This is a genomic window from Kitasatospora sp. NPDC089797, assembly GCF_040684795.1.
GTDB lineage: Bacteria > Actinomycetota > Actinomycetes > Streptomycetales > Streptomycetaceae > Kitasatospora.
In genome coordinates, this window is record NZ_JBFBGS010000023.1 from 57120 (window position 1) to 114790 (window position 57671).

General features: G+C 74.6%; 42 protein-coding genes and 1 riboswitch (1 of these 43 only partly in view). Of the genes, 25 read left to right on the forward strand and 17 right to left on the reverse strand.

Annotated elements, in window-relative coordinates; translation table 11 throughout:
- Nucleotides 1-18: 18 nt before the first annotated feature.
- The 13 genes from AB0O91_RS19990 (at nucleotide 19) to AB0O91_RS20050 (ending at nucleotide 14463) form a co-directional block, all read left to right on the forward strand.
- Nucleotides 19-906 (forward strand): hypothetical protein, encoded by an 888-nt coding sequence (locus AB0O91_RS19990; protein ID WP_363434787.1) that lies wholly within the window; start codon nucleotides 19-21, stop codon nucleotides 904-906.
- 196 nt (nucleotides 907-1102) lie between these two features.
- Nucleotides 1103-1666: a hypothetical protein gene (locus AB0O91_RS19995; protein WP_363434790.1), complete on the forward strand. Its 564-nt coding sequence runs from the start codon at nucleotides 1103-1105 to the stop codon at nucleotides 1664-1666.
- Between the two features lie 218 nt (nucleotides 1667-1884).
- Entirely contained in the window at nucleotides 1885-2595 is a 711-nt protein-coding gene (locus tag AB0O91_RS20000) for a hypothetical protein (protein WP_363434793.1), read from the forward strand.
- A 119-nt stretch (nucleotides 2596-2714) separates the two neighbouring features.
- A complete protein-coding gene (locus AB0O91_RS20005) occupies nucleotides 2715-3503 on the forward strand; it encodes an SAF domain-containing protein (RefSeq protein WP_363434795.1) in 789 nt (262 codons plus the stop codon).
- Nucleotides 3503-4993 carry a hypothetical protein gene (locus AB0O91_RS20010; RefSeq protein WP_363434798.1) on the forward strand — a complete coding sequence of 497 codons (1491 nt, stop codon included), beginning with the start codon at nucleotides 3503-3505 and terminating at the stop codon, nucleotides 4991-4993. Before AB0O91_RS20005 ends, AB0O91_RS20010 begins: the two co-directional genes overlap by 1 nt.
- Nucleotides 4983-6650, forward strand: a complete 1668-nt coding sequence (locus AB0O91_RS20015; RefSeq protein WP_363434801.1) for a CpaF/VirB11 family protein — start codon at nucleotides 4983-4985, stop codon at nucleotides 6648-6650. Before AB0O91_RS20010 ends, AB0O91_RS20015 begins: the two co-directional genes overlap by 11 nt.
- The gene (locus AB0O91_RS20020; RefSeq protein ID WP_363434804.1) at nucleotides 6650-7609 is read left to right on the forward strand and encodes a type II secretion system F family protein; all 960 of its coding nucleotides are present in this window, start codon (nucleotides 6650-6652) and stop codon (nucleotides 7607-7609) included. Before AB0O91_RS20015 ends, AB0O91_RS20020 begins: the two co-directional genes overlap by 1 nt.
- On the forward strand, nucleotides 7606-8484 hold the full coding sequence (locus AB0O91_RS20025; protein WP_363434807.1) for a hypothetical protein: 879 nt from the start codon (nucleotides 7606-7608) through the stop codon (nucleotides 8482-8484). The genes AB0O91_RS20020 and AB0O91_RS20025 overlap by 4 nt, the downstream gene beginning before the upstream one ends.
- Nucleotides 8485-8533: 49 nt before the next feature.
- Nucleotides 8534-8827 (forward strand): hypothetical protein, encoded by a 294-nt coding sequence (locus tag AB0O91_RS20030; RefSeq protein WP_363434810.1) that lies wholly within the window; start codon nucleotides 8534-8536, stop codon nucleotides 8825-8827.
- Nucleotides 8828-8871: 44 nt separating this feature from the next.
- Nucleotides 8872-9246: a TadE/TadG family type IV pilus assembly protein gene (locus AB0O91_RS20035; protein WP_363434813.1), complete on the forward strand. Its 375-nt coding sequence runs from the start codon at nucleotides 8872-8874 to the stop codon at nucleotides 9244-9246.
- A 176-nt stretch (nucleotides 9247-9422) separates the two neighbouring features.
- Complete coding sequence (locus tag AB0O91_RS20040) at nucleotides 9423-9791, forward strand: pilus assembly protein (RefSeq protein ID WP_363434816.1); 369 nt, start codon at nucleotides 9423-9425, stop codon at nucleotides 9789-9791.
- A gap of 173 nt (nucleotides 9792-9964) precedes the next feature.
- Complete coding sequence (locus tag AB0O91_RS20045; protein WP_363434819.1) at nucleotides 9965-10423, forward strand: hypothetical protein; 459 nt, start codon at nucleotides 9965-9967, stop codon at nucleotides 10421-10423.
- The gene (locus tag AB0O91_RS20050; RefSeq protein ID WP_363434822.1) at nucleotides 10423-14463 is read left to right on the forward strand and encodes a LysM peptidoglycan-binding domain-containing protein; all 4041 of its coding nucleotides are present in this window, start codon (nucleotides 10423-10425) and stop codon (nucleotides 14461-14463) included. The genes AB0O91_RS20045 and AB0O91_RS20050 overlap by 1 nt, the downstream gene beginning before the upstream one ends.
- Before the next feature lie 121 nt (nucleotides 14464-14584).
- On the opposite strand, the gene AB0O91_RS20055 is transcribed toward AB0O91_RS20050, so the two are convergent.
- A complete protein-coding gene (locus AB0O91_RS20055; RefSeq protein ID WP_363434825.1) occupies nucleotides 14585-15127 on the reverse strand; it encodes an HAD domain-containing protein in 543 nt (180 codons plus the stop codon).
- A gap of 504 nt (nucleotides 15128-15631) precedes the next feature.
- Here AB0O91_RS20055 and AB0O91_RS20060 point away from each other — a divergent pair.
- Entirely contained in the window at nucleotides 15632-17554 is a 1923-nt protein-coding gene (locus AB0O91_RS20060) for a hypothetical protein (RefSeq protein ID WP_363434828.1), read from the forward strand.
- A gap of 212 nt (nucleotides 17555-17766) precedes the next feature.
- Here AB0O91_RS20060 and AB0O91_RS20065 read toward each other — a convergent pair whose 3' ends face one another.
- The 4 genes from AB0O91_RS20065 to AB0O91_RS20080 all read right to left on the reverse strand — a co-directional run bounded on the left by AB0O91_RS20065 (nucleotide 17767) and on the right by AB0O91_RS20080 (nucleotide 22802).
- The gene (locus AB0O91_RS20065) at nucleotides 17767-19176 is read right to left on the reverse strand and encodes a S53 family peptidase (RefSeq protein ID WP_363434831.1); all 1410 of its coding nucleotides are present in this window, start codon (nucleotides 19174-19176) and stop codon (nucleotides 17767-17769) included.
- Between the two features lie 385 nt (nucleotides 19177-19561).
- Entirely contained in the window at nucleotides 19562-20332 is a 771-nt protein-coding gene (gene fabG, locus AB0O91_RS20070) for a 3-oxoacyl-ACP reductase FabG (RefSeq protein WP_363434834.1), read from the reverse strand.
- Nucleotides 20333-20397: 65 nt separating this feature from the next.
- Nucleotides 20398-21597, reverse strand: a complete 1200-nt coding sequence (locus AB0O91_RS20075; protein ID WP_363434837.1) for an acetyl-CoA C-acyltransferase — start codon at nucleotides 21595-21597, stop codon at nucleotides 20398-20400.
- 41 nt (nucleotides 21598-21638) lie between these two features.
- Nucleotides 21639-22802, reverse strand: a complete 1164-nt coding sequence (locus AB0O91_RS20080; protein ID WP_363434840.1) for an acyl-CoA dehydrogenase family protein — start codon at nucleotides 22800-22802, stop codon at nucleotides 21639-21641.
- Nucleotides 22803-22928: 126 nt separating this feature from the next.
- Between AB0O91_RS20080 and AB0O91_RS20085 the strand changes: the two genes are divergently transcribed.
- Nucleotides 22929-23582 carry a TetR/AcrR family transcriptional regulator C-terminal domain-containing protein gene (locus tag AB0O91_RS20085; protein WP_363434843.1) on the forward strand — a complete coding sequence of 218 codons (654 nt, stop codon included), beginning with the start codon at nucleotides 22929-22931 and terminating at the stop codon, nucleotides 23580-23582.
- A 34-nt stretch (nucleotides 23583-23616) separates the two neighbouring features.
- On the opposite strand, the gene AB0O91_RS20090 is transcribed toward AB0O91_RS20085, so the two are convergent.
- From AB0O91_RS20090 to AB0O91_RS20125, 8 genes are all read right to left on the reverse strand, one after another.
- Nucleotides 23617-24915 carry a nitric oxide synthase oxygenase gene (locus AB0O91_RS20090; protein ID WP_363434846.1) on the reverse strand — a complete coding sequence of 433 codons (1299 nt, stop codon included), beginning with the start codon at nucleotides 24913-24915 and terminating at the stop codon, nucleotides 23617-23619.
- Nucleotides 24916-25061: 146 nt separating this feature from the next.
- A complete protein-coding gene (locus tag AB0O91_RS20095) occupies nucleotides 25062-26489 on the reverse strand; it encodes a sugar porter family MFS transporter (protein WP_363434849.1) in 1428 nt (475 codons plus the stop codon).
- A gap of 231 nt (nucleotides 26490-26720) precedes the next feature.
- Complete coding sequence (gene egtD / locus AB0O91_RS20100) at nucleotides 26721-27692, reverse strand: L-histidine N(alpha)-methyltransferase (RefSeq protein ID WP_363434852.1); 972 nt, start codon at nucleotides 27690-27692, stop codon at nucleotides 26721-26723.
- Between the two features lie 45 nt (nucleotides 27693-27737).
- Nucleotides 27738-28487 (reverse strand): ergothioneine biosynthesis protein EgtC, encoded by a 750-nt coding sequence (egtC, locus tag AB0O91_RS20105; protein ID WP_363434855.1) that lies wholly within the window; start codon nucleotides 28485-28487, stop codon nucleotides 27738-27740.
- Entirely contained in the window at nucleotides 28487-29911 is a 1425-nt protein-coding gene (gene egtB, locus AB0O91_RS20110; protein WP_363434858.1) for an ergothioneine biosynthesis protein EgtB, read from the reverse strand. Before egtB ends, egtC begins: the two co-directional genes overlap by 1 nt.
- Nucleotides 29908-31194 carry an ergothioneine biosynthesis glutamate--cysteine ligase EgtA gene (gene egtA / locus AB0O91_RS20115; RefSeq protein ID WP_363434974.1) on the reverse strand — a complete coding sequence of 429 codons (1287 nt, stop codon included), beginning with the start codon at nucleotides 31192-31194 and terminating at the stop codon, nucleotides 29908-29910. The genes egtB and egtA overlap by 4 nt, the downstream gene beginning before the upstream one ends.
- Nucleotides 31195-31517: 323 nt before the next feature.
- Nucleotides 31518-32759 carry an aminotransferase class I/II-fold pyridoxal phosphate-dependent enzyme gene (locus tag AB0O91_RS20120; protein ID WP_363434861.1) on the reverse strand — a complete coding sequence of 414 codons (1242 nt, stop codon included), beginning with the start codon at nucleotides 32757-32759 and terminating at the stop codon, nucleotides 31518-31520.
- Complete coding sequence (locus AB0O91_RS20125) at nucleotides 32756-33232, reverse strand: SRPBCC family protein (protein ID WP_363434864.1); 477 nt, start codon at nucleotides 33230-33232, stop codon at nucleotides 32756-32758. Before AB0O91_RS20125 ends, AB0O91_RS20120 begins: the two co-directional genes overlap by 4 nt.
- Nucleotides 33233-33540: 308 nt before the next feature.
- Between AB0O91_RS20125 and AB0O91_RS20130 the strand changes: the two genes are divergently transcribed.
- From AB0O91_RS20130 to AB0O91_RS20140, 3 genes are all read left to right on the forward strand, one after another.
- Nucleotides 33541-34347, forward strand: a complete 807-nt coding sequence (locus tag AB0O91_RS20130) for an SAM-dependent methyltransferase (RefSeq protein ID WP_363434867.1) — start codon at nucleotides 33541-33543, stop codon at nucleotides 34345-34347.
- 136 nt (nucleotides 34348-34483) lie between these two features.
- On the forward strand, nucleotides 34484-36694 hold the full coding sequence (locus AB0O91_RS20135) for an EAL domain-containing protein (protein ID WP_363434870.1): 2211 nt from the start codon (nucleotides 34484-34486) through the stop codon (nucleotides 36692-36694).
- Between the two features lie 815 nt (nucleotides 36695-37509).
- Nucleotides 37510-40548, forward strand: coding sequence for a hypothetical protein (locus AB0O91_RS20140; protein WP_363434873.1), 3039 nt, complete (start codon nucleotides 37510-37512; stop codon nucleotides 40546-40548).
- Nucleotides 40549-40644: 96 nt separating this feature from the next.
- On the opposite strand, the gene ribA is transcribed toward AB0O91_RS20140, so the two are convergent.
- Nucleotides 40645-41274 carry a GTP cyclohydrolase II gene (gene ribA, locus AB0O91_RS20145; protein WP_363434875.1) on the reverse strand — a complete coding sequence of 210 codons (630 nt, stop codon included), beginning with the start codon at nucleotides 41272-41274 and terminating at the stop codon, nucleotides 40645-40647.
- A gap of 336 nt (nucleotides 41275-41610) precedes the next feature.
- On the opposite strand from ribA, the gene gdhA reads away from it, so the two are divergent.
- The 3 genes from gdhA (at nucleotide 41611) to AB0O91_RS20160 (ending at nucleotide 45113) form a co-directional block, all read left to right on the forward strand.
- The gene (gene gdhA, locus AB0O91_RS20150; RefSeq protein ID WP_363434878.1) at nucleotides 41611-43017 is read left to right on the forward strand and encodes an NADP-specific glutamate dehydrogenase; all 1407 of its coding nucleotides are present in this window, start codon (nucleotides 41611-41613) and stop codon (nucleotides 43015-43017) included.
- Nucleotides 43018-43213: 196 nt separating this feature from the next.
- Nucleotides 43214-44089, forward strand: a complete 876-nt coding sequence (locus AB0O91_RS20155; RefSeq protein ID WP_363434881.1) for an AraC family transcriptional regulator — start codon at nucleotides 43214-43216, stop codon at nucleotides 44087-44089.
- Between the two features lie 259 nt (nucleotides 44090-44348).
- Entirely contained in the window at nucleotides 44349-45113 is a 765-nt protein-coding gene (locus AB0O91_RS20160; RefSeq protein ID WP_363434883.1) for a VOC family protein, read from the forward strand.
- On the opposite strand, the gene lnt is transcribed toward AB0O91_RS20160, so the two are convergent.
- The gene (gene lnt / locus AB0O91_RS20165; protein WP_363434885.1) at nucleotides 45089-46768 is read right to left on the reverse strand and encodes an apolipoprotein N-acyltransferase; all 1680 of its coding nucleotides are present in this window, start codon (nucleotides 46766-46768) and stop codon (nucleotides 45089-45091) included. The genes AB0O91_RS20160 and lnt overlap by 25 nt on opposite strands.
- A 243-nt stretch (nucleotides 46769-47011) precedes the next feature.
- Nucleotides 47012-50650, reverse strand: coding sequence for a cobaltochelatase subunit CobN (gene cobN / locus AB0O91_RS20170; RefSeq protein WP_363434887.1), 3639 nt, complete (start codon nucleotides 50648-50650; stop codon nucleotides 47012-47014).
- Between the two features lie 136 nt (nucleotides 50651-50786).
- Nucleotides 50787-50872, reverse strand: a riboswitch (cobalamin riboswitch).
- A 203-nt stretch (nucleotides 50873-51075) separates the two neighbouring features.
- Here cobN and AB0O91_RS20175 point away from each other — a divergent pair.
- The 3 genes from AB0O91_RS20175 to AB0O91_RS20185 are packed head-to-tail and all read left to right on the forward strand — an operon-like array spanning nucleotide 51076 to nucleotide 54502.
- Entirely contained in the window at nucleotides 51076-52344 is a 1269-nt protein-coding gene (locus tag AB0O91_RS20175) for a cobalamin biosynthesis protein CobG (RefSeq protein WP_363434889.1), read from the forward strand.
- Nucleotides 52341-52967, forward strand: a complete 627-nt coding sequence (locus AB0O91_RS20180; RefSeq protein WP_363434892.1) for a precorrin-8X methylmutase — start codon at nucleotides 52341-52343, stop codon at nucleotides 52965-52967. Before AB0O91_RS20175 ends, AB0O91_RS20180 begins: the two co-directional genes overlap by 4 nt.
- Nucleotides 52964-54502 (forward strand): precorrin-2 C(20)-methyltransferase, encoded by a 1539-nt coding sequence (locus AB0O91_RS20185; RefSeq protein ID WP_363434895.1) that lies wholly within the window; start codon nucleotides 52964-52966, stop codon nucleotides 54500-54502. The genes AB0O91_RS20180 and AB0O91_RS20185 overlap by 4 nt, the downstream gene beginning before the upstream one ends.
- A gap of 100 nt (nucleotides 54503-54602) precedes the next feature.
- On the opposite strand, the gene AB0O91_RS20190 is transcribed toward AB0O91_RS20185, so the two are convergent.
- Nucleotides 54603-56342, reverse strand: coding sequence for a TIGR03767 family metallophosphoesterase (locus AB0O91_RS20190; protein ID WP_363434897.1), 1740 nt, complete (start codon nucleotides 56340-56342; stop codon nucleotides 54603-54605).
- Nucleotides 56343-56715: 373 nt separating this feature from the next.
- Here AB0O91_RS20190 and AB0O91_RS20195 point away from each other — a divergent pair, with 373 nt between their 5' ends.
- Nucleotides 56716-57671, forward strand: the 5' portion of a protein-coding gene (locus AB0O91_RS20195) for a UDP-N-acetylglucosamine 1-carboxyvinyltransferase (RefSeq protein ID WP_363434900.1). Its footprint extends 574 nt past the window's final position; the window shows 956 of its 1530 coding nt (coding positions 1-956); its start codon is at nucleotides 56716-56718; its stop codon lies off the right edge, out of view.

Sequence of the window (57671 nt, forward strand, 5' to 3'; positions counted from 1 at the left end):
GCAGAAGGGGGCGGACGGATGGCCGGCGGGGTCGATCTGGTGGTGATCGGGGCGGACGGCGGGCCCGACCGGGCCTTCGGCGGTTCGGCGCACGCCCCCGAGGGGGCCCGGCTGTTGGCCGAGGTGCTGCCCGGGATGTGCTTCGACACCGGGGCCGCGGGCTGCCGGGTGACGGCCGTGCCGCCGGACGCGGACGCCAACGCGATGCTGACCGCCGTCCGGGACGCGGCCCAGCACCCCGGCCGCTGGCTGGTGGTCTGCCTGGTCGGCCAGTTGACGGCCGACCCGCGCGGGCGCCGGCTCGCCCTGGTGACCCCTGGCAGCACCCCCGACAACGCCTACCGGCGCGGCCTGGCCTGGGACTGGGTGGTCAGTGCGATGGTGCACGGCGACCACGAGGAGGCACTGCTGCTGGTCGACGCGGTGGCCGGCCGGGACGCCTGGACGGCGCTGGAGCGGACCGGCGAGGACACCGCCGGTGAACTGCTCAGCTACTCCCGGGTGCCGCTGTGGGGCCGGATCGGCCGGTACGCCCCGGGCAGCCGCTACGCCCCGGCCAGACGCGGCCGGGACGCCGTACTGCCGGGCGGCGAGGGCTCGTTCAGCCGGGCGCTCACCACCGTCCTGCGGCAGGGCGTCCCGGGAGCCCCCGCGGCGGTCGCCCCGCTGGACCTCCAGCCGGCCGTGGCCGGACTGCTCGACGGCGGCGAGCCGTCCGGTGCCCCGGGGGCCTCCGGCGCCCCGGGTGCGTCCGGCGTCCGCGTGCTCGTTCCGCCGCACGGCGGACGCCTGTTGATGCGCAATCGGGCCGCAGTTCGGGGCGCATTGGCCGGATTGTCGCTTTCCGAAGAACTGTTGGCCGTTCTGTGGCGGGAAAGTGCCCCGACGGAACCGCCTTCCGCGTAAGGTCAGGGGGCCTGAGGTGTTGCCGTGATGGGGTGGGTTGGCGAAGAATCGATCCCCAGCGGAAACATCGGCGGGACTTCGGAATTCTCTGGCGACCGTGGATCACGGATCGGCTCGGTCGCGACGAGGTGGGGCGATGCGGCAGCGCGGAAATGTGTTGCGCCCTGGGGCGGTTGGGACTGGCGGGGCGGTTCTGGTGTTACTGCTCGGGGCTTGTGCGAGCGGTGGGGCCGGCGGCTCCGTCGATCGTCTCGGTTCGCCCGCGCCCACGGTTGCGGGAGTGGGCCCGTTAACTCCTTCGGGTGGTTCGGTAAACGCCACGATCGCGCCGACCGACGGCCTGGAAGGGGCCCGGGGACGGCTCGCCCTGAAGGCGTATCAGGACTGGTGGCAGGCCCAGGCCGAGGCCTTCGGGCGTACGGATTCGGACGGTTCCGCGCTGGAGGCGTACTCCTCCGGTCGGGCGCTGTCCGATGCCCTGGTCGGCCTCCGCCAACTCCACGACGCCAAACTGGTGATGACCGGAACGCCCCGGAATTCGGCCGTGGTGAAGGCCATTGACCTGAAAGCCGATCCGCAGACCGCTGTGATCGAGGACTGCGTCGACCTCTCGGACTGGCGCCGCGTCGATGCCGTCACCCGTACCGCAAAGGATCCGGCCGACCGGCTGAACCGCTATGTCGCGACCGCCTCCCTGCGATGGTTCCAAGCGCACTGGCTGATCTACGACTTCAAGCGGGAGGTGGACCGGACATGCTGAACTCGCGGAAACCGGCCCGAAGGTTCGCGGTCGTCGCATCGTTGTCCGCCGGGTTGTTGATGTCCTCGGCGGTGACGGCGACGGCGGACGAACCACCGGGCGCGGGAGCGGAAACCTGTTCCCCTAGTGTGATCTGCACCCACGCCGGGACCGGTGGGAGCACCGGCTCGACGACGGGGCCCTCGCAGGGCGGGGGCGGCGGGGGGAGCGGGCCGCAGGTGTGCAGCTATCACGGCGTCAACTGGGCCTGTTACGACCCGGCGCTCGGGTACTTCAACAGCGATGTCGGCTGCTACTTCCGTCCGCTGGACCAGCAGCCGCCCGAGGGTTCCGACAAGTGGGAAGGGCACAAGCCGTCGGAGGGCACGGTCTACTCCAAGGTCTGTGGGCAGACCGACGGCGGACTGGGCGGGCTGGAGACCCAGTTCGTGAGCAACGCGGCGGGCGCGACCCCGGTCATCGACATGACCGTCCAGGCGAAGCTGCTCGCCGGCCGGATGGTCTTCCCGGCACCGAAGGCGGGCCTCGCGCCCAAGGACACCGCCGTGGTGAAGGCGCCGGTCTGGCTCTGGGCCGAGGGCATGGTGGCGCCCCCGCCGAGTTCGCTCGCGGTGCCCGGCGCCGCGGTCACCGTCACCGCCCGACTGAAGGGCATGACCTGGGACTTCGGCCAGGGGATGACGGTGGACTGCGCCACCGCCGGGACGCCGTACGACCCCAAGTACGGGGACGCGAAGTCCCCCGACTGCGGTTACGTGTTCACGGTCGGCTCGGGCACCCGGCAGGGCGGTGTCTTCACCGGCACGGTGACGGCGCACTGGCAGGCCCATGTGGTGATCACCGGGCCGAACGCCAAGACCTTCGATCTCGACATGCCGCGCGAATCGGACCTCGCGCTCAAGGTCGCCGAGGTGCAGGTCCTCAACTGACCGCGGCACGGGGGTCGTTCGGTCACCGATCAGCCAGACAGCGAACGAGGGAAGGGCGGAACCCGGTGGAGAACCGTACATTCGCGACGCCGGGATCCGGCACACCCGCAGGTGCCGCGGTGTCCGTGGCACTCCCGGAGCAGCAGGAGCAGGGCGGCGGGGGGCGTGGCCGGGCGGTGCCGCACGCGCCCGGCCGCACCCTGCGGGCCCGGCGCCGGCGCCCCGCCGTGCTGGCCATGGCGGTCGCGCTGATCGCGGCCGGCGGGCTGGGCGGCGCCGCCCTCTACAACAGCACCGGCCAGCGGGTCGCGGTGCTGGCGCTGGCCCGGGACGTCCCCTGGGGGCAGGTGATCACCGACGACGACCTGGTGGTGGCCCGGATCGCGGGCGACCCGGCACTGCGGCCGGTCTCCGCCCAGGACCGGGCCAGGGCCGTCGGCCTGCGGGCCGCCACCGACCTCAAGCACGGCGCGATGCTGACCGCCGCGGACCTGGCCCAGGGCCTGTCGGTGCAGCCCGGGCAGATCGTGGTCGGGGTGTCGGCCAAGCGCACCCAGCTGCCGGCCAGCCGGCTCCAGGCCGGGGTGCAGATCGTCGTGGTCGACACCCCCGACAACGGCCGGCCCGACTCGCTGGCCGCGACGGTCATCACGGTCGGCCGGGTGGACACCGACGGCAGCCAGGTGATCGACGTGGCGGTCGGCGCGGCGGACGGGCCGCGGCTGGCCCAGTGGGTGGCCGGCGGGCGGATCCAGGTGCTGCTGGCACCGCGCGCCGCGGCCGCCACCGGGACCGGCACCACCGGCGCCGCGCCGACACCCGCCCCCGGCGGCACGGCCCCCACCGGCGCGACGCCCTCCGGCGGGGCCGCCGCGTCGTCGGCCCCGACCGGAACGGGTGGCGCCTGATGGCGCTGATCGCGGTGGTCGGCGGCCCGGGCGCGCCCGGTGCCACCACGACCGCCCTGGCGCTGCTGCTGGCCTGGCCGCTCCAGCCCGGCCGGCGGATCCTGCTGGTCGAGGCCGACCCGGACGGCGGCGCGGTGCTCGCCGGCGCCCTGGAGGGGCGGGTCGAGGCGGTGTACGGGCTGCGCAACCTGGCCGTCGCCGACCGCCGCGGACTGCTCGCCCAGACCATCTGGGAGCAGCTGATCGACCTCTCGCCCGAGGGCAACGCCGAGCGGCTGCTGCTGCCCGGCCTCACCGACCCGGCGCAGGCGTCCGGCCTCGCCTACACCTGGGAGCCGCTCGCCGAACTGCTGCACGGCATCGAGCAGCAGGGCTACGACGTCATCGTCGACCTCGGCCGCTCCGGCGCCACCGGGGCCGGAGCCGTACTGGCCCGCCGCGCCGACGTGGTCGCGGTGACGGTCCGCAGCACCCTGCGCGGGCTGAGCGCCGCCCGTCCCCGGCTCGCCGCGCTCGGCGAGGACCTGGCGGCGGGCGGGACCGGGACGGACGCGCTCGGGCTGCTGCTGGTCACGGAAGGCCCTTACTCGGGGGCGGAGGTGGCGCGCGAGTTCGGCCTGCCGGTGCTCGGCGAACTGCCGCACGCCACCCGGACCGCGCGGGTGCTCTCCGACGGCGGGGACACCACCGACCGGCGGTTCATCCGCTCGGAGCTGATGCGCACGGCCCGCTCGGCGGCGGACGAGGTGCAGCTGCTGATCCGCCGTCGGCGGCAGCGGCTCGCGCCGAACGCCGCCGCCGTGGCGGCCGCGCCCCCCCGGCTCACCGGTCCGGCCGGAGCCGGCGGGACGACCGGCCAGGCCGGCCAGATCGGCCAGACCGGGCCGGTCGGGGCCGCGCCCCTCGCGCCGGTGCCGGTCGCGCCGCTGCCGATGACGCCCCGGCCGGCCGGGCCGGTCGCCCCGGCGCCGCAGGCGCCCGCGGCGACCCCGTACGGGCAGGGCGGCCACGGCCGGCCGGGGTACCACCAGGCGGCCCACGGGGAGCCCGCCTACGGTGCGTCCGGCCATGCGGAACCTGCCTACGGTGAGGCGGCGTACGGCCGGTCGGCGTACCAGGAGCAGCCGCAGGGGCCGTCGCAGGGGCAGTCCCTCCACGGCCGGCCCGAATACCCCCGGTCCGGCCATGCCCGCCCGGCCCACGGCTCCGCCGAGGGCGAGCCGCCCTCGTACGTCCCGCCGGTGATCACCACCGGCCCGGTCGCCCCGCTCGCCGGTCTGGCGCCGCAGCCCGCCGCCCCGGCGCCGTTCCCGGCGCACGTCCAGGCAACTGGACAGGCGACCGGGCAGATGACCGGACAGGCAGCCGGACAGTCGGCTGGGCCGGTCGGCGAGGACGGCCAGTACCGGCTCCAGCAGCCGGCGGTGACGCCCCACCAGGACGACGACCAGTACCCGTACAACCCCGGGGAGGTGCTCCGTGCGCGGTAGCCCCCTGCACCAGCACCCGTCGGCCGACCCGGCCGCCCTGCCCTGGGCCGCGCCGGCCCCGGCCGCCGGGCAGCCGCACCCGCAGCCGCACGCCTACCGGCCGGGCCCGGTCGCGCCGCACCCGGTTCCCCCGGGCCCGGTCGCCCCGGGCCCGGTCGCCCCGGGCCCGGTCGCCCCGGGGCCGGTGGTGCCGCCCGGCGGTGACGCCGCCGGGCCCACTGCGGTGCCCGCCCAGCTGCCCTCGCTGGACCTGCGCGGCGCCGCCACCCGCCCGGCCGTCGACCCGCAGGTCGCCCGCGAGCTCAAGCGGCAGGTCGCGGCCGAACTGCACCAGCAGATCACCCGGTTGACCACCGCCTCCGGGGCCGAGCCGGACCGCGCCACCCGCCGTCAGCGCGGCCGCGCCCTGATCGAGGAGGCGGTCGCCCGCTGGTCCGACGCCTACGCGCAGACCCACGGCATCCCGCCCACCCGGGAGCAGGACCGCGCCCTCGCCGAAGCCGTCTTCGACCTGCTGTTCCGGGCCGGCCGGCTCCAGCCGTACCTGGACGACCCGGAGATCGAGAACATCCTGGTCAACGGCTGCGACGACGTCTGGGTCTCCAAGGTGCACCAACCCCTGCGCCAGGTACCGCCGGTGGCCGACAGCGACGCCGAGCTCATCGAGCTGCTCCAGGACCTCGCCCGCCAGCACGGCGGCGGTGAGCGCAGCCTGTCCACCGCCAGCCCGACACTGGCACTGCGCCTGGAGGGCGGCATGCGCCTCCAGGCGCTCACCGAGGTGACGCCCCGCCCGTACGTGGCGATCCGGCGCCACCGGGTGGCCTCGGCGACCCTGCCCGAGATGGTCGAACTCGGCACGTTGGACGGCACGTTGGCCGCCTTCCTGGCGGCCGCGATCCGGGCCCGGAAGAACGTGATGATCACCGGCACCCAGGGTGTCGGCAAGACCAGCCTGCTGCGGGCGATGGCCGCCGAGATCCCGCCGGACGAGCGGATCGGCACCCTGGAGTCGGAGTTCGAGCTCTGGCTGCACACCCTCGGCCACCTGCGCCAGGTCGTCCCGATGGAGGCCCGCGAGGGCAACGGCGAGCGCGTCGAGGGGCGCCTGGCCGGGGAGTTGTCGCTCGGCGACCTCATCCCGGCCGCACTGCGGATGACGCTCTCGCGCATCATCGTCGGCGAGGTGCGCTCCGGCGAGGTCGTCCCGATGCTGCGGGTCATGACCAACGGCGAGGGCGGCTCGATGTGCACCCTGCACGCCCGCGGCCCGCACATGGTGGTGGACCGCATCGCCGAACTCTGCCTGGAGTACGGCTCGCACATGACCGACGCCCTCGCCTACCGGCTCACCGCCAACGCCCTGGACCTCATCGTGCACGTCGCGATGGTCGACGAGACCGCCGTCGGCGGCCGCCGGCACCGCTTCGTCTCGCACGTCCTGGAGGTCACCGGCCTCGGCGAGAGCGGCCGGCCCGCGCTGAACACCGTGTTCGGCCCCCGGCCGGACCTCGGCGAGCCGCGGGCCGTCCCGCACACCCCGCCGCAGTGCCTGGACGACCTGCGCCGGGCCGGCTTCGACGCGGCCCTGCTCGGTTCCCGGTACGGGAGTTGGGCCGCGCCGCTGCAGCTGCGGATCGGCGGTGGTGCACGGTGATGCTGCTCTACGCCCTGTGCGGACTGGCGGTCGCGGGCGGCCTGGTCGCCCTGGTGGCCTGGGCCCGCGGCAGCGAGCCGGTCGACGAGGACGCGCCCGCCCGCCCGGACAACCCGCTGGCCGGCCGCGCCCACGTCTTCTGGTACGGCGCCCCCGGCGCCGCCTCGCAGCGGATGGTGCGGCTGCGCCGGATCCAACTGCCCCTCGCGCTCGTCGGCGCCCCGCTGGCCTGGCTGTTCACCCGCATCCCGCTGACCGCGCTGCTGGTGCCGCTGGCCGTCTTCGGCCTGCCCTGGCTGTTCGACACCACCCGCCCGGACACCCACCGGATCGAGCGGCTGGAGGCGCTGTCCGAGTGGACCCAGCGGATCGCCGACGTGCTGCTGCTCGGGGTCGGCCTCAACCAGGCCATCGTCACCAGCCGTCGCACCGCCCCCGCCGCCCTGGAGGCGGAGGTCGGCGAGCTGGCCGCCCGTCTCCAGGCCCGCTGGCGCCCGGAGGAGGCGCTGCACGCCTTCGCCGACAGCCTGGCCGACGCCACCGCCGACAAGGTGCTCGCCGCCCTGGTGCTGCGCGCCGGGGACAGCGGCCCGGGCCTGGCCCGGACCCTCTCCGACATGGCCGAGTCGGTGCGCGAGGAGGTGCGCCAGCGCCGCGCCATCGAGGCCGACCGGGCCAAGCACCGCACCACCATCCGCTGGCTGGTCGGCATCATCGTGCTGGTCGTCACGGTCGGCTCCTTCAACAGCGAGTACACCCGCCCGTACGGGACCTTCCTCGGCCAGATCGTGCTGGCCGTGGTCGCCGCCCTGTTCGTCGCGATCATCGCCTGGATGCGGGCCCTGGCCGCGCACCCGCCGGTGCCCCGGCTGCTCGCCCCGGACCGGCGCAGCAAGGGCGGACGCCGCCCGCAGGGGTCCGCGCAGGAGCCCGTCGAGCCGCTCGGGGAGGTCCGGTGATCTCCCCCTGGTCCGTCCTGGCCGGCGCGGTCGCGGCCGGCGGCGTCGCGCTGCTGGTCGCCGAACTGCGGCCCGCACCACCGGACCTGCGCCAGGCGCTGGACCGGTTGCACCGCACCCCGGCGGACCGCGAACCGGATCCGGACGAGCGGCCGCGCTGGTACGACCGGATCGGCGAACGCTCGCTCACCCTGCGCGGGGTGTCCATCCCGCGCCGTGAACTCGCCCTGATCGGCCGCACCCCGGCCCGGTTCATGGTGCACAAGCTGCTGTTCGCCGCGCTCGGCCTGCTGCTGCCCGCCTACCTGGGCGCGATGGCCGTGCTGATGGACATCGGCCTGCCCTTCGCGCTGCCGCTGGTCGCCGGACCGCTGCTGGCCGGGCTGCTCTGGTTCGTCCCGGACGGGGTGGTGCACGGCGAGGCCAAGGAGGCCCGCACCGAGTACCTGCACGGCATCGCCGCCTACCTGGAACTCGTCGCCATGGAGCGGGCCGCCGACTGCGGCCCCGCCGAGGCGCTGCGCCGCGCCGCGTCGGTCGGCCAGGGCGCGGTGTTCCGGCGGATCCGCGACGCGCTGGAGCGCGCCGCCACCGACCGGCTCCCGCCCTGGGCCGGACTCGACGCGCTGGCCGAGGAGTTGGGCCTCACTCCGCTCCAGGACGTGGCCGACATCATGCGGCTGTCCGGCACCGACGGCGCCGCCGTGTACGACACCCTGCGGGCCCGCGCCAAGGGCCTGCGCGGCGAACTGCTGGCCGAGGACCTCGCCCGGGCGAACGCGGACAGCGAGCGGATGGTCGCGCCGGGGGCCGCCCTGACGCTGCTGATGACCGTCCTGATCGTCTTCCCCGCGCTCCATCAGATGCTCAATTGAGCGCCGAGACCGAGCAGTCGACACCACACCACACCCCTGGAGACCCCCGATGACCGTACGACTCGCCCAGCTGGCCGGCCGGGTGCTGCGGCCCGTCCTGCTGCCCGTGCAGTTCGCCCTGCTGCTGTTCACCCTGCGGCTGGGGCGGCTGCGCGCCGCCCGCGCGCGCGGCGACCGCGGCGCCATCAGCATCGAACTCGCCCTCGCCATCATCGCGTTGGTGTTCGTCGCGGGCGCCGTGGCGACCGCGCTCTACCTCCTCAAGGACAAGGTGGTCACGAAGGTCCAGCAGGATCCGAACCTGCCCGGTGGCGCCGGCGGTGCGGGCGGCTCCACCAAGTGACCGCCCTGCTTCGCCTGCTCCGCCGCCGCGGCGACCGGGGGTCGATGAGCATCAGCCTGGCCATCGTCTTCCCGGTCGTCCTGCTGCTCCTGCTCCTCGTCGTCCAGGCCGCGCTGATCTGGTACGACCGGCAGGTCGCGCTCACCGCCGCCCGCGAGGGCGTGGACGCCGGCCGGGTGCAGGGCAACGCGACGGAGCAGGCGAAGAACGAGGCCGCCCAGCGGCAGGCCCGGGACTTCCTGGACCGCCAGGGCGTGAGCTCCTACCAGGTGGGCACCGACGGCAGCACGCCGGAGACGATCAGGGTCACCGTGGAACTGACGCCCCCGCTGCTGATCCCCGGGCTCACCGGGCCCAGCGTCCGCCAGTACGCCGAGGCGCCGCGCGAGCGCTTCGTCCCGCCGGTGGTGACACCGTGAGACGGACGGGGGGTGCGCGGCGGGCCGGACCCGAGGGACAGGCCGGGGCGGTGGGGCGGGCGGACGTCGGGGGACGGGCGGACGCCGACACCGGGCGGTCGGGGCGGTCGCGACGGCGGCCGCGCCGGACGGACCGGGGCGGGATCGCGATCGAAGCGGCGATCGTGGTCCCGGGCGTGGTCGGGCTGGTCCTGCTGGCCATCGCCGCCGGACGGGTGCAGACCACGGCGGGCACGGTGGAGGCCGCGGCCCGCGCCGGGGCCCGGACCGGCTCGCTCCAGCGCAGCGTCGCCGGGGTGGACCAGCCCGCCAGGGACTCCGCCCTCGCGACGCTGCGCCAGCAGGGCGTGTCCTGCGGCAACGAGGACGTCAGGGTCACCGAGGGCGAACTGGACCTGCCGGGCGGCCCGGTGGCGACCGTCCGGGTCACCGTGGACTGCGACGTCGAGCTCGTCGACCTGCTCGGCGGGCCGTCCGGACTGCCCGTGACGAAGCACCTCCACGGGGAGTTCACCTCCGTGATGGACCGCTACCGCGGCACATGACGGCGGCATCCGGCGGCGAGCGGGCCGCAACGGGCGCGGCAGGGGGATTGGGGACGGCCCGCGCGGGGGAAACGCAAGCGGAGAGCGCTCGGGGGATGACGCAACGGCACCGAGCGGCGCCCGGTGGGGAGCCGGTGGGGAGACATCGTGCGGATCGGGGGGAGGGAGTGCGAGTGCTGAATCGGCTGCGGGGCCGTGGTCGGCGCCCGGCCGGACGCCGGTCGGACCGGGGTGCGGTCGCCCTCTTCGTCGCGATCTGCGCGGCCTACCTGGTGCTCGTGGTGGCGCTGGTGATCGACGCGGGTGGGCGACTGCGGGTCGCCGAACGCACCGACGCCTGCGCCCAGGAGGCCGCACGGGTGGGCGGGCAGCAGCTCGACCAGGCGGCGGTGCTCCAGGGGAAGGGTTTCAAGGTCCAGCGGGACTACGTCCGGCAGGCCGCCGACGCCTACCTGAAGTTCTGTGAACTTCATTCCGGCGACGTCGAGTTCTCCGATGACGGCAAGGTCGTCACGGTCACCGTGCAGGCCGACTACCGGCCGGTCCTGCTGGGTGCCCTCGGGGAACGGAAGGTAACGGGCAGGGGCAGTGCGACCCTCGTCCACGGAGTCGAGAAAGCGGAGACCGACTGATGGCCGCGCCACGTGCCAAGGACCAGGCCCGTACCGCCCAGGCCCGTACCGGCGGGGCCGGCAGCGGCCCGGGCGGAACCGTTCCTCCGGGCCGAACCGCCCCCGGTGGGAAAGCCCGGGGCGGGAGCACCCCGGGTGGGAACGGGAAGGGCGGGAGGCGCACCACGGGGGGCCATGCCCGGACCGGGCGCCGGTCCGGCCGCGGCCGCGGCGGCGCGCTGATCGCCGGGCTCGCCGCGCTGGTCACCCTGCTCGCCCTGCTGTTCGGCGTCCCCGCCCTGCTGCTGTACGGCACCCAGGCGGTCGCCTCGATGGGTGAGGTCGCCTCCGGCGGGGTGGGCGAGGCGCTCACCAGCCCGGACGACGGGCGGCTGTTCCTCTGGGTGCTGGTGGTGGTCGGCTGGCTGGCCTGGGGGTGCTTCGCGCTCTCCGTCCTGCTGGAGGTCCCCGCGCAGCTGCGCGGCCGGATCGCCCGCCGGATCCCGGCCTTCGGCTGGAGCCAGCGGCTCGCGTCCGGCCTGGTCGGCTCGGTGCTCGTACTGCTCCCGGTGGCCGGCTCGGCCTTCGCGGCGGTGCCCGAGACGGCCCACGCCCCGGCCGTCCAGGCGCAGTTGACCCCCGGCGTGCAGCGGGCCGCGCTGCCCGCCGCCGCCTCGGCGCCCGCCCTGGCCCCGGCGGCGGACCAGCACCCCACCTACACCGTGCGGGACAGCCGCCCGGCGGACAGCCTGTGGTCGATCGCGGAGCGCCAACTGGGCTCCGGGGAACGTTGGGTGGAGATCGCCAAGCTCAACGAGGGCCGGGTGGTGGGCGATTCGGGCCTCCGCTTCGACGCGGAGCGGCCGATCCAGCCCGGGTGGGAGCTGCTGATGCCGGCGGACGCCAAGCCGGACGCGGCGCAGCCCGCGGCCCAGACGCCCGCTCCGGCCGCCGAGCCGGCACCCGCGCAGACCCCGGCCCAGGCCCCGGCGCAGGTACCGCAGGCCGGGACGGAGCCCGCCGCGGGCGGGCCGAAGACGGTGACCGTGCGCGCCGGGGACAGCCTGTCGGCGATCGCCCAGCGGGAGTTGGGGGACCCGGAGGCCTGGCCGAAGCTGTTCGAGGCGAACAAGGGCGTGCAGGCCCCGGACGGCGAGCGGCTGACCGATCCGGACGTGCTGGAACCGGGCATGGTGCTCACCGTGCCGGGGACGGCCGCCCCGGCCCCCGACCCGGCACCCGCAGGTTCGGGGACGCCCGCGCCCGCCACCCCGGCGCCCGCGCCCGCCACGCAGGCTCCGGCGACCCCGGCCCCGGCCGCCTCGGCGCCCGCCACCCCGGCGCCCGCCACCCCGGCCCCGACGCCGAGCCACGCGCCCGCCGACACCCCCGCCCCCGCTCCCGCCGCCCACGCCGAGCCGGCGCCCAGCGACGACTACAGCGTCGCCCTCGCCGCCTCCACCGTGGGCGTCCTGCTCGCCGCCATGATGGTCGGCACCGTCGCCTACAAGCGCGGCACCCAGCTGCGCGGTCGCCGCCCCCGGCACCGCATCGCGATGCCGGACGCCGAGGCCGCCGCCTTCGAGAACGAGCTGCTGGCCCGCCAGGACCAGGCCGGTCTGGAACTGCTGGACCGCGCCCTGCGCACCCTGGCCCGCACCACCGTGCGCGGCGGCAAGCGACTGCCCGCGATCGTCGCGGCCCGGATCACCCCGGACCGCACCATCGAACTGCACCTGTCCGGCCCGGCCACCCCGATCGCGCCGTTCCGCGCCGCCCACGCCGCCAACGTCTGGTGGTGCAGCGAGGAGTCCGGCGACCTGCTGAGCCCGGCCCAGGCCCGCAAGACCGCCGCGCCCTACCCCGCGCTGGTCACCCTGGGCACCTCGCCGGACGGCTCGGTGGTCCTCGCCGACCTGGAGGCCGTCCGGCTGCTGCACCTGTCCGGGCACCCCGACGACGCCCGCGACGTGTTGCGCACCCTCGCCATCGAGCTCGCCCACAGCCCGCTGGCCGACAAGCTCCACCTGCACCTGGTGGACCTCGTCGAGGAGGTGCCGATCACCGGGCCGGCCGCCGAGCGGATCCACCGGCACCCCACCCTGGAGGCCGCGCTGGCCGCCCTCGGCCCGCGTACCGCCAAGGCCCGCGCCACGCTCGTCGCGGCCGAGGCCGCCAGTCCGCGCGAGGCCCGCAGCCGGGGCCAGGCGGACGAGTCGTGGGTGCCGGAGATCGTGCTCTGCGCCCAGCAGCCCGGCGGCGAGACCCCGGCCGAGCTCGGCCGACTGCTCGACGGCCGCCCGCGCACCTGCGTCGCCGTGATCACCCGCGCCCCCGAGCGCGGCACCGGACCGGTCGCCCGCTGGACCCTGCCGACCACCGGCCAGGCCGCCATCCCCGGACTGCACCTGACCGTCGAGCTCCAACGGCTGGACGACCACCAGTACGACCAGGTCGCCGAGCTGCTCCGGGCCGCCGACGACGCCACCCAGCACCCGGCGCCCGCCTGGACCCTGGACGGTCCCGGCCTCGACCCGGACCCGGACGAGGACACCGACACCACCGAACTGCCGGTCGCGGTACCGGTGCTGGCCGCCGTCGGCGCGTCGGGGGCGCCGGCCGAGGAGGAGGCCCGGACGGCGGCCGGGCCCCGACTGCTGGCCCGGGTGATCGGGACCGGCGCGAGCCCCTTCGCGGGGACCGACCCGGTGTCGCCCGCCCCCGTGCCGACCCCGCTGCCCGCCCCGGCGCCGGCTCCCGTTCCCGTCGCCTCCTCCTCCGCGCCCGCCCCGGTGCCGGCGCGGTTCGCCGTCAACGGGCAGGGCCGGCAGGCGGCGACCGGGACGGAGCAGCCCACCGACGAGGCCACCCGCGACCTGCGACTGCCGGCCGGGCCCGCCGAGGCGACCGAGCCGGGCGGGACCTCCTCGCCGGACGGAACCGCCGGTACCGCGACCGCCGCCGCCGACACCGCAGCCGCTGCGGCCGTTGCGGCTCCGGCCGGGGCGGCACCGGCCGTGGTGACCCCCGTCCAGCCCGTGCGACCGGTGGCCCCGCAACCGCCCGCCCTGCCCGTCGGTCCCGCCGCGCCCGCCGAGCCGGTGCCGACGCACCAGAGCGCGCCCGCACCCACCGGCACCGACCCGCGGGTCCCGGCCCGACCGGAGCCCGCGCCCGGCCCGGAGGCGACGGTCGTGCCGGGCCCGGCCGCCGAAGCCCCGGTCGCCCGGACCACCCCCGGCCGCAGCGACAGCGACGACCTGCTCGCCATCCTCCGCTCCCCGGAGGCGCACTCGCCGCGCAACGCCCCCCGGATCCGGCTGCTCGGCCCGGTCGACGTGGCCGGCACCCCCGGCGCCGTCGAACCCGGCGCGCTGCCCCGGTTGACCGAGCTCGCCGTCTACCTCGCGCTGCGCCCGGGCGCCGACCACCACGCGCTCGACCACGACCTGCACCCTGGTGCCGCCCACCTCGACCCGCACCCCACCACCTCCGACGCCAAGAGCCCGCTCCCGGCCAAACTCGCCGACCTGGCGGCCTGGTTCGGCGCCTCGCCGGAGGGGCGCGCCTACCTGCCCACCGAGGGCACCGAGGGCTACGCCTTCGCCCCGGCCGTCACCTGCGACTGGGACGAGTTCCGCAGCCTCTACCGGCGCGGCATGCGCAGCACCAGCGCGACCGCCGACGCCGCGCTCGCCCACGCCCTGGCCCTGGTCCGCGGCGCCCCGTTCGCCGAGGCCCCGCCCGCCTCGTACGGCTGGGCCGAGGCCGAACGCCAGGACATGATCGCGGCGATCGTCGACACCGCCCACGAACTGGCCGCCCGCCGCCTCCAGTACGGCGACCACCGCAGCGCCGAGGCCGCCGTCTTCCGCGGCCTCGCCGTCGCCCCGGACGTCGAACTCCTGCACCGGGACCTCTTCTACGCCTACGCCTCGGCTGGTGCGCGCGACCAACTCCTGCGCGCCGTCAACCGCCTGGACGCGCTGAGCCGTCGAACCGGCCGGGACCTCGACGCCGACACGGTCGCCCTGCTGCGCGACCTGCTCGCCGGCTCCTGACCCGGCGCGCGGTCCGCCCGGTCGTTGCTGGCCACTCCCGGTTGCTCCCGGTCGCTCCCGGTCCGCCGGGGGTGGCCGGGCAGGTCGGGCGGTCCGGCGACGGGGGCGGTGGCGCGGAAGCTCAGGGGTGTCCGGTCCGGATCGCGCGCAGGTGGCTGTCGAGGAGGGCGAAGTCGGCTTCGGTGAGGCCGATGCGGGGGTCGACGCGGTACAGCACCGCGGGGGCGGGGGAGTGGGCCGCCACCCAGCGCTGGTCGGCCCGGGTGATCTCGTCGTCGACCCAGACGAACGGGCGGCCGGCCGCCCGGGTGACCAAGGTGCGCGTCTTCCAGTGCAGTTGGGGAGCGGCGTCGACTCCTTCGGCGCCCTCGCCGGTGTCCTCGCCCGGTTCGTCCACGGCCGGCCACGCCACGTACGGCAGTCGCGGCAGCCCGAGCCGGGGTGCGAGGACGTCGTTGGCGTCCGTCAACCAGCTGGTGGCCCAGACCAGTTCACCGGGCAGGCGGGACAGCCGCGGTCCGAGACCCGGGTCGACCCGGTCCGCCAGTGGATTGCCTGCGGACGGCCCGGGGTACGTCCGGTAGCCGCCGGGCGGCGGGGCGCCGAAGGGGATGAGCGGTCCGTCGACGTCCAGGAACAGCAGGGGAAGGGCGGCGCCGGTCATGGCGGCAGGCTAGGGCGTGTCTGACAATTCCCGCCGGGCGCGCGACGCCGGTCATCCCGCCTGGACGCACCGGCAGATCGCCCAAGTACGCCCAGTACGAGGACGACCTGCCGGCACGCCCAGCCGGGCGCCCGACGCCGCGCGCTGATCCGACGCGAATTGTCAGACACGCCCTAGCGGTCGGCACCGACGGTGTGGCGCGCCGATCGGCCACCCGGCCTGGCTCGGGTGTGCCGGGATCTCGTAGGGTGGCGCGCACGGGACGTGGTGGCAGGCACCACGAAGGCAAGGGCATCAGACGCCGCGGCAGCGGCGGGGCGGGGCGGTGACCAGAAGATGGCGGAGACGACAGCTGTTTCCGGAGGTCCCGAGCCGGCAGCGGACTCGGGCCCCTGGGACGCCGTACCGCCGCAGCCCGCGCACCGGCCGGCCGAGGAGCACCCGCCCGGGCCCGCCGCACTGTACGAACCGCCGCCCGCGCCGCCGGCCCCGCCGGTGCCGCCCGTGTCCGCACCGCTGACGTCCGCGCCGCCGGTCGCGCCGACCGGATGGACCCTCACCGGCCTGCCCGCCGCCGGCGCCGGGCCCCAGGCCCCGGCCTCGGCACCGCAGCCGGCCGCGTTCCCGGGTGCCCCGGCTCCGGCCGGACCGGGCGGACTGGGCACCGCCCCGCGCGGCCGGATCCTGGTGATCGAGGGCGGTTACGGCAACTCCGGCCGGCGCACCTGGGGTCGGGGTGGTCCCGCCCAGGCACCGGTGCTGTCGGCGATGCTCGCCGCCGTCTCGCCACAGGTGCTGCTGGCCGCGGACGCGGTGGATGCCGTCCACCTCCCCGGCGCCGGTGACCCGCACACCGTCCTCGCCCATCTGCGCGCCGCCTCCCGGCACCCCGGACCGCTGCTGGTCCACCTCGGTGGGCACGTCGTCGCGGACAAGCGCGGCGGGCAGTTGCAGCTCACCCTGCGCGACGCCAAGCAGGACGGGCTGCCCTGGCAGGCCGTCGCCGCCGAACTGAGCCACCGTCCGGCCGAGTGGCAGACCCTGGTCATCGCCGACCTGAGTGCCGACCAGAACGCCTGGCCGTACCTCCAGGGCACCGTCTCGCCGCTCAGCGAGGGCATCCCGCTGTGGGCGGTGGTCAGCCCGGACCCGGAGCAGATCGGCACCTTCACCCGCGCCCTGATCGAGGCGCTGCACGGGGGCCGACCGGGCGCGGGCGAGGTGCTCGCTCCCGAGCAACTGCGCCAGCAGGTCTACTCGGTGCTGCGGCCGGACGTCATCATCCTGGCCACCCACGTCCCGGACCGCCCGGTCTTCCGCAACACCGCCCGCCGGGGCGAGGCCCCGATGGCCGAGGTGCCGCTGCCGGTCGCGGACCGGCTGCCGGTGACGGACGCACTGCCCGTGCGGGACACGCCGCCGGTGACGGACGCACAGCCGGTGTGGGAGGAACGGCCGGTCGCGGAAGCGGACGTGAACGTGCTGCCGCCGCTGCCGAGCCGGACGGAGCCGCAGGACGCCGTGGTCGAGCGGGCGAGGGCGGCTGCCGCCCCGCTGCCGGTGACGCCGGTGGGCGGACCGGTGAACCTGGTCAAGCCCGGCGTGCCGCCCACCCCGCCCCGGCCGTCCCGCCCGGTCAGCCTGCTGAAGGCGGGCGAGCAGCCCGCCGAGGCGGCGGCGAACGTGAGCCTGGACAAGCCCGGTTCCGCGGACGCCGTGCCGTCGACGGCGGAGACCGTGCCCCCGGCGGGCGTGACGCTGCGCAAGGCGCAGCCGGAACCGGAGTTGGAGCCGGAGTCGGAGTTGGAGCCGGCCGGTGACGCCTCCGAGGACGCGGCCGGGACGGCTGTGGTGGTCGAGGCCGAGGGGGCGGCGACCGAGACGGCGACCGAGACGGTGGCCGAGGAGGTCGCCGAGGTGCCGCGGGACGCGGTTCCGGCGGACGCCGCCCCGCTGGAGGCCGCCGTCGCGCCGCGCGAGGACTACCGCGAGGTCATCGGACGGATCGTCCGCAGCGCCGACGCGGGGGACCACGCCGCCGCCACCGACCTGGCCTTCGCCCTCGAGCTGGAGGCGATCGCCGAGCACGGTGCCGTCTCCGAGCCGGTCCTCCAGGTGCGCCAGGTGCGGGCCCACGTGTGCCGGCTCGCCGGCCGGCCCGCCGAGGCGGCCGACATCTACCGTGAGGTGGCCCTGACGCTGCTCCGCTCGCAGGGCGCGGACCACCCGGAGACCCAGCAGGCCGCGACCAACGCCGAGGCCTGCTGGCGTTCGATCGCCGACCGGGCGGAGGCCGTCCGGATCGCCCCGGAGATCATCGAACTGCGGGCCTTCCTGCCGGGGCGCGACAACCGCAAGCTCCGCGCCGCCGAGCGCTACCTGGCCCAACTCGTCGCTGCCGCACCGGCGGTGGCCGACCAGGCCTGACGGTCGGACGCGCCGCCCGCTGCTCGCCGGTCGGCAGGAGAGGCCGGTGGGCGGCGGACCGAGGGCGGCGAACAGATAACAGAAGACAGAAAACAGCGAACGGATAACAGATTTCAACATCTGTTATCCGTTCGCTGTTACTTGTCAGCTGTTACTCGTCAGCCGTCAGCCGTCAGGCATCGACCGTCAGGCACCGACCGGCCGCGACCGCTCTACTGCTCGTCGCCCTGGCTGTCGTCGCCGCCGCCCAGGATGTCACCGGCCAGCGCGTGGACGAACTTGGTGCCGTCGATGGTGCCGAGGCCGCTCGCGAGGTCGTAGCCCTCGGTCGCCTTGTAGCCGGTGACGCCGCCCCAGCCGTTGTCGCCGTCCTTGACGTCCACGATGCCGCTCCACTTGCTCGGGAGCAGGCTCAGGCCGTACAGGCTCGGGTTGATCTGGCCCAGGCGGTGGCCGGCCAGCTGGTCGGCGAGCGCGACGATGCCCGAGAACAGCGGGGTGGCCTCGCTGGTGCCGCCGGTGAGGTGCCAGCCGACGGCGGTCGGGTCGTAGGACTCGTAGGTCCAGGCGGCGCCGTCGACGGCGGCGCTCATGCTGATGTCGGGGGTGCCGCGGTGGTTGCCGGTCACGTCCGACACGCCCGCCTGGTACCACGGGCGCTGGAAGACGCCCGAGACGCCGCCGCCGCCGGCGCCGGAGTTGTCGTGCCACACCTTGTCGGCCGCGGTGCGGTTGCCGTTGTCGTCCAGGGTCAGCTGGGTGCCGCCGATGGAGGTGACCAGCGGGTCCGAGGACGGCCAGGAGTTGACCTTGAACGGGTACAGGTCGGTGCCGTTGGGCTGCGAGTCGGTCGCGCCGTTGTCGCCGGAGGCGCCGAGGACGGTGACGTTGCGCTCGGCGGCGGCCTTGAAGGCGTAGCGCAGGTCGGTCAGCGACTTGAAGTCGCCCTTGTCGTAGCCCGGGAAGGTGTTCTCGGTGGCGCCGAAGCTCTGCGAGATGACGTCGCCGACGCCCTTCTTGATCAGGTCCTTCTCGGCGTCCATCATCTCGGGCAGGCCGGTGGTGCCCTCGGTCTCGGCGACGCCGGTCTCGACCAGGACGATGTGGGCGTCGGGGGCCATCGCGTGGGCGTACTCGACGTCCAGGGTGGTCTCGCCGGCCCAGCCGGTGTGGTCGGCGTTCTTCGGGTCGAAGACGGGGACATTGCCCCACTTCTTGACCTCGACCTGGGTGTCCTTCAGGCCCCACTGCTTGTCGAAGACCTCCAGGTCGTGCTGGATGGTCGGCGATCCGAAGGAGTCGACGATGACGATCGTGCGGCCCTTGCCGGTGATGCCCTCGTTGTACAGCGGCGCCAGATTGTAGGCCTTCTGGTACTGGACCGGCGAGTAGCAGTGGATGCCGATCTGGCTGACGCACTGGGTGGTGCTCAGCGGCGCCGGGCGGGTGGTGGCGAGGTGGTGGCCGAAGGAGGCCGGGCGGACGTGCACGCCGGAGAGGTTGTACGTGGGGGCGGCGGTCGCGGCGCCGACGGCCGGTACCGCGATGGTGCCGGCGGTGAGGGCGGTGGCCCCCACGGCGAGCAGAGCCAGGGCGCGGCGGAGGGTGGCGGGGCTGCCCATGGGACTCCTTGGGACGCAGAGAGCCCGACCAGGTCCGGTCGGGTCGGTTCGGACATCCCATCGAGTGCCGCATGATCATGCCATAGTCATTTGGTGGGGTCGCCTGACCAGGTGCATGGTCATGATCGGCTACGCGAAAAGGTAAAGGCCGTCCCAGGGATAAGTAACCACGCACCTGGGACGGCCATGTGAGGACACGTCAGCAATATTCAATGAATATTAACCGTATCCCCCCAGCGCCTCCGCATCCCGACTCCGATCATCCGGATCATCGGGCGGACCGTGCTGCAACCCGTGCAGACCGTGCAACCCGTGCAGACCGGAGCAGACGGAGGCAGGGCGGAGCAGAACCGGTCGAAACCGGTCCGACCGGACCGAGCCGGAGCTACCGGGCCCCGCCGTTGACGTACAGCGTCTGCCCGCTGACGTACGAGGCCTCCTCGCTCGCCAGGAAGGCCACCACCGAGGCGATCTCCTCCGGCTGACCGACCCGCCGCAGCGGCGTCCGGGCGGCCACCTCGGTCTGGTGGTCCTCGGCGGTGGCGCCGACCCGCTCGGCGGTGGCCGCCGTCATCGCGGTCGCGATGTAGCCGGGGGCGACGGCGTTGACGTTGATGTTGAACGGCCCGAGCTCGATCGCCAGGGTCGCGGTGAGCCCCTGGATGCCGGCCTTGGCGGCCGCGTAGTTCGCCTGGCCCCGGTTGCCGAGCGCGGAGCGCGAGCTGAGCGAGACGATCTTCCCGTACTTCTGCGCCACCATGTACCGCTGTGCCACGTGGCTGCAGTTGTACGCGCTGGTGAGGTTGACCGTCAGGACGGCGTCCCAGTCGGTCTTGGGCATCTTGAAGAACAGGTTGTCCCGGGTGATCCCGGCGTTGTTCACCAGGATGTGCAGTCCGCCGAGCTCCTCCGCGACCCGGGCGAACACCGCGTCGACGGCGTCGTAGTCGGCCACGTCGCAGCCGTAGGCCCGGGCGGTGCCGCCCTTGGCGGTGATCTCGGCGACCGTCCCGGCCGCCCGGTCGGCGGTCAGGTCGACCACCGCGACCGTCGCGCCCTCCTCCGCGAGCCGGCGGGCGGTCGCCGCGCCGATGCCCTGCGCCGCGCCGGTCACCACGGCGACCTTCCCCGTGAAACGAGCCGTGCCGCCAGTCATGCCGTTCTCTCCTTCGATCATCGGAAAATCCCTCCGGCCCTTCGCCGTTCGGACGTTCTCGCCACTCAGACGTTCTCGACCAGCACGGCCGTACCCTGCCCCACGCCCACGCACATCGTGGCCAGGCCGCGCCGGGCGCCGGTGCGGCGCATGCGGTGCAGCAGGGTGGTGAGGATGCGGGCGCCCGAGCCGCCCAGCGGGTGGCCGAGGGCGATCGCCCCGCCGCTCGGGTTGACCACCTCGTCGGCCCGCTCCGGGCTGAACCCGATGCCGTCGGCGGAGGCCAGCGCCTGGGCGGCGAAGGCCTCGTTCAGCTCGGCGGTGTCCAGGTCGGCGAGGCTCCACCCGGCGCGTCCGAGCACCTTGGCGGTGGCCGGCACCGGCCCGATGCCCATCACGTCCGGGTGCACCCCGGCCGAGGCGCCGGCCACGTACCGGCCGAGCGGCCGCAGCCCGAGGTCGCGCAGCGCCTCCTCGCCGACCAGCAGCAGTCCGGCCGCGCCGTCGTTCATCGGCGAGGCGTTCCCGGCCGTGACGGTGCCGCCCGGGCGGAAGGCGGGCTTGAGCCGGGCCAGCTTCTCCAGGCTGGTGTCCTCGCGGATGCCCTCGTCCTGGCCCACCGTCACGCCGTCCGGCCGCTCCACCGGGACCAGCTCGGCATCGAAGTGCCCGTCCTTGCGGGCGGCGGCGGCCCGCTGGTGGCTGCGCAGGGCGAAGGCGTCCTGGCGTTCGCGCCCGATGCCGTACCGGCCCGCGACCTCCTCGGCGGTCTCGCCCATGCTGAGCACGCCGTGCAGTTCGGCCATCCGCGGATTGGTGAGCCGCCAGCCGAGCCGGGTGTCGAAGGTCTCGATCCGGTGCGGCAGCGCCTCGTCGGGGCGGGGCAGGACGAAGGGCGCGCGGGTCATCGACTCGCAGCCGCCGGCCAGTACCACGTCCGCCTCGCCGGAGCCGATGGCCCGGGCGGCGAGGGTGACGGCCTCCAGGCCGGAGGCGCAGAGCCGGTTGACGGTGGCACCGGGGACGGTCTCCGGCAGGCCGGCCAGCAGGACGGCCATCCGGGCGGCGTTGCGGTTGTCCTCGCCGGCCTGGTTGGCGGCGCCCCAGTAGACGTCGTCGATCCGGGCCGGGTCGAGGGCGGGTGCGTCGGCGAGCAGGGCGCGCAGCACGGTGGCCGAGAGGTCGTCCGGCCGGACCGTGGCGAGCGCTCCGCGCAGCCGGCCGATGGGTGTGCGGCGGGCGGCGGCGAAGTAGACAGGACGCACGTCGTGCTCCTTATCGGATTTCCGGGGTGGGGTGGGTCGGGTCAGAAGGCGTTGACGCCGGTCAGGGCACGCCCGATGAGCAGCTGGTGGATCTGGCTGGTGCCCTCGTAGAGGGTCATCACCCGCGCGTCGCGCAGGTACTTGCCGACCGGGTACTCGTCGATGAAGCCGTAGCCGCCGAACACCTGGAGCGCGTTGTTGGCGGCCCGCACGGCGGCCTCGCTCGCGTAGAGCTTGGCGACGGAGGACTCGGTGGCGAACGGGAGGCCGCGTTCGATGTGGTCGGCGACCTTCCAGGTGAGCAGCCGGGCCGCCTCGACGTCCACCGCGATGCCGGCCAGCAGTTCCTGGACGAGCTGGTGCGAGGCGATCGGCTTGCCGAACTGCTCGCGCTCGCCCGCGTAGCGGACGGCGGCCTCCAGGCAGGCGCGGGCGATCCCGACGCAGCCGGCCGCGACCGACATCCGCCCCTTGGCCAGGGCCGCCATCGCGACCGTGAAGCCCTTGCCGAGCTCGCCCAGCCGGGCGCTGTCCGGCACCCGGACGCCGTCCAGGGCGAGTTCGGCGGTGGCCTGGCCGCGCAGGCCGAGCTTGCCGTGGATCTCGGTGCGGCCGAAGCCGGGCAGGTCGGTGGGGACCAGGAAGGCGGTGATGCCCCGGTGGCCCTGCCGCTCGGGGTGGTCGCCGCCGGTGCGGGCGAAGACCAGGGCGACGTCGGCCCAGGTCCCGTTGGTGATGAAGGTCTTGGCGCCGCTGATCAGCCAGTCCTCGCCGTCGCGCACCGCCCGGGTGGTGAGGTGGGCGGCGTCCGAGCCGGTGCCGGGCTCGGTGAGGGCGAAGCAGGCGAGGGCCTCGCCGGAGGTGAGCCGGGGCAGCCAGTGCCGCTTCTGCTCCTCGGTGCCGAAGCCGTTGATCGACTTGCCGACCAGGCCGAGCGAGACGGAGACGATCCCGCGCACGGCCGAGTCGCCGCGCCCGAGCTCCTCCAGCACCAGGCAGTACGCGAGGTGGTCGCCGCCGCTGCCGCCGTACTCCTCGGGGATGGTCAGGCCGAGGAAGCCGACCTTCCCCAGCTTGCCGATGACCGCGCGGTCCACCTGTTCGGCGCGGTCCCACTCGGCGGCGTACGGCACGATCTCGCGGTCGGTGAAGGCGGCGGCGAGGTCCCGGACGGCGCTCTGCTCCTCGGACAACTCCAGATTCATGACGGTGCCATCCCGCTAAACTAGCGCTGCAAGTTTTACTGGGACTGTAGCCCCGACCCGCCCGCACTGGGAAGGGGCACCTGCCAGAATCGGTCCCCGTCCCACCCGACCGGAGGTAGCGACCCGATGGCCCGCCCGCGCACCCCGCTGCTCAGCCGCGAGCGCATCGTCGCCGCCGCGCTGCGGCTCATCGACGACGAGGGCTCGGAGGCCCTCTCGACCCGTCGCCTGGCCGCCGAGCTCTCGGTCAGCGGCCCTTCGCTCTACAACCACTTCGCGACCAAGGACGAGCTGCTGGACGCGGTGGTGGACAGCGTCATCGGCGAAGTCGACCTGTCGATGTTCGACGGCGACGGCACCCCGTGGCCGCAGGCACTGCGCGACTGGGCGCGCTCCTACCGCGCCGCGCTGGCGGCCCACCCGAACATCGTCCCGGTGCTGGCCCAGGGCCCGGGCCGTCGGCCCAACGCGCTGCGCCTGGCCGACGCCGTCTTCGGCCACCTGGTCGAGGCCGGCTGGCCGCGCGGCCAGGCCACCCGGATCGGCGCGTCGATGCGCTACTTCGTCACGGGCTCCGCGCTGGCCTCCTTCGCGGCCGGGTTCCCGGCCGACGCCGAGGTCTACGACGCGGCCGACTACCCGCACCTCGGCGAGGCGCACCGGCTCGCCGGGCACCGGGGGGCGGTCGACGAGGGCGCCTTCGAGACCGGCCTGGAGGCCCTGCTCGACGGCCTCGGCCTGCGCTTCGAGCGCCTCGCCGCGCGCTCCCAGGGGGCCTGACGTCCGGCGGTTCCCCAGGGTGCGCGGGTGGGCACTACCAAGGCTCGCGGGCGAGGAAGGCCGGCCGCTGCTCCTCGTCCACCGGGTCGTAGTACCGGTGGTAGACCGGCGTCAGCCCGCCGGAGACCGGGGGCACGATCCAGCTCCAGTCCGCCGGGGTCGGGCGGCCGAGCCGCCGCTCCTGGGCGACGTGCTTGAGGAAGCGCTCCGACTCGGTGTGGTGGTCGGCGATCGTCACCCCGGCCTCCTGGAAGGAGTGCAGCACCGCGATGTTGAGCTCGACCAGGGCGCGGTCGCGCCAGAGCGTGCGCTCGCTGGAGGTGTCCAGCCCCAGCCGCTCGGCGACGGTGCCCAGCATGTCGTAGCGGTCCGCGTCGGCGAGGTTGCGGGCGCCGATCTCGGTGCCCATGTACCAGCCGTTGAACGGCGCGGTGGGGTAGCGGACGCCGCCGATCTCCAGGGTCATGTCGCTGATCGCGGGCACCGCGTACCAGCGCAGGCCGAGCTCGGCGAACCAGCCGTGCTCGGGGTGGCTCAACGGCACCTCCAGGGTGGTGTCGTCCGGCAGCTCGTACCAGTGCGGCCGCTCGCCCGGGCGCTCCTGGAGCAGCAGGGGCAGGGGCTCGAAGCGGTCCTCGGCGCACTTCCAACCGAGCGCGCGGGCCCGGGCGGTGAGCGCGGCGCCGGCCGGGTCGCCGACCACGGCGCCGGCCGCCGGGCCGTCCCCGTCCCGGTGCCCGGCGTAGCGGACCAACTGCTGGTTGAGGATGCGCGCGGCCGGGCGGCCCGGGCGGTCGGGGGCGAACACCGAGACCACCGGGCGGATCCGGCCGCCGTTGCCCGCCACCCGCAGGTGCTCGAAGCACTCGGCGGCGATGTCGTCGGGGGCGGAGAGGTGGCGCAGGTCGCGGACCACCAGGCTGCGCCAGTACAGCCGGCCGATGCAGCGGGCCGCGTTGCGCCAGGCGAGCTTGGCGCCGTAGGCGAGTTCGGCGGGGGTGTGCCGGTAGCTGCCGGTGCGGTCGATCTCCTCCCGCACGGCGCGCAGCCTCGACTCCGGTGCGCCGGCGGCGGGTTGCTCGCGGTGGAACTGGCGGATGAACTCGGCGGCCTGCGCCGGGTCGGTGAACGGCGGCGGGACGGGCGGGAGTTGGCCTGCCGCTGGTACGGCCGGGAGTCGGCCCGCCGCCGGTGCGGGCGGCAGGCGGGGGCCCGGTGGTACGGGGTCCGCCGCGGCCGGGGCGGGGTGCGGCGCGGTGTGGGCATGGGCGTACGGACAGCCGCCGCTCGGGGCGGTGGTGGGTCTGCGGGTGCGGAGCCGGTTGAAGATCAAAGGACACATCCCTCCTGCCGAACAGGAGTACCGGAGGTGTCCGGTCCGTCGAAGGGAGTGAACGATTCGGCCCCCGCACCCGCGCTCTGCGCGCTAGGGTGCGGGGGCCGGAGGCCGGACCACAGGACCGGCGGACGGACGGCTGGTCAGCCCATGTCCTCCAGCCGGACGCCCTTGGTCTCCTTCATGAACTTCGCGACGAAGACGATCGACAGCGCCGCGAAGGCCGCGTACACCAGGTAGGTCGCCGACAGGTTCCAGCGCGACAGCGACGGGAACGAGACGGTGATCACCCAGTTGGCGATCCACTGCGCGGAGGCGGCGACGGAGAGCGCGGCGGCCCGGATCCGGTTCGGGAACATCTCACCGAGCATCACCCAGACCACCACGCCCCAGGACATCGCGAAGAACAGCACGAAGGCGTTGGCGGAGATCAGTGCGACGGTGCCCTGGAGGTCGGGCAGCGTGACGTTGTCGCCGGAGCCGGTGGCGGAGGAGAACGCCCAGCCGGCCGCGGCGAGGGTGACGGCCATGCCGGCCGAGCCGATCAGGGCGAGCGGCTTGCGGCCGATCCGGTCGACCAGCAGGATCGCGATCACGGTGCCGAGGATGTTGATGACCGAGCCGATGAAGCTGATCAGCAGCGAGTTGCTCTGGTCGATGCCGACCGACTGCCACAGGATCGACGAGTAGTAGAAGATCACGTTGATGCCGACCAGCTGCTGGAAGACCGACAGCCCGATGCCGACCCAGACGATCGGGAGCAGGCCGAAGCGGCCGCCCAGCAGGTCGCGGAAGCGCGGCCGGTGGTCGGAGGCGATCAGCCCGCGGATCTCGGCGATCCGGGCGTCGGGGTCCACGCCCTCGCCCTCGACCCGGGCCAGCACCGTGCGGGCCTCGTCCAGGCGCTCGGCCTGGATCAGGTAGCGCGGGGACTCGGGGATCATCGAGGACAGCACGAAGTAGACCGCGGCCGGGACGACGCAGATGCCGAGCATCCACTGCCAGGCCTCCAGGCCGAGCAGGTGGCCGCGGGTGTCACCGCCGGCGGCGTCCGCCAGCACCCAGTTGACCAGCTGGGATATCGCGATGCCGAGCACGATCGCGGCCTGCTGGAAGGAGGCCAGCCGACCCCGGTACTTGGTCGGCGCGACCTCGGCGATGTAGGTCGGGGCGATCACCGAGGCGATGCCGATGGCCGCGCCGCCGAGGACGCGCCACAGGGCGAGGTCCCAGGGCGAGAACGGCAGCATCGAGCCGACGGCGCTGACCGCGAACAGCAGCGCGCCCGCCTTCATGACCTTGATCCGGCCGTAGCGGTCGGCGAACCGGCCGGCCAGCGCGGCACCGACCGCCGAGCCGAGCAGTGCCGAGGAGACGATCAGGCCGGTCTCGCCGCTGCCGACCCCGAACTTCCCCTGGATGCCGGAGACCGCGCCGTTGATCACGGAGCTGTCGTAGCCGAACAGGAAGCCGCCGAGGGCGGCAGCGGCGGTGATGAAGACGACGAAGCCGAGGCGGCCGGGCTCGGTGGCCTCGGCCGCCCCGGAGGGCTGCTTCTGGGTGACGCTCACGATCTGGACTCCTGGTACTCAACGCTGAGCTCGGTAGCCGAGATCGTAACCCCTATTCGTTCAACCCTTGTACACGGAGAAGCTCAAATTTTGCTCTGAGAATTCGTAAGGTGAACAAGCAAATTGAGCCTCCGGTGACTGGTGCGGTGCTTCGCCGTGTGGTGCCTCCCCGTGCGCTGCCTCGCCGTGTCGTGCTGTGCTGCGCTGTGCCCGGCCGGGTCGGTCGTCGGCTCAGGCCGGGGCGGAGAGCGAGAGTCCGAACCGGCCCTCGGGGTCGGTCCACCAGTGGGTCAGGCGCAGTCCGGCCGCCGCCAGCTCCGCGGCCACCCCCTCCCGGCGGAACTTGGCCGAGACCTCGGTGCGCAGCTCCTCGCCCCGCTCGAAGTGCACCGGCAGGTCCAGGGCCGGGATCTTCACGGTCTGCGAGCGCAGCGAGCGCAACCGCATCTCGATCCACTCCTGCTCCGCGTCCCAGAGCGCGACGTGCTCGAACGCGGCCGGCTCGAAGTCGGCGCCCAGCTCGCGGTTGAGCACGTTGAGCACGTTGCGGTTGAACTCGGCCGTCACCCCGGCGCCGTCGTCGTACGCGGCGACCAGCACCGCCGGGTCCTTCACCAGGTCGGTGCCGAGCAGCAGGAAGTCGCCCGGGGCGAGGGCGGCGCGCAGGTGGCGCAGGAAGGCGGCGCGCTCCTGCGGCAGCAGGTTGCCGAGGGTGCCGCCGAGGAAGGCGACCAGGCGGGGGCCGCCGTCCGGGGGCAGGCCGAGCCGGGCGGTGAAGTCGGCGAGCACGCCGTGCACGGCCAGCCCGGGGTACTCGGCGGCGAGCGCGGCGCCGGCCGCGGTCAGGGCGCTCTCGCTGACGTCCACCGGGACGTAGGTCTCCAGGTCGCTGCGCGAGCGCAGCGCGTCCAGCAGCAGCCGGGTCTTCTCGGAGGAGCCGGAGCCGAGCTCGACCAGGGTGCGGGCCCGGGTGGCGGCGGCGATCTCGTCGGCCCGGGCGGTGAGGATGGCCCGTTCGGCGCGGGTCGGGTAGTACTCGGGCAGCCGGGTGATCTCCTCGAACAGCTCACTGCCCCGGGCGTCGTAGAACCACTTCGGCGGCAGCCACTTGGGGTCGGCGGTCAGCCCGTGCCGGACGTCGTGGTGCAGGGCGGTGCTGAAGTGGTCGGCGGGCAGCAGTCGGGTGAGATCGAATGTGTCCATGACAGGGTGGTTCCTCTGTTCAGAAGATGAAGGGAGAGTGGAGGGTCAGTAGTGACTGGGGAGCTGTCGGACCCGGACACCGCCGCCGTCGACCAGCAGCAGGGAGCCGTCCGGGACGGGCGTCCAGCCCGGCTCCTCGTCGTACGGCTCGGAGGCCACCACGGTGCCGAGGCCGGGCAGCTCGCGGTGGTGCAGGGTGTCGCCCCAGGTGGTCGCGGCGATCGCGGTGCCGTCGGTGAGCAGCAGGTTGAGCCGGCCGGTGGTGTGCGCGGCGACGTCCGCCACCGTGCCCGCCAGCGCCTCGCCGAGCTCCGCGCCCCGGCGCAGCCGGTGCAGGGTGAGCGCCCACAGCAGGGCCGAGTCGGTCCGGGCCTCCAGCTCCAGCAACTCGGCGGGCGGCAGCAGGGCGGCCAGTGCGTCCAGCTTGCCGGGCCAGCCGGCCACCGCGCCGTTGTGGCTGAACAGCCAGCGTCCGGCGGAGAACGGCGCGGCCGCGGCCTCGCCCGCCGCGCAGCCGTCGGTGGCGGAGCGGACGGCCGCCAGCAGGGCCCGGGTGCGGATCACCCGGGCGAGGTCGGCGAAGGTCGGGTCGGCCCAGATCGGCCCGGCCCGGCGGTAGCGGGCCGGCAGCTCGTCGCCGTCCGCGTACCAGCCCAGGCCGAAGCCGTCCACGTTGACCGTTCCGTAGCGCTGGGCCCGGGGTGCCCAGGACTGCCGGTACAGCGCGTGCAGCGGGTGCACCAGTAGGTCCTGTGGTGCCAGTGGCTCGCCCAGGTAGGCGATGTGACGGCACATCAGTTCGGCCCCGGGTGCCGGTTCGGGCTGTGCCCCGGGCTGCGCTCCGGGTCGTGGCGCCGGTCGTGGTCCAGGCTGCGGGCGGTGCGGAAGCCGGAGAAGATCTGCCGCCGCACGGGGTAGTCCCAGTTGCGGAAGGTGCCCCGGCAGGCGACCGGTGCCACCGCGAAGCAGCCGCCGCGCAACACCTTGTACTCGGGCCCGAAGAAGACCTCCGAGTACTCGCGGTAGGGCCAGGCGCGGAAGCCCGGGTAGGGGTGGAAGTCGCTGGCCGTCCACTCCCACACGTCGCCCATCAACTGGCCCACCCCGTAGGGGGACCGGCCCTGCGGATAGCTGCCGGCGGCGGCCGGGCGCAGGTGCCGCTGGCCGAGGTTGGCGTGCTCGGGGCCGGGCGGGCCGTCGCCCCACGGGTAGCGGCGCGAGCGGCCGGTGGCCGGGTCGTGCCGGGCGGCCTTCTCCCACTCGGCCTCGGTCGGCAGCCGCCGCCCGGCCCAGCGGGCGTAGGCGTCCGCCTCGTACCAACTGACGTGCAGCACCGGCTCGTCCGGCGGGACGGGCTCGACCGCGCCGAAGCGCCGGCGGAGCCACTGGCCGTCCTCCCGGTGCCAGAACAGCGGGGCGGTCAGGTCGGCCCGTCGGCGGTGCTCCCAGCCCTCCGCCGTCCACCAGCGCGGTTCGTCGTAGCCGCCGTCCGCGATGAAGCGCTGGTAGGCGGCGTTGGTGACCGGGGCGGTGTCCAGGAAGTAGGCCGGCAGGTCGACGGCGTGGGCCGGGCGCTCGTTGTCCAGCGCCCACGGCTCGGTGTCCGTGCCCATGGTGAACGGCCCCGCCGGGACGAGGACTTCGGCGGGCAGGGTGGCCGCGTCGGCGGGGGCGGGCGGCGGCGGGGGAGCGGTCAGGGCGGGCTCGCCATGCCGGAGTTGATGGGTGATCAGCATCGTCTCGTCGTGCTGCTGTTCGTGCTGGGCGATCATCCCGAAGGCGAACCCGGCGTCCAGCAGCGGCGCGCCCTCCAGCGGGCTGGCGGCCAGCAGGTCCAGCACCCGGCCGCGTACGTCGTGGGCGTAGGCGCGGGCCTCGGCGGGCGGCAGTAGCGGCAGGGCGGGGCGCTCGGCCCGGGGGTGCTGGAACGCGTCGTACAGCGGGTCGATCTCGGGGTGGAGCGGGTCGCGGCCGCCGACGTTGCGCAGCAGCCAGAGCTCTTCCTGGTTGCCGATGTGCGCGAGGTCCCAGACCAGCGGGGACATCAACGGCGAGTGCTGGGCGGTGAGGTCGGCGTCCTCGACGCAGTCGGTCAGCGCGGCCGTCCGGGCGCGGGCGGCGAGCAGCTCGGCGGCGATGGTGTCGCGCAGGGCCTCGGTGCCCGGCTCCCGGCCGGGTGCTCCCGTTCCGGGGGCGGCGGGCGGTCGGACGTCGGTCATGGTGCCTCCTCCGGGGGAGTGCGTCGGGTGCCGGCGCGCAGGGCGTCCAGCTGGTCGTCGGCCGGGCAGCGGCCGCGCGCGGGGTAGCGCTCGGCGAACTCGGCGACGGCGGCGCGCAGCCGGTCGGCACCGGGCAGGCGGCCCAGCGCGGCGTCGGCGACGGCGAAGCAGGTGAGGGCGGCGCGGCGCAGTTCGGGGTCGGCGACGCCCAGGGTGGCGGCGCGGAGCCAGACGTCGCTGCGCGGTGGGCGCGGACCGGTCGGGCACTCCAGTGGTGCCAGCGCGGCGAGCGCGGTGTCGGCGGCCACCGGGTCGTCCAGCAGCGCGGTGACCAGGGCGGTGGGCACCACCCAGCCGTCCCCGGGCTGGGCGTCGATCATCCGCAGCTCCAGGTGGCCGCGCGGGCGCACCGGCGGGAACAGGGTGGTGCAGTGGTAGGCCAAGTCGTCCAGCGTGGGCGGGCGTTCGCCGCGGCCGCGGGTCCAGTCCCGGAAGGTCAGACCGGGCGGGGCGGTCCACGGAAGCCCCTCCGGCCTTTGCACGCAGAGGACTTGGGCGTCCAGCACGTACTGTGCCCAGGCCTCCCGCGGGTCGCCGTGATCCGGCTCCGGGGCGAGGGTGCGGGTCGGGTCCATCCGGGACCAGACGGTCTGCCGGGTGGACCGGTGGCCGGTCGGCTTTCCGTCCAGGAGGGGGGAGTTGGCGAAGGCGGCGACCAGGACGGGGCCCAGCAGATGGACCAACCGCCACCGTCGCCCGACCGCGTGCGGACCGGCCGCGTCGCCGGCGTCCAGGCACACCTGGACGGAGGCGGTTCCGGTCATCATGACCCGGCCCCAAGGGCCGGCCGAGTCGAAGAAACGCTCCATCGCGAGGTAGCGGGGATGGTCCAGCACCATGCGGCGGGGGCGGGCCTGCGGGTCCGTCCCGGTGCCGGTGAGGCGGAGGCCCTGGGCCGCGAAGGCGGCCCGCAGGGCGGTGAGGTCGCGTCGGGTGTCCTCGACGCAGGCGAGGAGGCCGGTGGCGGGCGGGGAGCTGAGCTCTACCTGTCCGCCGGGTTCGAGCGTGAGGCGCGAACCGGAGGGGAGCGAGGTGCCGTCCGGGCCGCCGAGGGGCAGCGATTCCAGTGCGGCGTGGAGCAGTTCCGGCGGTACGGGCCGGCCGGGACATCGGTCGTCATGGACGAACCACTCGACCTCGACGCCCACCAGACGGGGCGGTCCGATCTTGAAACAGACGCCCGACACGTGGCTGCGCGCCCCCGATTCGGTCAACGGGGTCACCCCGGTCGGGGGTGGTGGTGCGCTCTGCCGGTCGGGCGGAGTGGTGCGGGATATCGGTATCACCGGACTCACCATCCTCGGGATCACGATTGCGGCCCGGTCTACCCTGCCCAGTCTGCTACGGAGCATGCGGGGGCGCTCCGCAAATATCGCGTGAATGTTCGTCTTCGCAGGTCAGGGGCGTGGCGAACGGGTGAATGAGGGGGTTTTGAGGATGGTCGGGCGGGGGTCCCGGCGGGGGTCCGCGGGCGTATGCGACACCGGCACATGCCCGGGTCACGGCCCGGTCCGCCCCGGCGGCCGCGGCGGGTCCGCGGCCGTGGTCACAACCGGTCCAGCCGGGCCAGGACGGTGTCCAGCACCCGGCCGGGCAGGGCGTAGTTGAGCCGCAGCGCGCCGGCACCGCCCGGGCCGAACTCGGCGCCGTCGGAGGCCTCCAGGCCGCAGCGCGCCAGCAGCGCGGCGCGGGCGTCGCCCGCGGGCAGGCCGAGGGCGGCGGCGTCCAGCCAGAGCAGGTAGGAGGCCTGCGGGGCGGAGCGGACGGCGGGGCCGAGCCGGTCGGTCAGCCGGGTGCGGGCGGCGACGAGGTGGGCGAGCAGGGCGTCCAGCCAGGGGCCGCCCGCACCCAGCGCGGCCCGCTGCACGGTCTGTTCCAGCAGGCCGCCCTCCCAGAGGCCGTAGTCGGCCAGCGCCACGGTGAACCGCGCGCGCAGCGCCGGGTCGGGGACGAGGACGAAACTGCTGGGGATGCCGGAGCAGTTGAAGGTCTTGCCGACGGAGTTCAGGGTCACGACGGAGGACCGGTGCGCCGGCTCGGCCGTGGTCACGGCGACGGGGTGGTGGTGGCCGGGGTGGGTGAGGTCGCCGTGCACCTCGTCCGAGACCAGCAGTGCGCCGCTCTCCGCGGCCCAGGCGGCCAGGCCGCGCACCGCGCCGCTCGGCCACACCCGGCCGGAGGGGTTGTGCGGACTGCTCAGCAGCACGGCGGCGGCCGGGCGGGGGAACGGGCCGGGCGGCAGCCGGTAGCCGCCCGGGGCCGGGCGCAGCGGCAGCTCGTGGTGGGGGAGGCGCATGGCGCGGCAGAGCTGGGCGAAGCCGCTCCACTCGGGGGTGGGGAGGAGGACGGGGGCCTGCGGCCGGATGGTCTCCAGCAGGATGCGGAGCGCGGTGCGGGGGCCGCAGGGCAGCAGCAGGACCCAGTCGGGGTCGACCTCGACCCCGTGCCGGGCGCGGTACCAGTCGGCGACCAGGGTCCGTCCGGTGGGGTCGCAGACGGTGTAGCCGTACGCGCGGTGGCGGGCCCGCGCCGCCAGCGCCTCGGCGACGGCGGGCGGTCCGGGCAGGTCCATGTCCGCGAGGCCCATCGGGATCACCCCGGGGGCGTCGGCCCGGGCCCACTTGCTGCTGCCGGTGCCGGTGCGGTCGAAGGGGGTGTCGAAGTCGAACGAGGGGGCGGGTGCCGGGGCGGTGGAGGCGGTGGGGGCGGGTGCGGGGGTCGGCGGGCGGCGAACAGATGACAGCTGATGAAATCTGTCATCCGTTCGCCGAAAGTCGTCGTCTGTCATCTGTTCGCCGTCCCTCGTCCGCCGCCGCCCGCCAGGTAGCCCGCGAGTCCGCGGCGGCCCCGGTGCATCATCACCGCGTGGTTGGCCCGGAACAGCGGGTGCAGCGGCAGGGCGAGGCGCCGCAGCAGGGTCTTGCCGGGCCGGGTGTCCTCCTCGAACAGCACCCGGCATCCGGTGCCCGGCCCGTCCGCCGTGACGGTGAACCGCGACCACCCGTCGAGGTCGCCCCGCATCGCCGCCTCCAGCACTCCGGCGGCCGGGTCGCGCCGCCGGGCCTCCAGGCCGACCACCAGCCGGTACGGCAGCAGCGCGCGGATCACCACGTCGCCGGACTCCGCGCCGGTCTGCCGGACCTCCCGGATCTCCGGCCACCACAGCGGGTAGCTCCGGACGTCCTCCAGGGCCGCGTACACCGCCGCCGCCGGTGCGGTGAGCCGCCACACGCCCCGGAACCGGTAGTGGTTGGGATCCACGGGCCCACCCTAACCGTCCGTACCCGCCGCCCGGGTGGCGAACGGCGGTGAACGGCGGTGAACCGTGGCGAACGGCGGTGAACGGCCGCCGAGTTGGCCCGGTCTCCGCCGGGTCCCGCCGCCCGGCCCTGGTCGGAATGTCGTGAATACCCGGTAAATCCCGGGCGAAGAACGCCACTCCGGGGAAGGGGGCACTCCGCTTGCACCCGTTCGGGGTGCGGGGGAGGATCTTGTGTGCTTGTAGTCTCATGAGTCACGGCAGCACTTCCCGGCGCTGCCCCCGGAAGCGGAGTGAAGGAGTCACGGGCATGCGGCGACCGAGCTGGGTACCGGAAGGTACGGACCTGGACAAACCGAACGCCGCACGGGTCTACGACTACTACCTCGGGGGCTCCCACAACTTCGAGGTCGACCGGGAGATGGCCCGCAGGGCGATGGAACTGTGGCCCGAGCTGCCCCAGATCATGCGCTCCAACCGGGCCTTCCTGCGCCGGGCCGTGGCCTTCCTCGCCGAGCGCGGGGTCAGCCGCTTCCTGGACATCGGCTCCGGCATCCCCACCTTCGGCGCCGTGCACGAGATCGCCCGCGCGATCCGCCCGGAGGCCGAGGTGGTCTACGTGGACCGCGACCCGGTCGCCGTGGCCCACAGCCGCCTGCTGCTCGAGGACGACCCCCACAGCGCCGTCGTCCAGGCCGACCTGCGCGACGTCGAGGACCTGCTGGACCGTCCCGAGGTGGCCGGTCTGCTGGCCGCGGGCGAGCCGGTGGCCGTTCTGCTGGTGGCCGTCGCCCACTTCGTCAGCGACGACGAGGACCCCTGGAAGCTGATCGCCACGGTCCGCGACCGCCTCCCCGCCGGCAGCGCCCTGGTGCTGTCGCACGCCGCGCTGGAGGCCCGCCCGGACCAGGCCGAGGACCACCAGGAGCTCTACCGGAGGACCCCGACCCCGCTGACCATGCGCACCCGTGAGCAGGTCACCGCGATGTTCACCGGCTTCGACCTGGTCGAACCGGGTGTGGTCCACCTGCCGCAGTGGCGCCCCGACCAGCCGGGCACCGTCGGCGAGCACCCCGAGCGGATCGCCGGGGTGGCGGGCGTGGGGTTCCGCCCTTGAGCGGTCGCGCCGGGAGGGCAACCGACGGCCGCGCGCCCCGCGCGGCGGCCGCCGGGCGCCCGGTCCTGCGCGCTACCGGCGCGACCGTGCCCCGGCCCGGTGCCGGTGCCGCTGTCGGTGCCACCGGGGCGGTCCGATGAACGGCACGGGCCCGACGAGCGGCGCGGGTCCGACGAGCGGCACGGGCCCGCTGGCAGGACCGGGCCGGGGGAGCGGACCGGAGCGTGAGCCCGGCGCGGTCCCGGCGGGCGGCAGTGCCGAGCGGTTCCACGAGGCCTGGTCCCGGCTGCTCTCCGCCGACCACGGCATCGCCGTCGCCCCCGGTCTGCTCGGCCGGTTGGTCGCCCGCACCGCCGCGCTGCTGCACCGCGCCCAGCAGGGCGACCCCTTCGAGCCGGCGCTGGCCGCCCGGGTCGGTGCCGAACTGGTCGACGCGCACTTCACCGACCCGGTCCTGCTCGCCCGCGCCGTCGAACTGCTCCAGGCCCAGCCGGTCCACGACGGCCGCGGCCCCGCCCTCACCGGCGCCTTCGCGGCCGGCTGGGCGAACGCCCTGCGCGAGCGCACGCTCAGCGAGCAGGAGGCGATCCGCACCGCCGCCGACGCCGCCCGCAAGGAGGCCGAACGCGCGCTGCGCGAGTCCGAGGCCCGGTTCCGCGCCCTGTTCGAGAGCGCCGCGATCGGCATCGCCATCGGCGACACCGACGGCAACATCCTGGCCGTCAACAAGGCCGTGCAGGAACTGTTCGGAGCGGGGCCGGAGGACATGGTCGGCCGCCGGGTCGACGACCTCGTCCACCCCGAGGACACCCCCGGCGTCTGGGAGGCGTACGAGGAACTGATCGGCGGCAAGCGGGAGTACTTCCAGTTCGACAAGCCGTACTACCGCCAGGACGGCGAGGTGGTCTGGACCCACCTGACCGTCTCGCTGATCCGCGACGACGACGGCGCCCCGCAGTACCAGGTCGCGATGCTGGAGGACGTCACCGACCGCTACCGGCTCCAGGAGCGGCTGCGCCACCAGGCCACCCACGACCCGCTGACCGGCCTGCCCAACCGCGCCGCCTTCTTCGAGCGGCTGGAGAAGCTGTTCGAGGAGCCCGAGCCGGGCGCCCGCTTCGGTCTCTGCTACGTCGACCTCGACGGTTTCAAGATCGTCAACGACAGCCTCGGCCACGACATGGGCGACCAGCTGCTGGCCGCCGTCGCCGCCCGGCTGAAGGCCGCCCTCACACCCCTCGGCCACCTGGTCGCCCGGCTCGGCGGCGACGAGTTCGTGGTCCTGCTGGAGAACTGCCGCGGTGAGCAGGAGGCGGTGGCCGCCGCCCGGACCGTGCTCAAGGCACTGGCCGGACCGGTGCTGATCGGCGACCACAAGCTCGCCGTCGGCGCCAGCGTCGGCGTGCTGGAACGGCGGGTCTCCACCACCACCCCCGGCGCCGCCGTCCGGGCCGCCGACCTGACGCTGTACCGCGCCAAGGAGGCCGGCCGCGGCCGCTGGACGCTGTTCGACCCCAAGGAGAACGCCCGCGCGGTCAGCCGCTACGCGGTGTCGGTCCGGATGCCGGCCGCCCTGGACCGCGGCGAGTTCTTCATCGACTACCAGCCGCTCTACCGGCTCGCCGACGGCCGGATGGCCGCCGTGGAGGCGCTGGTGCGCTGGCGCCACCCGCAGCTCGGCGTGCTCGGCCCGGACGAGTTCGTCACCACCGCCGAGGAGACCGGGCTGATCATGCCGCTCGGCCGCTGGGTGCTGGAGCAGGCCTGCGGCCAGGCCGCGGAGTGGATCAAGCGGTACGGTGACGCCGCGCCGCAGCTCAACGTCAACCTGGCGGTACGGCAGGCGCGCAGCGCCGCGCTGGTGACCGACCTCGGCCGGATCCTGGACAGCACCGGTCTGGACCCGGCCCGGCTGCAGCTGGAGATCACCGAGTCGACCGTGGTCGGCCCCGAGGACGAGGCGCTGCGCACCCTGCACGGGCTGGTCGACCTCGGCGTCTCGTTGGCGGTCGACGACTTCGGCACCGGCTGGTCCAACCTCGCCTACCTGCGCGACCTGCCGGTCTCCGGGCTGAAGATCGCCGGCTCCTTCGTCGGCGACCTGCACGACCCGGCCAAGGACGGGGCCACCGGCTGGCGGATCGTCAGCGGGCTGGTGTCCATGGCGCACACGCTCGGGCTCAACGTCACCGCCGAGGGCGTGGAGACCCGCAAGGACGCGGAGCGGCTGCGCGACATGGGCTGCGACTGGGCGCAGGGCTGGCACTTCGGCCGGCCGGTGCGGCCCGTCGAGATCGCCCGTCGGATCGTCGAGGAGCCGGCGGGGCGCCCGGTCGGGACGGAGTGACCTCCGGTCCGCCGGCTCGGCCGTGAACTCCCGCCGTGGCAGCGGTGTTGCGGGCCCGGGAGCGTGAACGTCCGGTCGTGCCGGTGAGGTTGTCCCCAGCGGCCCCGAACGGCCCTTCGTGGCAGGACTGTTCCGTTCCGGCAAGCGTTCCGGAACCGTTCCGGAAAGCGCCCGGCACCCCTGCCCGACATGCGGGATGATGACGCGTCGACATCACCACCCGGCACCGGTGCGACCGTGGCGCGGCCTTCGCACCGGCCCGGGGGAGCGGGGAGGGGAACGCCGCGATGGGCGCAACGGAGGACGCCGGCCCGGCCGAGGAGAGCCGGTCCCAGGGGCGGCCCGGAGAGCCGCCGCGGACCAGGGTGGACTGGGGTTCGCGGGAGCGGGGTTCGCGGTTCCGGGGGTCGTGGGACCGGCGGCGCGGGGCGCGGGGCGGTGCGGGCGGCGGTGCGGAGCCCGTCGGGGAGCCCGGTGCGGACCGGCCGTCGCGGCTCGGGGCCGAGCGGCCCGGCGGGGTGGACCCGGAGGCCGCGACCCGACGCCTGCCGGGCCCCCGGCATGATCCGGAGGCCGCGACCAGGCGGGTGCCCGGCCCCCGGCGCGGCCCGGAGGCCGCGACCAGGATCCGGCCGGGTGCCCCCGGGCGGTTCGACCCGGAGGCCGCCACCGAGGCGGTACGGCCCCGGCCCCGACCGGCGGGCGGCCCGCCGTCCTGGCAGGACCGCATCGGTCCGGGACCGGGTACGAACGGCGGCCCGGGGCCGGGCGCGCACGGTGTGAACGGCGCGAACGGCGCGCACCGTGCGAACGGCGTGCACCGTGCGAACGGCGTGAACGGCGCCCACGGGGAGGACGGCGCGCACGGCGTGGACGGCTTCCCGGACGCCCTCCGCGAGCGCTTCACCCCGCTGGGCCGGGCGGGCGCGGGCTCCGAGGGCACCGTCTGGTACGTCCGCCGCACCGACGGCGGCGCCGACGCGGCGGTCAAGGTGGCCGTCGCCGGCCAGCCGATGGACCACGACCTGCTCGACCACCTGCGCAACGACGGCTTCCGCCGGCACGTCCCGCACCTGATCGACTTCGGGCGGGTCCGCCACGACGGCGCTCCGGTCGACTGGGTGGCGATGGAGTACCTGCCGGTCACCCTCTCCGCGCACGTCGCGCAGCTGCACCGGAACGGCGCCCACACCGACCCGCGGACCACCGAGCAGATCGTCTACGAGCTGGTCTCGCTGCTGGAGTTCTGGCAGCGGAGGATCCAGCGCAACCCGCTGGACTTCAAACCGGCCAACATCCTGGTCCGCCCCGGCCGCGGCCCGGGGGAGTTCGTGATCGCGGACTTCGGCGGCGTCGACCGGCTCACCGACAGCCGTCGCTTCACCTCGGCGATGATGGTCACCGTCGCCTACATGGCCCCCGAACAGCTGGCCGGCAAGAACCACGAGGCCGGGCCCTGGTGGGGGCTCGGCAACGTGCTGTACGAACTGTTCGTCGGCCGCCCCCGGTTCGTCGGCCCGGACGGTGAGCCGGCCGCCGACCACGACCTGGAGCTGGAGCTGGTCATGGGTGAGGAGGTGGACCTCGCCGCCGTCACCGACCAACGCCAACTGCTGCTGCTCCAAGGCCTGTTCACCAAGAAGCCGGAGGACCGCTGGACCGCCCCGGAGGTCCGCAGCTGGCTGGCCGGCGGCAGCCCGGAGGTGATCCGGCGCCGTCCGCAGGCCCGGCGGCCGATCACCTTCCTCGGCGACCCGTTCACCGATCCGGCCCGGCTCGCCGAGGTGCTGCTGCGCAACTCCGGTGCCGCGGCCCGCTGGTTGGCGGCGGTCGGGGCGGAGCGGTTGCGCGACTGGCTGCGCGACGAGGTCACGGACTCCGTGTTCGACCTGCACCACCTCACCGACGTGGTCCGGGCGCCGGGCTCCCGGCGCGAGGCCGTGGCCGGTGTCGCGGTGCTCGCGCTCGGCGCCGCGTACGCCCCGTCGGCGGTCCCGCACTACCGGGACCGCCCGGTCGACCCGGCCGGACTGGAACGCATCGTCACCGAGCCGGACGGCGCCGCGTTCATCGACGAACTGGTCCGCGGCGGCGCCCCGGCCCTCGCCGCGCGCTACGACTGCTTCCACCCCGAGTGCTACGGCGAGCACTGCGCGCGGCTGCTCGCGCTGGCCGCCCTCCCGGACGTGCTGGCCGAGGTGGAGCGCACCGCCCGCACCGTCGGAGGCGGTCGGCGCGGCGACGGCGGGCTCAGCCCGGAGGAGCGGGAGGAGGCGCACCGGCTGGCGGTCTGGCTGAGCATCCGCCCCGAGGAGCGGTACCGGGTGCTCGGCCGGCTCTCCCCGCTGCCCACCGCGCTGCACCGACTGCCGCTGCCCGCACGGGTGTCGGAGCTCGCCGCGGTGGTCGCGGCCACCGTGCTGGACGGGGCGCTGACGGCGGGTGCGGGGGTCCGTACGGCGGCGCGCGCGGCGGCCCGGCGGCCGGTGCCCGACCCGGCGGCGGCCACCCCGCGGGAGGTGGTGCGCCGTCGCTGGTCGGCGCTGCGGCGGCGGGCGGTGGGGGCCGACCCCGAGCAGGTCGCGGGGCGGGCGGCGATGGTGGCCGCGGAGGCACTGCGGCGGCGCGGCCGGGGCCGGGTGGAGCGCCCCGAGCCCGAGCCCGGCCCGGGCGTGCTGCAGCAGGGCGGGACCCGGGCCGGGCGGGCGGCGGCCCGGCTGTGGCGGGAGCGGCGTCGGCGGCCCCCGGTGGACTGGGCGGCCCGGCTGCGGCTGTGGTGGCCGTACGCCCGCACCATGCTGCCGCGCCGGGCGGCGGCGGTCGCGCTGCTGGTGCTGGGCTTCGGGCTGCTGCTCTGGGCGGGGGCGGTGCTGCGCTACCCGATCGAGGCGGGGCACCAACTCGACCTCTCACCCGGCCTGTTCGGCGGGCGGCTGCATCTCGCGGGGCAGCACGCGGCCGAGCAGGTGGTCGGCCGGCTCGGCGCGGCCTTCACGGCGGCCGCCGTGCTCGCGTTCTTCCCGGCGCCGGTCGGTCTCGGCGCGGCCCTGGCGACGGGTGCGGGCGCCTTCGCGATCGGCTACCTGCGGCTCGGGCCACCGATGACGGCCCTGGAGGCGCCGCGGCCGGTGGCCGAGCGGGTGGTCATGTTCGAGGGCGGGATGGGGAGTTGGTCCGGAATCGCGGCGGTGGTGGCGATCGTGGCGGCGCTCGTGCTGACCGAGCGGGCGGCGAACCGGCTGCTCAGGCCCGCCCAGGCGGCCCGGGCGCGGGTCCGGGAGGCCTGGCGGGACCTCGACCGGCGCGCGGCGCGGGCGGCCCGGGTCGCGGGGCAGCCGGTGCCGGACGGCGCCGGGGGAGGTGCGGGTGCGGCCGGCGGCCCCGGGAAGTGGCGTACCGGCGGTGCGGGGACCCGGGACCGGCTGCGGTTCGCGCTCGCCGGCACCGGAGTGCTGCTGCTGTTGCTGTGGGCGGTGGTGGAGGTGCGGCTCGCGGCCACCGGGGTGCACCGGACCCCGGAGTCCTGGGGGACGGGGCAGACCGGCGCGGCGTACCAGGCGGGGTTCGTCCTCCTGCTGGCGGCGGTGTCGCTGCTGAGCACCCTCGGGACGCCGGTCACCGCGCGCGTCCTGTTCATCGGTTGGATCCTCGGCACGCTGCTCCTGGGTGCCTGGCCCGGAGCGCTGGGACCGGTCGAGGCGCTGCGGATCCCGGTGTTCGAGGGGGTGTTCGGCGCGGTCGCGGGCTGGTGGGGGCACGGGGCCTTCTGGGCCGCGCTGTTCGTGGCGCTGCCGCTGGCGGCATACGGGGTGCTGCGGATGATGCGGGGGAGGGGGATGACAGCCGACAGCTGACAGATGACAGCCAACAGATTTCGTTATCTGTCATCTGTCGGCTGTCGCACATCTGTCAGTCGTTGTCCGACATCTGAACGCGGCCGGCCGTCGTCCTCAGCCCACCAGTCGGGAGAGCGCGATCGAGTGCCCGGTCCGCTCCACCTTCGCCGTCAGGTACCGGACGTTGCTCGCGGACAGATGGACGCCGGTGGGCACCCGGTGTCGGACGGTCATCCCGAGCTCGGCCAACTGGGCGGCCTTGTCCGGGTTGTTGCTCAGCAGGTCGATGCCGTCGACGCCGAGCGCGGCGAGCATCTGCGCGGCCGCGGTGTAGTCCCGGCCGTCCTCGGGCAGGCCCAGCGCGGTGTTGGCGTCGTACGTGTCCAGCCCGGAGTCCTGGAGGGCGTACGCGTCGAGCTTGTTGTACAGCCCGATGCCCCGGCCCTCCTGCCGCAGGTACAGCAGGTAACCGCCGGCCTCGGCGATCCGCTCCACCGACTCGCGCAGCTGCGGGCCGCAGTCGCAGCGGTCCGAGCCGAAGACGTCGCCGGTCAGGCACTCGGAGTGCAGGCGCACCAGCGGGGTCCCGCCGTCCGGGACCGTGCCGAGGGCGAGCGCCAGGTGTTCGGCGCCGTCGGCGAGGTCGTGGAAGGTGAAGACCTCCGCCTCGGCCCGGTAGCCGTCGGGGAAGGTCAGCGGGATGCGCACGTGTGAGCGCACGGTGGCGGAGCCGGGCTGAGGCATGGACGGGCCTCCGTCGATCGGGGGTGGACCTGGCCGGATCGCGGGGATCCCGGTCCATCCGGATGGATCCGGGTGGTTCAGGTAGGTCAGGTGCTTCGGGTGGTTCGGGAGTCGACCGTACTCGGTTGTTCCAATTTGAACAACTGCTTACTGCCGGTGACCGGCTCGACCACGGAGGCGGACAACGCCCCGCCGGCCCCGCCTGTTCCCGCCCCGCGTTCCAGCATGTGGAAGGAATGGGAGCCGAGGTGTGGACACTGCGAGACTGCGTCCCGTTTCCTGGGCACGGGAACGCCTCGCGCACGACCACCGACGACCACGGAAGGTCCTGATCAGATGCCCTCGAACCGCGCCACCACCCCCTCCCCCGCCACCCCCTCCGCCCGGCCCCGCTTCGACGCCGAACAGCGCGCGATCGAGACGCTCTACGCGGAGGTGGTCCGCCGCAACCGTGGCGAGACGGAGTTCCACCAGGCCGTCCACGAGGTGCTGGAGACCCTGGCCCCGGTGCTCGCGCACCGCCCCGAACTCCTCGACGCCCGGATCATCGAGCGGATCTGCGAGCCCGAGCGGCAGCTGATGTTCCGGGTGCCGTGGACGGACGACGCCGGTGACATCCACGTCAACCGCGGCTTCCGGGTGGAGTTCAGCAGCGCCCTCGGCCCGTACAAGGGCGGTCTGCGCTTCCATCCGTCGGTGAACCTCGGCATCGTCAAGTTCCTCGGCTTCGAGCAGATCTTCAAGAACGCGCTCACCGGGCTGGCGATCGGCGGCGGCAAGGGCGGCTCGGACTTCGACCCCAAGGGCCGTTCGGACGCCGAGATCATGCGGTTCTGCCAGTCCTTCATGACCGAGCTGCACCGGCACCTCGGCGAGCACACCGACGTGCCGGCCGGTGACATCGGCGTCGGCGGCCGCGAGATCGGCTACCTGTTCGGCCAGTACAAGCGGATCACCAACCGTTACGAGGCCGGCGTGCTCACCGGAAAGGGCCTCGGCTGGGGCGGCGCCCAGGTCCGGACCGAGGCCACCGGCTACGGCTGCGTGCTGTTCACCGCCGAGATGCTGCGCAGCCGGGGCGAGGACCTGGACGGGCGCCGGGTGATCGTCTCCGGCTCCGGCAACGTCGCCGTGTACGCGATCGAGAAGGCCCAGCAGCTCGGCGCGACCGTGGTCACCTGTTCCGACTCCTCCGGCTACGTGGTGGACGAGAAGGGCATCGACCTGGAACTGCTCAAGGAGGTCAAGGAGGTCCGGCGGGGCCGGATCGCCGAGTACGCCGAACTGCGCGGCAGCCACGCGCGGTTCGTCGAGGGGCCGGGCGTGTGGAGCGTGCCCGGGGACGTCGCGCTGCCCTGCGCCACCCAGAACGAGCTGACCGAGGCCGACGCGCTCGCCCTGGTCCGCAACGGCGTGCTGGCCGTCGCCGAGGGGGCCAACATGCCGACCACCCCCGAGGCGGTGCGGGTCCTCCAGGAGGCCGGGGTCGCCTTCGGGCCGGGCAAGGCGGCCAACGCGGGCGGCGTCGCGACCAGTGCGCTGGAGATGCAGCAGAACGCCTCGCGCGACTCCTGGACCTTCGAGCGCACCGAGGAGCGGCTGGCCGGGATCATGACGCACATCCACGACTCCTGCTTCACCACCGCCGAGCGCTACGGGCACCCGGGCGACTACGTGGTGGGCGCGAACATCGCCGGCTTCGAACTGGTCGCCGACGCGATGCTGGCTCAGGGCCTGGTCTGATCCCGGGGCCTGCGGCCGGCCGCGGAGCGAACGCCGCCTGCCCGATGCCCGCTTGCCCGTTGCCCGCCTGTCCGTTGCCCGCCTGTCCGACGGACGCCTGCCCACGGGTACCCGACCGCGGCGGGCACCGATTGTCGGGTGCGGCAGGGTGGGTCCTTCCTACGGTGGTGATCAGCAAGGGAAGGACGGGGTGGACGTGCTGGAGCACCTGAACCGGGCGATGGAGCACATCGAACGGGACCTGGAGCAGGAGATCGACGTGGCCGAACTGGCGCGGATCGCGATGACGTCGGAGTACCACTTCCGGCGGCTGTTCTCGATGCTCGCCGGAATGCCGCTGTCGGAGTACGTCCGGCGCCGGCGACTGACCGTCGCCGGGGCCGAAGTACTGGACGGCGGGCGGACGTTGCTCGACATCGCGGTCCGGTACGGCTACACCTCGGGGGAGGCGTTCGCCCGGGCGTTCCGGGCGATGCACGGGGTCGGCCCCGGGGAGGCCCGGCGCGACGGTGCGGCGCTCATCTCCCAACCCCGGATGTCCTTCCGACTCATCGTGGAGGGAAGCAGCAGCATGGAGTACCGGATCATCGAGAAGCCGGACTTCCGGATCGTCGGCCGGAAGGCCCGGGTGCCCCTGATCTACCAGGGCGTCAACCCGCACATCGCCGACTTCATCAAGGGACTCGGCGCGGAGACCGTCGAGCGGATCACGGCGCTGACCGCCGAGGACCCGCTCGGCATCGTGTCGGTGACGGACGACTTCTCGCCCAACCGGGAAGAGGGGTCCGAACTGGACTACTGGCACGCGGTGGTGGCGCGTGAGGGCGCCGTCGTCCCGGCGGACCTGGAGGTGCTGCACGTCCCGGCCGGGACGTGGGCGGTGTTCACCAACAGCGGCCCGTTCCCGCAGGCGTTGCAGGAGATGTGGGGGGACACCTACAGCCAGTGGTTCCCGTCCAACCCGTACGAGACCCGGCCGGGGCCGGAGCTCCTGCAGACCCGTTTCGTGCCGGGGACGGGTGACGCGGAGGCGGAGCTCTGGCTGCCGGTGACCCGGATCCCGCGCGGCTGAGCTGCGGGTCCGGTCGGTCGGCCATGGCTGACAGATGACAAAGGACAGATAACAGATTTCATCATCTGTTATCTGTCCTTTGTCATCTGTCGCCCGTCACCCGTCGGCTCTCGGCCGTCGGTCGCCCCGGTCACCCCCGTTCGGCCCACCGGGCCCGCCCCGGTCGGCCCCGCCCCGCATGCTGGGACGGGGGTGGCCGGGGCGGGGGCAGTAGCCCGAGAGCCCCGGGAGTCCCGACAGCCCCTGAGAGCCAGGAGCCATGAAGCAGACCTCCGTCACCACCAACGCCCCCTGCTGGGTCGAGCTGGGCACCGACGACCCGCCCGCCGCCCGGACCTTCTACGCCGAACTCTTCGGCTGGCGCCCGGAGAGCGACGCACGCCCCGAGTCCGAGGGCTCCACCCGGATGCTCCTGGGCGAGGCGCCGGTCGCCGCCGTCGGCCCGCGCTACGCGCCGCAGCAACCGACCGCCTGGACGGTCGCCTTCGCGGTCACCGACGCCGACGCCACGGCGGCGAGGGTCGAGGCGGCCGGTGGCACGCTCCGGAAGGAGCCGACGGACGCCCCCGAGCACGGCCGCTTCTCGGTGGCCGCCGACCCGTCCGGTGCCGTGTTCATCCTTTGGCAGGCCCGCGCCTTCAAGGGCGCCGGGGTGTTCAACGAGCCCGGCTCGCTCGGCTGGGTGGAACTGGCCACCCGGGACGCGGCCGCCGCGACCGCTTTCTACCCGAAGGTCTTCGGCTGGTCCGTCGCCCCCGGCGAGCACTACACCCAGTGGGGCCTGGAGGGCCAGGACTTCGGCGGCATGCTGGTGATGGACGACGGCTTCCCGCCCGAGGTGCGGCCGCACTGGCTGCCGTACTTCGCGGTCGGCGACGCCGACAACACGGTCGGCCGGGCGGTCGCGATGGGCGCGGACGTGCTGATGCCCGCCGTCTCGATGGCGGGCGGCCGGCGGATCGCCGTGCTGCGCGACGCCCAGGGCGCGGTGTTCGGCATCTACCGTGACGGCGCCGAGCACTGATCCGAGGCCGGCCCGCCGCCGTCCGACCCGTCCGACCTGTCCGGCCCGCCCGGCCCGCCCGGTCCGTCCGGCCCGTCCGTGCTCCGGAGGCCGCGCGAGGGGCCGCGCGAGCGCCACGCCGCCACCGCCGCGCCGGCCGTGACCAGCAGTGCGCCCAGCGGCACCACGTCGCCGATCCGGTCGTACCAGGTCAGCGTCCCCGGCGCGGTGAGCGGCAGCCGTACGGTCAGGGCGCCGGTGCGGTCGGTACCGAGCCGGGCCAGCTGCCGGCCCTGGGCGTCGAAGGCGGCGGAGACCCCGGTCAGCGAGGCCTGGACGGCCGGACGGCCGGTCTCGGCGGCCCGGATCGCCGCCAGTGAGACGTGCTGCTCGGGCGCCCAGGTGTGCTGGAAGGTCGAGGTCGAGGACTGGTAGACCAGCACCCGGGCGCCGTCCCGGGCCGCGGTGCGCGCCATGTCCGGGAAGGCCGACTCGAAGCAGATCAGCGCCCCGACCGGCAGCGGCCGACCCTCGCGGTCGGTGGCGGGCAGGACGTGGAAGGCGGTGCCGGGGGCCCGGTTCTCGCCCGCGGCCCGGCTGACCCCGGCGATCCAGCCGAGCACCGGCCGCAGCGGGATGTACTCACCGAACGGCACCAGCCGGATCTTGCGGTAGCGGTCCACCACCCCGGCCGGGGAGACCAGCACCGCGTCCTTGGAGATCCGCCCGTCGGCCTTTCGGGCGTCCTCCCCGGCGATCACCTCGGCGCCGGTGGTGGCGGCGAGCCGGCGGAGCGTGTCCAGGGCGGTCCGGTCGCGGTCCAGGTCGGCGGTGGTGCTGCTCTCGCCCCACACCACCAGGTCCACCGGCTGCCCGACCAGGTCGGTGGTGGCCCGCGCGCTCGCGTCGAAGCGGGCCTGCGGGTCCTCGATGACGCCGGGCTGGACCAGGGCCGCCGTCACCGCCCCGGCACCCACCGGCGCCGGTCGCAGCGCGAACAGCACCGGACCGGCGGCCAGCACCAGGACGGCCACCAGCGCCGCGACGGCCCGGGGCCGCCGGTGCACCGACGTCAGCACCACCAGCACTCCGGTGTTGACGGCCGCCACCGCCGCGCTGACCAGCCAGATCCCGCCCGCCGAGGCGAGCCCCAGGATCGCCGGGTGCTGCCACTGGGTGGCGCCGAGCAGGGCCCACGGCCCGCCGAGCGCGTGCCAGGACCGCGCGTACTCGGCGCTCACCCAGACCGCCGGGACGACCAGCAGGGCGAGCAGGGCCCGACGGGTGGTCAGCGGCGGGCGCAGCAGGCGGTGCACGGTGTAGCCGACCGGCGCCTGGAGCGCCCCGAACAGCACCGCGAGCAGTGGCAGGGCGGGCCCGACGGACGGCACCAGCCAGTACATCGCGGTCAGGATGAACCCCGCCCCGAACCACCAGCCGCGCACCGCCGCCTCCCGCCCCGACGGCGCCCGCTGCATCAGCAGCAGCCCGGGGACGAGCGCGACCCAGGCCAGCCAGGCCTGCCCCGGTGCCGGGAACGCCACCACCGGTACGGCGCCGGCCGCCAGCGCCCCGATCCGTGCCCGGTAGCGCAGGCGCCGCGGCGCGCGCGGCTCCGGTTCCTCCGGGCGAGCCGTGCTCGGGGCTGGGGCGACGGGACCGCTGCGGCGCGACATGCCCCGTATTGTCCGCTCGGGCGCGGCGCGGTGCCAGATGGCGGCACGCCAGGTTGACGCGGGTCATCGGCACCGGCCCGGCCATCGGCACCGGCCCGGTCGTCGACACCAGCCCGGGCACCGGCACCTGCCCGGTCGTCCGCAAGGGCCCGGTCATCGGAACGACCAGACCGAACCCGAACCCGAACCCGAACCCGCCCGCGGGTGGCGCCGCCGCTCCGGACGGCGCCACCCACCGGGGCCTCAGCCCTCGTCGCCCTCCAGGTCGCCCTCGGTCTCGAGGAAGGCGGCCTGGAGCTGCTCGATCAGCTGCGGGTCCGGCTGCTCCCACAGCCCGCGGCTCGCCGCCTCCAGCAGCCGCTCGCTGATCCCGTGCAGGGCCCACGGGTTGGCCCCCGCCAGGAACTCCCGGTTGACCGGGTCGAGGACGTACTCCTGGGTCAGCTTCTCGTACATCCAGTCCGCGACCACGCCCGTGGTGGCGTCGTAGCCGAACAGGTAGTCGACCGTGGCGGCCATCTCGAAGGCGCCCTTGTAGCCGTGGCGGCGCATCGCCTCGATCCAGCGCGGGTTGACCACCCGGGCGCGGAAGACCCGGGCGGCCTCCTCGGTCAGGGTGCGGGTGCGGACCGTCTCCGGGCGGGTCGAGTCGCCGATGTAGGCGGTCGGGGCCTTGCCGGTGAGGGCGCGCACGGTGGCCACCATGCCGCCGTGGTACTGGAAGTAGTCGTCCGAGTCGGCGATGTCGTGCTCGCGGGTGTCGGTGTTCTTCGCGGCGACGGTGATCCGCTTGTACGCGGTCTCCATCTCCTCGCGCGCCGGGCGCCCGTCCAGGCCGCGGCCGTACGCGTAGCCGCCCCACACGGTGTAGACCTCGGCGAGGTCGGCGTCGGTGCGCCAGTCCCGGCTGTCGATCAGCTGGAGCAGGCCCGCGCCGTAGGTGCCCGGGCGGGAGCCGAAGACCCGGACGGTGGCCTTGCGCTCGTCGCCGTGCACTGCGAGGTCGGCCTGGACGTGGGCGCGCACGAAGTTGTCCTCGTCCGCCTCCTCCTGGGCGGCGGCCAGGCGCACCGCGTCGTCCAGCAGGGCGACCACGTGCGGGAAGGCGTCCCGGAAGAAGCCGGAGATGCGCAGCGTGACGTCGATCCGCGGGCGGCCGAGCTCGGCCTGCGGGATCGGCTCCAGGCCGGTGACCCGGCGCGAGGCGTCGTCCCAGACCGGGCGGACACCGAGCAGGGCGAAGGCCTCGGCGATGTCGTCGCCGGCGGTGCGCATCGCGCTGGTGCCCCAGAGCGAGAGCCCGACCGAGGGCGGGTAGGCGCCGTCGTTGTCGGCCCGGTAGCGGTCGACCAGGGAGCTCGCCAGCGCCTGGCCGGTCTCCCAGGCGAGCTTGCTGGGGACGGCCTTCGGGTCGACGGAGTAGAAGTTGCGGCCGGTCGGCAGCACGTTGACCAGGCCGCGCAGCGGCGAGCCGGAGGGGCCGGCCGGGACGAAGCCGCCCTGGAGCGCGTGCAGCACGGCGTCCAGCTCGTCGGTGGTCGCGGACAGCCGCGGCACCACCTGGGTGGCGGCGAAGGCCAGCACCTCCTGGACGGCCGTCCGGACGGCCTCCGGCAGGTCGGCGGCGACCTTCTCCACCGCCTCGGGCGCCCAGTCGGCCGCCTCCATCGCCTCGACCAGGGCGCGGGCCTGCGCCTCGGCCGCGTCGGTGGCGCCGAGGGTGAGGGCCGCCTCGTCCAGGCCGAGCGCCTCGCGCAGGCCGGGCAGCGCGCTGACGCCGCCCCAGATCTGCCGGGCGCGCAGGATGGCGAGCACGATGTTGACCCGGTCGGTGCCGACCGGTGCCTGGCCGAGGACGTGCAGGCCGTCGCGGATCTGGGCGTCCTTGACCTCGCACAGCCAGCCGTCGACGTGCAGCAGGAAGTCGTCGAAGCCGTCGTCCTCGGGGCGTTCGTCCAGGCCGAGGTCGTGGTCCAGCTTGGCGGCCTGGATCAGGGTCCAGATCTGGGCGCGGATGGCGGGCAGCTTGGCCGGGTCCATCGCGGCGATGTTGGAGTGCTCGTCGAGCAGCTGCTCCAGGCGTGCGATGTCGCCGTAGGAGTCGGCGCGGGCCATCGGCGGGACGAGGTGGTCGACGAGGGTGGCGTGGGCGCGGCGCTTGGCCTGGGTGCCCTCGCCCGGGTCGTTGACCAGGAAGGGGTAGACCAGCGGGAGGTCGCCGAGGACGGCGTCCGGCCCGCACTCGGCGGACAGCGCGGCGGTCTTGCCGGGCAGCCACTCCAGGTTGCCGTGCTTGCCGAGGTGGATGACGGCGTGGGCGCCGAAGCCGCCGTCCTCCTGGGCGGCCTGGATCCAGCGGTAGGCGGCCAGGTAGTGGTGGCTCGGCGGCAGGTCGGGGTCGTGGTAGATGGCGACCGGGTTCTCGCCGAAGCCGCGCGGCGGCTGGATGAGCACCAGCAGGTTCCCGGAGCGGATCGCGGCGAGCACGATGTCGCCGTCCGGGTTCTGCGAGCGGTCGACGTACAGCTCGCCGGGGGCCGGGCCCCAGTGCTCCTCGACCTGCTCGCGCAGGCCCTGCGGGAGGCCGGCGTACCAGCGGCGGTAGTCGGCGGCGGGGATGCGGACCGGGTTGCGGGCGAGCTGGTCCTCGGTGAGCCAGTCCTGGTCGTAGCCGCCGGCCGCGATCAGGGCGTGGATCAGGGCGTCGCCCTCGTGGCCGTCGTCCTCCCCGCCGTCGGTGGCGGAGTTGAAGCCGGGCAGGGCGGAGCCGAGGTCCATGCCCTCCGCGCGCAGGCGCTCCAGCAGGCGCATCGCGCTGGCCGGGGTGTCCAGGCCGACGGCGTTGCCGACCCGGGAGTGCTTGGTCGGGTAGGCGGACAGCACCAGGGCGAGGCGGCGCTCGGCGGCCGGGACGTGCCGCAGCCGGGCGTGGCTCACGGCGGTGCCGGCCACCCGGGCGGCGCGCTCGGGGTCGGCGGCGTAGACGGTCAGGCCGTCCTCGTCCAGCTCCTTGAAGGAGAACGGGACGCTGATCAGGCGGCCGTCGAACTCCGGCACCGCGATCTGGGTGGCGGTGTCCAGCGGGGACAGGCCGTCGTCGCTGGCCTCCCACTGGGCGCGCGACCAGGTGAGGCAGAGCGCCTGGAGGATCGGGCGGTCCAGGGCGGCGAGCGCGCCGGCGTCCCAGGCCTCCTCGTCGCCGCCGGCCTGGGCGTCGGCCGGGCGGGTGCCGCCGGCGGCGAGCACGGTGGTGACGAGCGCGTCGGCCTCGCCGAGGGCGGCCAGCAGTTCGGGCTCGGCACCGCGCAGCGAGGCGCAGTAGTAGGCGCGGGCCTGCGCGCCCCGGTCCTCTATCGCCCGGCAGAGCGTCTCCACGAAGGCGGTGTTGCCGCTCATGTGGTGGGCCCGGTAGTACAGCACCGCGACGATCGGCCCCTCGGCCGTCCGGGCCTCGCGCTCCAGCGGGCCCCAGGCCGGCGCGGAGGCGGGCGGGGCGAAGCCGTGGCCGGTCAGCAGCACGGTGTCGGAGAGGAACGCGCCCAGCTCGGCCAGGTTGGCCGCGCCGCCGTGGGCGAGGTAGGCGTGCGCCTCGGCCGCGATGCCGGCCGGCACCGTGGACAGCTCCATCAGCTGGGCGTCGGGGGCCTGTTCCCCCGTCAGCACGACCACCGGGCGCGGGCCGGCCAGCAGCGCGTCCAGGCCCTCCTGCCAGGCGCGGCGACCGCCGAGCAGGCGGACCACGACCAGATCGGTGCCGTCCAGCAGCGCGGGCAGGTCCTCGGGGCTCAGCCGGGCGGGGTTGCCGAGCCGGTACGGGACCGGGCCGGTCGAAGCGCGGGCACTGAGCAGGTCGGTGTCGGACGTCGACAGCAGCAGGATCATGCGAAGGCCCTCCCGGCCTCTTCGGCGGCCAGGACGGCCGCAGTGGTGGCCGGGGGAACGGGCGCGGGCATGCGACAGCGGTGGTGCATTTCTGCCTTCCTCGGGGTCCGCGCCCCGGGCCGGTGGAGGACGGCGGGAGTTCCTGGCTCCCGCGGCCGACCGGCTTCCCGGTGAGCCGCGGTCACAGTGGCGGGACCGCACCGGGCTCGCACCGGTTTCCTCCCCTGCGCCGTCGCTGGCGGTCGGACGGCCCGCTGGGGCCGTCCGCCCTGCATCGTACGGGGTACGGCTGACCTGGGGGAGAGCCGGCTTTGCCGGGCTCGGTGCACGGGTGGGCGGCGACCCGGCGCACGGGAGCGCCCGGTGCTCCGGGTGTGATGCAGCGGACGGGGGCAAGCGATCGGATCATCTGTATGCTCGCCGCCATGCCACCGACACCCGACGCCGAAGCGCCGGGCGCCGCGGTGCCCGACCGGGGGCGCGCGGACGCCTGCCCCGGGGCGCTCCGCCTGCACACCGCCGACGACGGCGGGCTCGCGAGGGTCCGACTGCCCGGCGGGCTGCTGACGGACCATCAGGCACTGGCCCTGGCCGAGGCCGCCGAGGCCCTGGGCGACGGCGGGCTGGAGACCACCTCGCGCGGCAACGTCCAACTGCGCGGCCTGAGTCCGGACTGCGGGGCCGAACTCGCCGACCGGCTGCGCGCCGTCGGACTGCTGCCCTCGGACACCCACGAGCGGGTGCGCAACATCGTCGCCTCACCGCTGGCGGGGCTGGGTGCGACCGGGGGCGCCGACGTGCAGGCCTGGGCGCGGGACCTGGACGAGCGGCTGTGTGCGAGCGGGTGGGCGACCGGGCTGTCCGGCAAGTTCCTGTTCGCGCTGGATGACGGGCGGGGCGACGTCGCCGCGCTCGACGCCGATGTGACATTGATCGCAGGCCGGGGCGGGCCCGCGGTGCTGCGTCTCGGACGCGCCGCCGACGGGCATCCGGTCGAGCCCGGCCGGGAGGTCGCGGCGGTGCTGGACGCGGCCCGCGCCTTCCTGGACGCGCTGCGGAGCAGCGGCCGCCGGGCCTGGCACCTGCGCGAGGTGCCCGAACTGCTGGCGCCCGGCACGGTGCCGCTGCCCGCGGTCGCCGGTGCGGCGCCCGCCGTCGGCGCACTGCCCGGCGGGCTCTCGGTGGGCATGCGCTTCGGCCGGGCGAGCGCCGCGCAGTGGCGCGCGCTGGTCGCCGCCTCGGCCGGTGAACTGCGGCTGACCCCCTGGCGGGGCGCGGTGCTGCCCGGCGCCGCGGCCGACCGGCTGCCCGCGCTGGCCGCGGCCGGGTTCCGCACCGAGCCGGGCTCGGCCTGGGAGCGGGCCACCGCCTGCACCGGGCTGCCGGGCTGCGCCAGGTCGCTGGCCGACGTGCGGAGCGACGCCGCCCTGGCGCTGGAGGCGGATGCCGCCCTGGCGCCGGAGGCCGACGCCGCAGTGATGCCGGAGGCCGGGGCCGGCGGACTGCCCGTGCACTGGTCGGGCTGTGAACGGCGCTGCGGCCATCCGGCCGGGCGGTGGGTGGACGTGCTCGCCACGGGGCGCGGCTACCGGGTGACGGTGAACGGACCGGCCGCGACCGCGGGCGTTCCCGTGGACGTGAGGAACGAGGAGATGGCCGCGGCGGTCGCCGGGGCCAGGAGGACCACGAAGTGATCGAGTACGAGAAGGACGGCGCGTCCATCTACCGCCAGTCCTTTGCCACCATCCGTGCGGAGGCCGATCTGGCCGCCCTCCCGGCGGACGTCTCCCAGGTCGCGGTGCGGATGATCCACGCCTGCGGGATGACCGACCTGGTCGAGGACCTGGTGTACTCGCCCGGTGTGGTCGCCTCGGCGCGCGCGGCGCTGCGCGCGGGTGCGCCGATCCTGTGCGACGTGAACATGGTGGCCAGCGGGGTCACCCGCAAGCGGCTGCCCGCCGACAACGAGGTGATCTGCACCCTGACCGACCCGTCGGTCCCCGGGCTCGCCCGGGCGATGGGCAACACCCGCAGTGCGGCGGCCATGGAGCTGTGGCTGCCCCGACTGGAGGGCGCGGTGGTCGCCGTCGGCAACGCGCCGACCTCGCTGTTCCGGCTGCTGGAGATGATCGAGGCGGGCGCGCCGCGCCCGGCCGCGGTGATCGGGGTGCCGGTCGGCTTCATCGGCGCGGCCGAGTCCAAGCAGGCCCTGGCCGAACACCCCTCCGGCCTGGAGCACTTGGTGGTGCGCGGCCGCCGCGGCGGCAGTGCGATCGCCGCCGCCGCGATCAATGCGATTGCGAGCGAAGAAGAATGACGGACCATCAGGGCAGCGGCCTGGAGCCCCGGGGCGCGACCGGTCGGCTGTACGGTGTCGGGCTCGGCCCCGGCGACCCCTCGCTGGTGACCGTCCGCGCGGCCGAACTCATCGGCAAGGCCGACGTGGTGGCCTACCACAGCGCCCGGCACGGCCGCTCCATCGCGCGCTCGATCGCCGAACGGTACCTGACGGGTGGTCAGACCGAGGAGAAGCTGGTCTACCCGCTCACCGTCGAGACCACCGAGCACCCCGGTGGCTACCGGGGTGCGCTGGACGAGTTCTACGAGGAGGCCGCCGAGCGGCTGGCCGCCCACCTGGACGCCGGGCGCGACGTCGTCGTCCTCGCCGAGGGCGACCCGCTGTTCTACGGCTCCTACCAGCACATGCACAAGCGGCTCGCGCACCGCTACCCGACCGAGGTGGTGCCCGGCGTGACCTCGGTCAGTGCGGCGGCGGCCCGGCTCGGGCAGCCGCTGACCGAGGCCGAGGAGACCCTCACCGTCATCCCGGGCACGCTGCCCGAGGAGGAGCTGACGGCGCGGATCGCGGCCGCCGACTCTGCGGTGATCATGAAGCTGGGCCGTACCTTCCCGACCGTCCGGCGGGCGCTGGAGCGGGCCGGGCGACTGGACGACGCCCAGTACGTCGAGCGCGCCTTCATGGCGGGTGAGCGCATCGCGCCGCTCGCCGAGGTCGAGGGGGAGAGCGTCCCCTACTTCTCGGTGGCGGTGCTGCCGAGCAAGGTCGCGCCGCTGGAGCCGGTGGTGCGGCTCGCCGACGGCGTCGGCAGCGTGACCGTGGTCGGCACCGGGCCGGCCGGGCCGCTCTGGCTCACCCCGGAGGCGCGCGGTGCGCTGGCCGAGGCCACCGACCTGGTCGGCTACACCACCTACCTGGACCGGGTGCCGGCCCGGCCGGGGCAGCGGCGGCACGGCTCGGACAACAAGGTGGAGTCCGAGCGCGCCGAGTTCGCCCTGGACCTCGCCCGGCGCGGACACCGGGTCTGCGTCGTGTCCTCGGGTGACCCGGGTGTCTTCGCGATGGCCACGGCCGTGCTGGAGGTCGCCTGCGAGCCGGACTACCGGGACGTCCCGGTGCGGATCGTCCCCGGGATGACCGCCGCCCACGCGGCGGCCTCCCGGGCCGGGGCCCCGCTCGGGCACGACTACGCGGTGGTGTCGCTGTCGGACCGGCTGAAGCCCTGGGAGGTGGTGGCGGCGCGACTGCGCGCCGCGGCCGCGGCGGACCTGGTGCTCGCGCTGTACAACCCGGGCTCGAAGTCCCGCACCACCCAGGTCGGCCTGGCCCGGGACCTGCTGCTGGAGTACCGCGCGCCGGAGACCCCGGTGGTGATGGCCCGCGACGTCGGCGGGCCGACCGAGCGGATCCGGATCGTCCGGCTGGGCGAACTGGATCCGGCGCTGGTGGACATGCGGACGATCCTGCTGATCGGCTCCTCGCAGACCCAGGCGGTCGAGCGGGCCGAGGGCGTGGAGGTCGTCTGGACGCCGCGGCGGTACCCGGAGGCGTGACGGCGAACAGATGACAGCTGACAGATGATGAAATCTGTTGGCTGTCATCTGTTCTCTGTTCTCCGTCAGCCGTCAGCCGTCAGCCGTCAGCCGTCGGCTGTCACCGCGTCGGCTTGGTGATCAGCAGCTCGGTGTTGTGGTCCTGACCGGTCCCGAGCAGGGCGGTGACCCTCCCGTTCGGGTCGTTGTACGACAACTCGCGGTACAGCGCCGCCAGGTTGGCGTCCGAGGTGTTGCCGAAGTCCGTCGCGTACGGCGCGGAGGACTCGATCAGCGTGGTGAACAGCGACAGCGTGCCGTCCCCGTTGTCCGCGATCTCGATGATCCGCCCGTGCTGCGGGTAGTCGATGTGCGAGGCGGTGTTGATCTCCCAGAACGCCCGCTCCGGCACCGCGTGGCCGTGCGCCGTGATCTTGTTCATGTGGGTGTGCCCGTTCACCCAGCCGACCACGTTCGGGTAGCGCTGGAGCAGCGCGACCAGCTCGTTGCCGTCGTGCCGCTTCTCGAAGATGTTGCGCGGGTCCGGCAGCAGGTTGCCCATCGAGCCGCTGGTGTGGTGGCTGAAGACCAGGATCACGTCGTCCGTGCTGCCGCCGGTGACCCGCTTCCCGTCGGCGTCGTACCAGTGCCCGCTGTGGTTCTTCAACTGCTGCTCCAGCCAGCGCAGTTGGGCGGTGCCAAGGGAGCCGTCCGCGAACCCGGCCTGGTTGGTGGTGTCCAGGCTGATGCCGACGACCCGCTCCGAGATCCGGAAGGTGTAGTAGAGCTTGCCGCTGCCCACCATGTCCGAGGTGAAGCCGTGCCCGTACGGACCGGCGCCGGTGACGGCCGGGTCGAGGTGGGCCTTGGCGAACTGCTTGAGCGTGAACGGGTGCCGGCGCTCGTCCGGGGTCACCCGGCGCACCGCCTCGCCGTTCGCGAGCAGCTTGGCGAGCAGCAGGACGGCGCCCGCCGGGTCGCGGCGCAGCGAGTCCATCAGCTGCCCGGCGGTCGCGTCGTCGCAGCCCTCCAGTTTGAGCCCGCCGGTGTAGAGGTCGTTCAGCAGCCCGAAGTCGGGCAGCGAGCCCTCGATGCTGTCGTCGTGGTTGCCGACCGTGGTGTACCAGGGGGTCCTCAGGCCCGGCGCGTCGAAGGGGCGGCCGGCCGCCGACAGGAAGCCGGGCACCTGCGGGAAGCCCTTCGCCTTGTAGACGTCCTGGTAGGCGAGTTCGGGGTTCCAGAAGGCCGCGTTCCCGGAGTTCTGGACGCCCTCGTAGCGGTTCGGGTCGCCGGTGTTCTGGGCCATCCGTCCGCCGCCCATGACGGTCAGGTACCAGTCCAGCTCGGCCAGTTCGTGGTTGTCGGTGTTGTCACCGGTGGCCATCACCAGGCTGAACGGCATCCCGGTGTAGGGGCCGCCGTCGAGCGAGTTGACCCGCTCGACGAGGGACGAGACGCCCCGGGCGTTCAGGGCCTCCTGCGGCCGGTACGCGCTGTCGGTGAGCTTGGCGAGGAACTCGAAGCGCACCGGGGACTCGGTGTCCACCAGGTGCAGGTCGCTGAACTGGACGAAGCTGGCCAGCCCGGTGCGGCGGTCGTCCCGCCCGGAGCCCGGCGCCGCGAGATCCCCGCGCACCACCAGCGGCCACCCCGGCCCGGCCGTCAGCCGCTTGTAGGAGCCGGTGCCGACCGGCGTGGCCACCTGCTCCAGGGTCGTCCCGGCGACCTTGACCGCCCGTGCGGCTGTGGTCGTCAGCGCCTGTTCCCGGGCGGCGGCCGAGGCGAGCTGCGCGCCGCCCAGCGACAGGGCCGACCAGGCGGCGGCCACCGACGTACCGGTCAGGAACGTGCGTCGTCTCATGCCTGCCACGAAGAACCCCCACATGCCGATGCCCGGTCGGGAAGGACGTCCCGTCCACCGGGGCTGAGTGTCATGAACCCGCTGCTGGCGGGCCGCCAGATTACCCACGGGTAGCCGTCGGGTGTTAGACCCGTGCGGAGAACTCTTCGGGAACGGGGGGCGGCCCCCCTTCGCAGGCCGCACACGGGTCGCCGGGCGTGGCCGGGCCTGGCGGGGCGCCGAGTTGAGCGGTGTGCTCGCACAGCAGAAGCTCAGCAATACCGTCCGGTGATGTGAAGATCCAACGCTCATACGGGGTGAGAAACGGACAAAAGTGGCGCCATGGCCGTCCATGATTCTGTCGCCATCTCAACCATGAGATATGGTCTGCCGAGTGACAGGCGACTACCTCACCCGTATCGGCACCCTCATCCGTACCGCTCGCCAGCACCGCGGCTGGTCCCAGGCCCAGCTCGGCGAGGCACTCGGCACCAGCCAGAGCGCGGTCAACCGCATTGAGCAGGGAAAGCAGAACGTCAGCCTTGAGATGATCGCGCGCATCGGCGACGCCCTCAACAGCGAGATCGTCTCCCTCGGCTACTCCGGCCCGATGCATCTGCGGGTCACCGGCGGCACCCGCCTCTCCGGCGCCATCGACGTCCGCAGCAGCAAGAACGCCTGCGTCGCCATCCTCTGCGCCTCGCTGCTGACCACCGGCCGCACCACGATCCGCAGCGTCGCCCGGATCGAGGAGGTGTACCGGATCCTCGAGGTGCTCACCAGCATCGGCGTCAGGAGCCGCTGGCTCAACGACGGCCGCGACCTCGAACTCACCCCGCCGGCCGAGCTCGACCTCGCCGCGATGGACGTCGAGGCCGCCCGCCGCACCCGCAGCGTGCTGATGTTCCTCGGCCCGCTGATGCACCGCGCCGAGCGCTTCGCCATCCCGTACGCCGGCGGCTGCGACCTCGGCACCCGCACCGTCCAGCCGCACCTGACCGCGCTGCGCCGCTTCGGCCTGGAGGTCGCCACCACCGGCGGCGCCTACCACGCCTCGGTCGAGCCCGGCGCCCCGATGGACCGTCCGATCGTGCTGACCGAGCGCGGGGACACCGTCACCGAGAACGCCCTGCTGGCCGCCGCGCGGCACGACGGCGTCAGCGTCATCCGCAACGCCTCGCCCAACTACATGGTCCAGGACCTCTGCTTCTTCCTGGAGGAGCTGGGCGTGAAGATCGAGGGCATCGGCACCACCACCCTCACCGTCCACGGCGTCCCGCAGATCGGCTGCGACGTCGACTACACCCCGGCCGAGGACCCGGTGGAGGCGATGAGCCTGCTCGCCGCCGC

Bases quoted from the DNA above. Each gene is read 5' to 3' on its own strand.
- AB0O91_RS20030 (WP_363434810.1), top strand. From the start codon at position 8,534: ATGACCGTACGACTCGCCCAGCTGGCCGGCCGGGTGCTGCGGCCCGTC.
- AB0O91_RS20055 (WP_363434825.1), bottom strand. From the start codon at position 15,127: ATGACCGGCGCCGCCCTTCCCCTGCTGTTCCTGGACGTCGACGGACCG.
- AB0O91_RS20185 (WP_363434895.1), top strand. From the start codon at position 52,964: ATGACGGACCATCAGGGCAGCGGCCTGGAGCCCCGGGGCGCGACCGGT.
- AB0O91_RS20050 (WP_363434822.1), top strand. From the start codon at position 10,423: ATGGCCGCGCCACGTGCCAAGGACCAGGCCCGTACCGCCCAGGCCCGT.
- ribA (WP_363434875.1), bottom strand. From the start codon at position 41,274: ATGCCTCAGCCCGGCTCCGCCACCGTGCGCTCACACGTGCGCATCCCG.
- AB0O91_RS20135 (WP_363434870.1), top strand. From the start codon at position 34,484: ATGAACGGCACGGGCCCGACGAGCGGCGCGGGTCCGACGAGCGGCACG.
- gdhA (WP_363434878.1), top strand. From the start codon at position 41,611: ATGCCCTCGAACCGCGCCACCACCCCCTCCCCCGCCACCCCCTCCGCC.
- AB0O91_RS20175 (WP_363434889.1), top strand. From the start codon at position 51,076: ATGCCACCGACACCCGACGCCGAAGCGCCGGGCGCCGCGGTGCCCGAC.
- AB0O91_RS20120 (WP_363434861.1), bottom strand. From the start codon at position 32,759: ATGACAGACGACGACTTTCGGCGAACGGATGACAGATTTCATCAGCTG.
- fabG (WP_363434834.1), bottom strand. From the start codon at position 20,332: ATGACTGGCGGCACGGCTCGTTTCACGGGGAAGGTCGCCGTGGTGACC.
- AB0O91_RS20035 (WP_363434813.1), top strand. From the start codon at position 8,872: ATGAGCATCAGCCTGGCCATCGTCTTCCCGGTCGTCCTGCTGCTCCTG.
- AB0O91_RS20130 (WP_363434867.1), top strand. From the start codon at position 33,541: ATGCGGCGACCGAGCTGGGTACCGGAAGGTACGGACCTGGACAAACCG.
- cobN (WP_363434887.1), bottom strand. From the start codon at position 50,650: ATGATCCTGCTGCTGTCGACGTCCGACACCGACCTGCTCAGTGCCCGC.
- AB0O91_RS19990 (WP_363434787.1), top strand. From the start codon at position 19: ATGGCCGGCGGGGTCGATCTGGTGGTGATCGGGGCGGACGGCGGGCCC.
- egtB (WP_363434858.1), bottom strand. From the start codon at position 29,911: ATGACCGACGTCCGACCGCCCGCCGCCCCCGGAACGGGAGCACCCGGC.
- egtD (WP_363434852.1), bottom strand. From the start codon at position 27,692: ATGGACACATTCGATCTCACCCGACTGCTGCCCGCCGACCACTTCAGC.
- AB0O91_RS20010 (WP_363434798.1), top strand. From the start codon at position 3,503: ATGGCGCTGATCGCGGTGGTCGGCGGCCCGGGCGCGCCCGGTGCCACC.
- AB0O91_RS20085 (WP_363434843.1), top strand. From the start codon at position 22,929: ATGGCCCGCCCGCGCACCCCGCTGCTCAGCCGCGAGCGCATCGTCGCC.
- AB0O91_RS20020 (WP_363434804.1), top strand. From the start codon at position 6,650: ATGCTGCTCTACGCCCTGTGCGGACTGGCGGTCGCGGGCGGCCTGGTC.
- AB0O91_RS20065 (WP_363434831.1), bottom strand. From the start codon at position 19,176: ATGGGCAGCCCCGCCACCCTCCGCCGCGCCCTGGCTCTGCTCGCCGTG.
- AB0O91_RS20160 (WP_363434883.1), top strand. From the start codon at position 44,349: ATGAAGCAGACCTCCGTCACCACCAACGCCCCCTGCTGGGTCGAGCTG.
- egtC (WP_363434855.1), bottom strand. From the start codon at position 28,487: ATGTGCCGTCACATCGCCTACCTGGGCGAGCCACTGGCACCACAGGAC.
- AB0O91_RS20190 (WP_363434897.1), bottom strand. From the start codon at position 56,342: ATGAGACGACGCACGTTCCTGACCGGTACGTCGGTGGCCGCCGCCTGG.
- lnt (WP_363434885.1), bottom strand. From the start codon at position 46,768: ATGTCGCGCCGCAGCGGTCCCGTCGCCCCAGCCCCGAGCACGGCTCGC.
- AB0O91_RS20080 (WP_363434840.1), bottom strand. From the start codon at position 22,802: ATGAATCTGGAGTTGTCCGAGGAGCAGAGCGCCGTCCGGGACCTCGCC.